Genomic DNA, 57671 nt, shown 5'->3' on the forward strand with positions numbered 1-57671 from the left:
CAGAATCCGGGCGAGCAGCTGGATGTCACTGCGCACCAGCGCCGAACAGCCGATGAAGTGCAGTTGCAGGCCTTCACTGCGCGCCACCTGGGTGTATTCGGCGGCCAGGTTGTCCAGCAGTTCACTGAGGGCGAACGGCGCAATGTCGGCTTTGATCACCCCCGCATCGAGCTTGGAAATATCCACCAGGGTACCGAGCAGGTTTTCCACGTCTTCCAGGGAATTGCTCACGTTGCGCACCAGAATTTCGCTGGACATCGGCTCGCGCCGCTCCAGCAAGGCACTGGTAAACAGCCGAGCGGCATTCAACGGTTGCAGCAGGTCATGGCTGACGGCGGCGAGGAACTTGGTCTTCGACAGGTTGGCCTGCTCGGCTTCCTGCTTGGCCTCGCGCAAGCGTGACTCGACCAGGCGACGCTCATCGATCTCGCGCAGCAGTTGGTCATTGAGGGTAGTCAATTCCGCCGTGCGCTCGCGTACCCGCAGCTCAAGGTTCTGATAAGCCTGGTGCAACGCCTCGGCGGTGCGCCGGCGTTCGGTAATGTCGCGGATCAGCACGAAAATCCCCACCACCTCGCCACTGGCCAGACGGTTGGGCACATAGGAGCGCAGCATGTAGCGCTCCTGATTGTTGACGTTGGTTTCGGCGAATTCGAACGTCACGCTCTCGCCCGCCAGCGCCCTGGCCACGTAGGACTCCAGCCGCTGGTAATGCTGTTCGCTGTGCACTTCGCGCAGGCTCTGGCCGAGCATCACGCCGCGGGGCCAGCAGTACCATTCTTCGTAGACCTTGTTGGTGAACTCGTAGACCAGATCGGCATTGAGGTAGGCAATCAATGCAGGTACGTGATCGGTGATCAGGCGAATCCAGTGTTCGCTTTCACTCAGCGCCTCGGCGTGCTGGTAGCGTTCGGTAATGTCGGTGAAGGTGTTGACGAAACCGCCGGCGGGCAATGCATGGGTGCGGATTTCCAGGACCCGGCCATCGTACAGGCGCTGTTCGCATTCGCGTACCGGTCGTCCGTTGCCATCGCGACTGGCCGGGGTCAGCAGGTTCAACTCGCTGTCGGCGATTACTTCGGCAAACGGGCGATGGGCCGCCACGGGCGCCAGGCCGCTCAACTCCAGGAAACGCCGGTTCCACAACTCCAGAATGCCCTCGGCGCTGACCATCGCCACCCCTTGGGACAGGTTGTCGACCGCCCGTTGAAGCAGATGCGACTTCTGCGCCACCGCCTGTTCCCGGCGTACGGTTTCGCTGAGTTTGACGTCGGTAATGTCGGTGAACAGAATCACCCGCCCCCCTTCCTGGGTCGGCCGCTCGCTGACTTGCAGCCAGCGCCCGTTCTGCAGGCGGTAAAGCAGGTTTTCGTCGGCATGCCCGCGTGGCTCTTCGGTGAACAGGCCGTTGTTCATCATCAGCCGCTTGACCTCGGTCAGGCGCATGCCGGCATTGATCCGCACCCGACTGTTGCTCCAGAACGCCTTGAAGCGACTGTTGAACAGCACGATGCGCTGCTCGGCGTCGAACAGGACGAAGGCGTCGGAAATGCTTTCAATGGCATCGATCAGGTGTTGATGCGCCGTTTCCGCGCGCAGGCGGGCTTCGCTGAGCAAATGATTACCGGCCTTGAGTTCGGCCATGGCCTGGTTCAGGGCATCGGTGCGTTCGCGCACCTGCTCGGCCAGCACCACCGAATGCTGGAATGCCGCGTACGGATCGTTGCCGCGGGTCACCCCGGACTCGACCCGTTCGATCAGCGCACCATTGATGCGCTGCAGTTTATGGTTTTCCAGGCGCAGCCTGGCCAGCTCGGCCTGCAGCTCAGCGATGTCCTGGGGCGCGGCCACGGGCAATGGCAACGCCGGTGAAGGTCTGGTTGATGTGCATGCCATTGAACTGTTCTCCGTAGGTGTTGAAACCCATCACCCGTTGCTCACGCAAAAACGTGCCGATCTGATCAAGACTGCCGTCGTCTTCGAGTTCCAGACGCCGCAGGAAACAGTCGCAACCGATGGTCAGCAGCAAATCACCCAGGCGCTCCTGCAAACCCTCGAACAGGCTCTGCAGGTTCGGCAGCATCGGCCCCGGAGTCATGGCGGTGAGGACGATGCCGTTTTCCACGGCGCAGTAGAAACTCAGGCTCAGGTCCGGATGCACCTGCTGGATGGCCCGCACGTAGTACTGCTGATTGATCCGCACTGCCAACGGGTGCGCGGCGAAGACCCGGTGATCGAGTTGCGTCACCGGCACGCCGATGTGCCGGGCGTACTCGGCGGCGGCCGGCTCGGCATTGAGTTCGAAGACCCGGCGCAAAGTGCTGTCGGCCCCGGTGACCACCAGCTTTTCGGCGCGGGGCAGCACGTGGTGGGTGGTGAACACTTCGAAATCCAGCCAGGTATTGACCAGCACCACCACGGCCGCGCCGCTGTGGAACTCGCCATCGAAGTACACATGGGTATGGGTCAGGTAGTTATCGTCGCCGGCCGAGCCGCCGAAATGCGGAATGTCGCCCAATGCCGCGCTCAAGGCCGCCAGGACCATTTCTTCACGGCTGGACAGGCCATCGAGCAAGGTCAGGGCAAAGCTGTTGCCCTTGATCGGGGCCAGGGTGTTGCTGCGACAGCCACTGACCAGGCGCTCGACCATTTGCTGGGCGTCGATCAGGCTGAAGTGCTCCATCTGGTCGATCAGCTCGATCGCGATGGAAAAGTGCCGATGATCGAAACCCACCGCCGTCACGCAATTGCGTCCGTAGCCCAGCGGGGTGATTTCCCCGGCGCTGGTGCAGCCCGCCAGGCGAATGCCGCCGAAGCTTTGCTGCAAGGCCTGGCCCAGCGCCTGCAAGTCGTACTCGGCGGAACAGAAGAACAGCACGAACCCCAGGTGCGGGTGCAACAACTGTCGTGCCAGTTCCTGCGCGACCTGCCGGGCATCGGTGGCCTGGGACATCGCACTGACGATTCCTTCGTTCTGGACCGACTGCATCGTCACCTCCGGCAGGTGCGTGTGTATGAGGCACGAGTGTACGAAGTCTGTGAGGTGCGACGAATGCTACTTGGGTAGCGGGTAGCCGCTTCGATGGGATGAGACGGTTAGCGACCCTCGCCGCGATGCGCACGGCCAGGGCCACCTCCCGGGGTTACCAGGTCAGCACCGCACCCACGGCAAAGGTGTCGGTGTCTTCGTTCTGCTCGTCGGTGTCGTGGCCATTGATTTCGAACTGGTTGTACTCGGCCACCAGCTTGAGGTTGTCGTTCACGTCATGGAACAACGCGATGCCGCGGGTCTCGTAGTCCGCGCCGCTGCCGACCACGCCGTTGCCATCGTCATTGGTCTTGCCATAGGACAAGGCCAGGCGGTTCTTGCCCAGTTTGTAGGAGCCCTGCATCAGGTAGCCGTCGCTGTCGACATTGCGCAGGGTCGGCTCGCCGGCATTGTTGGTGAAAAACGGGTTGATGCCCTTGGCCTGGAAACCGGAGCCGGTGAGGGACAAACCGCCCATCTTCGCCTGCACGCCATAACCGACACCCTTGGAGGTGACGGTCTCGACCGTGGAATCAGTGTTGTCCGAGGTCTGGTAGCTGCCGTTGACCCAGCTGTAGATCTTTGCCCCGGCCAGGTCGAATTGATAGGTGACTTCGCTCTCGGTACGCGGGTTTTCCTGATAGGCCTTGCCCGTCGGGCTGCTGTCGTTGGTGTCCACCGGGTCCATGATGCCGACCGCCACGCGCAGACCGTCCATCACCGGGGTGCGATAGGTTATCTGCGAGGTCGGGAACGGATACGGATAACCGGTGCCGATGTTGCCGAACGACACCCCGCCGCCATCCACCAGCCCCAACGTATCGCTGACCTGACCATAACCGGCGAGCATTTCGTCGAGCAGGATGTTGGAACGGGCGAACAGCCCGAAGTCCTTGCCGATCAGCACCTCGCCCCACTCCGGGTTGGCCACGGTGCCGAAGAACTGCCGCACATCGATGGCGGTGTCGGTGCCGTTGGTTTCGCTGTCGTTGATGGTGACCCAGAACGAGGCACGGGCGCCGAGCTTGAGGTCGTCTACCTGCTTGCCCATGTTGAACCCCAGGTAGTTGGGCAGGAACCCCATCTTGACCCGCGACTGTCGACGGTCGAACTGATCGCCGGCGCGATCAACATCGCTGTTCACGTAGAAGGCGTTAATGTAGCCGTCGGTGGAGAACGTGGTCTGGTCCTTGTCGTACAGCATGATATCCGCCTCGGCCAGCGGGCTCAGGCCAAGGGCAGACAGGCTGGCGATGAAGGCAGGCAGAAAACGATGCGTGACGTTCTTATTGTTGTGCATGGCGCGCTCCGAAACGGGGGACTGAGTGTCGGAGGCGATTATCGAAACCTGACGGGCGGCGCCATACGCTGCCTTTGGGCTGGTTTTCAGGTGCTTTGGATTGGCTGGCGGTGTGTGACCACTATGGTGTAAGACCGCGTGTCAGTGAGGCTCGCCACTAAGGGTGTAGGCCTGTGGACCCCACTGGCGTCCACAGGAACCGGTACCGGTCAGGCGTTGGCCCTGAACAGCATGTAGGCGGCGACCACGACGCAGACGCTGGCGAATCCGACCTGCAACGCCCGCGCCGGCACCCGGGTGCAGAGCTTGCGGCCGATGATCATGCCGACGATGCTGGAGACGATGAAGGCAATGCCCGAATCGTCGATGCGCACCCCGGCATGGAACGCGCCGATCACGCCGATGCCGGAAATCAGGCTGATCACCATCAGCGACGTGGCGATGATCCCGCGCATCTGCACGTCGGTCAGTTGCTTGAAGGCCGGGACAATCAGAAAGCCGCCGCCCACCCCTAGCAATCCAGAGACCACACCGGTTACTGCCCCGAGCGCGGCGAGGGTCGCGGTGCATTTGGCGGTCCAGGAAAAGCGCCCGGTCTGTTGATCGAGCATGCAGTTCTTCTGGCCCCAGTTGGCCTGACCATGATCGCTGGGACCCTCGTCCTTGCGCTCGCGGCGCAACATCCGCCCGGCCACCATGACCATCAGCAGGCTGAACAGGATCATCAGGATTTTTTCCGGCAACTGGTGGGCAAAGTAGATCCCTATCGGCGAAAACACCGCACCCAATGCCGCGATCAGCAGCGCTGCGCGATAACGCACCAGACCATGGCGCAAGCCGTCGATGGCACCGACCGCTGCCGCACTGCCTACCGCGAACAACGCCACCGGAGCGGCCTGGGTCATGCTCCACCCCAACCCCAACACCAGGGCCGGGACCGCAAGGATACCGCCACCGGCGCCCGTCAAGCCGAGCACCAACCCCATCACTACACCAAACAGACTTGCCAGCAACATACGGAGTTCTCAGTCGACCCTGGACACACGTGTCAGCCACTCGCGGCCCTTGAGCATACCGTTCCAGTAGAACCACGGTAGCAGTGTCGCCTTCAGCCACCACGCCGAGCGGCGCGGGATCGTCGGGTCAAAGGGAAAGGTCGGCAGCAACTTGCCCGCGTACCCGAACTCGGCAAGGATCACCTTGCCCTTCTCCACCGTCAGCGGACAGGAGCCATAGCCGTCGTACTTCAGCGGCAGCGGTTGCTGCTTGCGCAAAGCCAGCAGGTTTTCCGCCACCACCACGATCTGCTTGCGCACCGCCGCAGCAGTTTTTGCATTCGTGGTGCCGCAGATGTCACCCAGCGCGAACACGCCTGGATAGCGCGGATGTTGAAGGGTGTGGGGATCGACCTCGCACCAGCCGGCGGCGTCGGCCAGCGGACTTTGGGCGATGAAGTCCGGGGAGACTTGTGGTGGCACGACATGCAGCAGGTCAAAGGTTTTTGCCTGGCGGGTGACATTGCCATCGGCATCCTTGACGTCGAACCACGCGGTTTTCGCCGGGCCGTCGACCTTGACCAGATTCGAGTTGAACGCCAACCGGGCTTTGTACTTTTCGATGTACTTCATCAGTGGCGGGACAAAGGTCGGCACTCCGAACAGTGCCGCGCCCGCAAGATTGAACTCGACGTCGATGTTGTTCAGCACACCGCTCTTGGTCCAATGATCGCAGGACAGGTACAGCGCCTTTTGTGGCGCTCCGGCACATTTGATCGGCATGGCCGGCTGGGTGAACAGCACCTTGCCGCCGCGTAATTTCTGCACCTGGTCCCAGGTGTAGGTCGCGTGCCGATAGCTGTAGTTGGAGGTCACGCCGTGCTGGCCGAGGGTGTCCTCCAGGCCTTCGATTTTCTCCCAGGCCAGGCGCAGGCCGGGGCAGACCACCAGGTTTTGATAGCCGACCGTACGCCCGTCACCGAGGGTGAGTTGGCGCTTGTCGGGATCGATGCCCGTCACGGCAGCCTGCAGCCAGTGGGCCCCGCGCGGCATCACCGACGCCATGGACCGCACGGTGTTTTCCACGTTGTAGGCTCCACCGCCGACCAGCGTCCAGGCCGGTTGATAGTAGTGCCGGGAGTCGGGTTCGATCACGGTGATGTTCAGATGCGGGCTACGCTTGAGCAGGCTGGCGACAAAGCCGATGCCTGCCGTGCCGCCGCCGATGACCACGATATCTGCACTGATGGATGGGCCCCAGTGTTGATCGTTCATTGCTTGTTCCTTTTGCTGCACGCAAGGATTGTTACGAGTCAAACCAAAAACCTGTGGGAGCGGGCTTGCCCGCGATGGCGTCAGGTCAGTCGCCATTAATGTTGGATGTGCCGGCCCCATCGCGAGCAAGCTCGCTCCCACAGGTTCGGTGTGTTGAATAAGATCAAGGTTGAACCCAGCTTTTGAGCACCGCCCCGCAGTACAGCCCGGAGAGGGTTTTCATCACCTGGATCACTTCGTGACTGGCGAGACCGTAAAAAATGTACTTGCCTTCACGACGGGTGGCGACCAGTCCTTCATCGCGCAGGATCCCCAATTGCTGGGACAGGGTCGGTTGGCGCACGCCGGTCATTTTTTCCAGCTCGCCTACGTTGCGTTCGCCCTGGGTCAGCTGACACAGGATCAACAGGCGATCCTCATTGGCCAGGGCCTTGAGCAGCGCACACGCCTTGGAGGCCGAGGCGCGCAGTTGGGAGACTTCACATTCGGTCAGACCGGATTGCATTTGCAGGATGCCTTCAACGTCACTTAAGCTGTAAACATTATGTTTAAACATATAATGTTGCAACCCATGACTGAAATTTCGCCCGTCTGACTTTTCTAACCCTGCACAGGTTCGTGTCCATGCCCGCACTGATTGAAGCTTTCCTCGACCCCGCCTCCTCGACCTACAGCTACGTGGTCTACGAGGCTGATGGCGGGCAGTGTGCGATTGTCGATCCGGTGCTCGACTACGACGCAGCCTCCGGGCGTACCGCAACCACCCAGGCCGACAACATCATCGCCTTCGTCCGCGCCCGTCACTTGCAAGTGCAATGGCTGCTGGAAACCCACGCCCATGCCGATCACCTGTCCGCCGCGCCGTATCTGCGCAGGGAGCTTGGCGGCAAAGTCGCCATTGGCGAGTCGATCAGCAAGGTCCAGGACGTGTTCAAGACACTGTTCAATCTGGAGCCCTCCTTTCGCGTCGACGGTTCCCAGTTCGATCACCTGTTCGCCCCCGACGAATCGTTCATGATCGGCAACCTCAAGGCGACCGCCCTGCACGTGCCCGGCCATACCCCGGCGGACATGGCTTACCTGGTCGACAGCGATGTGATTCTGGTCGGCGACACGATGTTCATGCCCGACGTCGGCACCGCCCGCTGCGATTTCCCGGGCGGCAATGCCAACCAGATGTTTGCCTCGATCCAGAAACTGCTGGCCTTCCCCGCCAGCGTGCGGCTGTTCGTCTGCCACGACTACCCGCCCAATGGCCGCGCGCCCCAGTGCATGACCACCGTCGGTGAACAACGCAAAAACAACATTCATGTACATGACGGGATCGATGAAGCCGCGTTCGTGGAAATGCGTACACGACGTGATGCAGGGCTAGGCATGCCGACACTGTTGCTGCCGGCGATCCAGGTGAATGTGCGGGCGGGGAATTTGCCGCCGGCCGAGGACAACGGCGTGACCTACCTGAAAATCCCTCTGAACAAATTCTGACCCTGTAGGAGCGAGCTTGCTCCGGGCGGCGTTCCGACGATGGACTTGAGGGCAACGCGTTTATCCAGAAGACTCGCGTTATCGTTAACGTCCATCGCGAGCAAGCTCGCTCCTACAGAGTAATCGTGTCAGTTGCCCAAAGTCAGGCCATTGGCCGGCAACGGCAGCGCGGTCTTGTACCGCACCTGCTTGAGCGCAAAGCTCGAACGGATGTTCGCCACCCCCGGCACCTTGGTCAGAAAGTCCATCATGAAGCGCTCCAGCGACTGGATGGTCGGCACCAGCACCCGGATCAGGTAGTCCGGATCGCCGGCCATCAGGTAGCACTCCATCACCTCGGGGCGATCGGAAATCGCTTCTTCGAAATGCTGCAACGCCTCCTCCACCTGCTTCTCCAGGCTGACGTGAATGAACACATTCACATGCAGCCCCAACAAATCGGCATCGAGCAGCGTCACTTGCTCGCGAATCACCCCCAGCTCTTCCATGGCCTTGACCCGGTTGAAACACGGCGTGGGTGACAGGTTCACCGAACGCGCGAGGTCGGCGTTAGTGATGCGCGCGTTCTCCTGAAGGCTGTTGAGAATGCCGATATCGGTACGGTCCAGTTTGCGCATGAGACAAAACCACCTGTTTTTTATGTTTATGCAGGTTTTTTATCTGCAAATGATCTTTAGCGCAACGAAACAGAGAGAAATATTCTTCTTGGTCGGGCCTATGATTGTTGTAGGACAAGATTTCTTCTACCGAACGAAATCTGTCAGCTCACTACAAGAAATTCACAAGATCGAGCGTAGAAGCCATGACCCAAGCGTATGAACCGCTGCGCCTGCACGTCCCCGAACCCTCGGGCCGTCCCGGCTGTAAAACCGACTTCTCCTACCTGCATCTGACCGATGCCGGCACGGTGCGCAAACCCCCAATCGACGTTGAACCGGCTGACACGGCTGACCTGGCCCGTGGCCTGATCCGCGTGCTCGACGACCAAGGCAATGCCCTCGGCCCATGGGCCGAAAACGTACCGGTGGAGATCCTGCGCAAGGGCATGCGCGCCATGCTCAAGACCCGCATCTACGACAACCGCATGGTGGTCGCCCAGCGTCAGAAAAAGATGTCGTTCTACATGCAGAGCCTTGGCGAAGAAGCCATCGGCAGCGCCCAGGCCCTGGCCCTGAACATCGACGACATGTGCTTCCCGACCTACCGCCAGCAAAGCATCCTGATGGCCCGCGACGTACCGCTGGTCGACCTGATCTGCCAGCTACTGTCCAACGAGCGCGATCCGCTCAAGGGACGTCAGTTGCCCATCATGTACTCGGTCAAGGACTCCGGTTTCTTCACCATCTCCGGCAACCTCGCCACCCAGTTCGTGCAAGCCGTGGGCTGGGGCATGGCCTCGGCGATCAAGGGCGACACCAAAATCGCTTCGGCGTGGATCGGCGACGGCGCCACCGCCGAGTCGGACTTCCACACCGCCCTGACGTTCGCCCACGTGTACCGCGCGCCGGTGATCCTCAACGTGGTCAACAACCAGTGGGCGATCTCCACCTTCCAGGCGATTGCCGGTGGTGAAGCCACCACCTTCGCCGGTCGTGGCGTCGGTTGCGGCATTGCCTCCCTGCGGGTCGACGGCAACGATTTCTACGCGGTCTACGCCGCCTCCGCCTGGGCTGCCGAACGTGCGCGCCGTAATCTCGGTCCGACCATGATCGAGTGGGTCACCTACCGCGCCGGCCCGCACTCGACCTCCGATGATCCGTCCAAGTACCGTCCGGCCGATGACTGGAGCCACTTCCCGCTGGGCGATCCGATTGCGCGCCTCAAGCAGCACCTGATCAAGATCGGCCAGTGGTCCGAAGAGGAACACGCCGCCGTCAGCGCCGAGCTCGAAGCCCAAGTGATCGCCGCACAGAAAGAAGCCGAACAGTACGGCACCCTTGCCGGCGGCCAGATTCCGAGCGCCGCGACCATGTTCGAAGACGTCTACAAAGAGATGCCGGAGCACTTGAAGCGCCAGCGTCAAGAGTTGGGGATCTGACATGAACGATCACAACAACAATATCGAGCTGGAAACCGCCATGACCACGACCACCATGACCATGATCCAGGCCCTGCGCTCGGCCATGGATGTGATGCTTGAACGTGACGACAACGTCGTGGTCTTCGGCCAGGACGTGGGCTACTTCGGCGGCGTGTTCCGCTGCACCGAAGGCCTGCAAGCCAAGTACGGCACCTCGCGAGTGTTCGACGCGCCGATCTCTGAAAGCGGTATCGTCGGCACCGCCGTGGGCATGGGCGCCTACGGTCTGCGCCCGGTGGTGGAGATCCAGTTCGCCGACTACGTCTACCCGGCCTACGACCAGATCATTTCCGAAGCCGCGCGCCTGCGTTATCGCTCGGCCGGCGAGTTCACCGCGCCGATGACCCTGCGCATGCCCTGCGGCGGCGGCATCTACGGCGGCCAGACCCACAGCCAGAGCATCGAGGCACTCTTCACTCAGGTATGCGGTCTGCGCACCGTCATGCCGTCCAACCCTTACGACGCCAAAGGCCTGCTGATCGCCTCCATCGAAAACGATGACCCGGTGATCTTCCTGGAGCCGAAACGACTGTACAACGGTCCTTTCGACGGCCACCACGAACGCCCGGTTACCCCGTGGTCGAAACACCCCGCCGCACAGGTTCCGGACGGTTACTACACCGTACCGCTGGACGTTGCCGCTATCGCCCGTCCGGGCAAGGACGTCACGGTGCTGACCTACGGCACCACCGTCTACGTATCGCAAGTGGCCGCTGAAGAAAGCGGCGTGGATGCCGAAGTCATCGACCTGCGCAGTCTGTGGCCGCTGGACCTGGAAACCATCACCAAATCGGTGAAGAAAACCGGGCGCTGCGTGATCGTTCACGAAGCCACCCGCACTTGCGGCTTCGGCGCCGAACTGACGGCGCTGGTGCAAGAGCATTGCTTCCACTACCTGGAAGCGCCGATCGAACGCGTCACCGGTTGGGACACCCCCTACCCGCACGCGCAAGAGTGGGCGTATTTCCCAGGGCCGTCCCGAGTGGGCGCGGCGTTGAAACGGGTCATGGAGGTCTGAATGGGCACGCACGTCATTAAAATGCCGGACATTGGTGAAGGCATTGCAGAAGTTGAATTGTCGGTATGGCACGTCAAGGTCGGCGACATGGTCGTCGAAGATCAGGTGCTGGCCGATGTGATGACCGACAAGGCGATGGTCGATATCCCGTCGCCGGTGCATGGCAAGGTCATTGCCCTCGGTGGCCAGCCGGGCGAAGTCATGGCGGTTGGCAGTGTGCTGATCAGCATTGAAGTCGAAGGTGCGGGCAACGTTAAGGAATCGGCGCAACCGGCACCTGTTGTTAAAGAAGCACCGGTTGCAGCAACGAAAGTCGAAACCGTGGTTGAAAGCAAACCGGTCGCTGCCCCGGCGCCGAAAGCTGCCGTATGCCAGGGCCCGATGGTTGCTCGCGAGGCCGACGAGCGTCCGCTGGCCTCCCCGGCCGTGCGCAAGCATGCGCTGGACCTCGGCATTCAATTGCGCCTGGTGCGTGGCACCGGCCCCGCCGGCCGCGTGCTGCATGAAGACCTCGACGCCTACCTGGCCCAGGGTCAGTCGAACGCTTCGGCACCGGTGGCGGCTGCTTACGCCCAACGTACCGATGAACAGCAGATCCCGGTGATCGGCATGCGTCGCAAGATTGCCCAGCGCATGCAGGACGCCACCCAGCGCGCCGCCCACTTCAGTTATGTCGAAGAAATCGACGTCACCGCCGTGGAAGAGCTGCGCGCGCACCTCAACGAAAAACATGGCGCGACTCGCGGCAAGCTGACTTTGCTGCCGTTCCTGGTCCGCGCCCTGGTCGTCGCCCTGCGTGATTTCCCGCAGATCAACGCCCGCTACGACGACGAAGCCCAGGTCATCACCCGCCTCGGCGCGGTGCATGTCGGCATCGCCACCCAGGCGGATATCGGTTTGATGGTGCCGGTGGTGCGTCATGCCGAAGCCCGCAGCCTGTGGGACAGCGCCGCTGAAATCTCCCGTTTGGCCACTGCCGCCCGTAACGGCAAAGCCAGCCGCGACGAGTTGTCCGGCTCGACCATCACCCTCACCAGCCTCGGTGCCTTGGGCGGCATCGTCAGCACCCCGGTGCTGAACCTGCCGGAAGTGGCGATAGTCGGCGTGAACAAGATCGTCGAACGGCCAATGGTGATCAAAGGCCAGATCGTGATCCGCAAGATGATGAACCTCTCCAGCTCCTTCGATCACCGCGTGGTCGATGGCATGGACGCGGCGCTCTTCATCCAGGCCATCCGTGGCCTGCTCGAACAACCCGCGACCTTGTTTGTGGAGTAAGTCATGCAGACCCTCAATACCACGCTGCTGATCATCGGCGGCGGCCCCGGCGGTTATGTGACGGCGATCCGTGCCGGCCAACTGGGCATCCCGACCATCCTGGTGGAAGGCCAATCCCTGGGCGGCACTTGCCTGAACATTGGCTGCATTCCGTCCAAGGCACTGATTCACGTCGCTGAGCAGTTCCATCAAACGCAACACCACAGTCAGCATTCGGCCCTGGGCATCAGCGTTTCGGCGCCCACCCTGGACATCGGCAAGAGCGTGGAATGGAAAGACGGCATCGTCGATCGCCTGACCACCGGCGTCGCGGCGCTGCTGAAAAAGAACAAGGTCCAGGTCGTTCAAGGCTGGGCCAAAGTGGTTGACGGCAAAACCGTGGAAGTTGGCGACACACGTATCCAGTGTGAACACTTGGTGCTGGCCACCGGTTCCAAAAGCGTGAACCTGCCAATGCTGCCGATTGGCGGGCCGATCATCTCGTCCACCGAGGCCCTGGCGCCGACATCCGTGCCCAAGCGCTTGATTGTGGTCGGCGGTGGTTACATCGGCCTGGAGTTGGGCATTGCCTATCGCAAGCTCGGCGCCGAGGTCAGCGTGGTGGAAGCGCAGGAACGCATCCTGCCGGCCTACGACGCCGAACTGACTCAGCCGGTGCACGACGAACTGAAAAAACTCGGTGTGAAGCTTTACTTGAAACACAGCGTGCAAGGCTTTGATTCTTCTAACAATACCTTGCAAGTACTTGCCCCGAACGGTGAGACCCTGAACCTGGAAACCGACCAGGTACTGGTGGCCGTCGGTCGCAAGCCGAACACCCAGGGCTGGAACCTCGAAGCGCTGAACCTGGACATGAACGGTTCCTCGATCAAGATCGACAACCGCTGCCAGACCAGCATGCGCAACGTGTATGCCATCGGTGACCTGAGCGGCGAACCGATGCTCGCCCACCGGGCCATGGCCCAGGGCGAGATGGTCGCCGAGCTGATCAGCGGTAAAACCCGCGAGTTCAACCCGACCGCCATCGCCGCCGTGTGCTTCACCGACCCGGAACTGGTGGTGGTCGGCAAGACCCCGGACGAGGCCAAGGCCGCAGGTTGGGACTGCATCGTGTCGAGCTTCCCGTTCGCCGCCAATGGCCGGGCGATGACCCTGGAGTCGAAAAGCGGCTTCGTGCGGGTGGTCGCCCGTCGGGATAATCACGTGATTGTCGGCTGGCAGGCGGTGGGCGTTGGCGTGTCGGAGCTGTCCACGGCGTTTGCCCAGAGCCTGGAGATGGGCGCGCGGCTGGAAGACATCGGCGGCACCATCCATGCACACCCGACCTTGGGTGAGGCGGTGCAGGAAGCGGCGTTGCGGGCCCTTGGCCACGCATTGCACCTGTAGGAGCGAGCTCGCTCGCGAAAAACGTCAGGACAACGCGGTCATTCAGACGAGACGCGTTATCGTTGACGTCCATCGCGAGCGAACTCGCTCCTACAAGGAACGTATTTCAGGCTGCGAAACAGCCCAAGAATGAAGTATTGTTGTCCCCATCCAAAAAACGTCAGAAGCCTTGAACCGTTTCGACGGTTGTTCAGTGATAGAGGGTGTCATGGGTAACGAAAGCATCAATTGGGACAAGCTGGGTTTTGACTACATCAAGACCGACAAGCGCTATCTGTCGTACTTTCGCAATGGCGAGTGGGACAAAGGCACCCTGACCGAAGACAACGTGCTGCACATCAGCGAAGGCTCCACTGCCCTTCACTATGGCCAGCAATGCTTCGAAGGCATGAAGGCCTATCGTTGCAAGGACGGCTCGATCAACCTGTTCCGCCCGGACCAGAACGCCCTGCGCATGCAGCGCAGCTGCGCCCGCCTGCTGATGCCGCAGGTGGAAACCGAGCAATTCATCGAAGCCTGCAAGGAAGTGGTCCGCGCCAACGAGCGTTTCATTCCGCCGTACGGCACCGGCGGCGCGCTCTACCTGCGCCCGTTCGTGATCGGCGTGGGTGATAACATCGGCGTGCGCACTGCACCCGAGTTCATTTTCTCGATCTTCTGCATTCCGGTTGGCGCCTACTTCAAGGGCGGCCTGACCCCGCACAACTTCCTGATCTCCAGCTACGACCGCGCCGCGCCACAAGGCACCGGCGCCGCCAAGGTCGGTGGCAACTACGCCGCCAGCCTGATGCCGGGCTCCCAGGCCAAGAAGGCGCATTTCGCCGACTGCATCTACCTGGACCCACTGACCCATACCAAGATCGAGGAAGTCGGTTCGGCCAACTTCTTCGGGATCACCCACGACAACAAGTTCGTGACCCCGAACTCGCCATCGGTACTGCCGGGCATCACCCGTCTGTCGCTGATCGAACTGGCCAGGTCCCGCCTGGGTCTGGACGTGGTCGAAGGCGACGTGTTCATCGACAAGCTGGCGGACTTCAAGGAAGCCGGTGCTTGCGGTACTGCGGCGGTGATCACGCCGATCGGCGGCATCAACTACAACGACCACCTGCACGTGTTCCACAGCGAAACCGAAGTCGGCCCGATCACCCAGAAGCTCTACAAAGAGCTGACCGGCGTGCAAACCGGCGACATCGAAGCGCCAGCAGGCTGGATCGTCAAGGTTTGACCTGACGCCAGATGCACAAAAGCCCCCCATCGGGTGACCGATGGGGGGCTTTTTGTTTGCATAGTACTGACGAGTCCACCACTCCCCCTGTGGGAGCGAGCTTGCTCGCGATGACGGCAATGCATTCAACACAGAAACAACCGGAATACACGTTCGTCAGTCAGCGAATGTTCCCGAACTCCACCGAACCTGCAGCAATTTGCGAAACTTTGACATTACCCTCAACCACCAACGGCAACCCGATTCCAAACCGCCTTCCAAACTCCTTGCGCCCCAACGCCGTCAACGCCAACGCCCGACTGTCCAGATCCTGGGTCACCCACTTGCGCTTGAGCGCCGTTTGCAGCAACGCCGCGCCCAGCGCCCCACCCAGATGTGGCCGACGCATGCTCCAGTCCAGGCACGGGCAGGCGAAACGACGGCGCAAGGTGCTCAAGTCCTGCGTCTCGATCCCGAGCCCTTGAAACATTGCCGTACCGCTGTCGCTCAAGCGATAGGCCTGTTCGTCGGTTTCCTCAAGCCAGCCCGCTTCAAGCATCCGGTCATGCAGCAGCACGGCCAGGGTTCCCGCCATGTGGTCGTAGCAGGTGCGGGCAAATTGCAGGCGATCCGGGGTCCGTGCCCGAAAGCTCGGCGCGGTGTTCTGGCCGATCACCATCAGTGCCTCCAGGGCCTGGGCCACGCGCTTGTCCGCCAGGCTGTAATAGCGATGACGCCCCTGAACGTGCAGCCGCACCAGCGCCAGCTCCTTGAGCTTGGCCAGGTGGGCACTGGCGGTCGACGCGCTGACTTCGGCCACCGCCGCCAGTTCGGTGCTGGTGCGGGCTTGGCCGTCCATCAGCGAACAGAGGATTTTCGTCCGCGCCGGCTCAGCGATGGCTGCCGCCACCTGCGAGACGCCGATGTCGTGTTGTTCTGCGCTCATATTTCGCTCCCGGACGAATCAATGCCCTTTCGGACTGGAGATAGTAGCAACACTTTCCAACAACCAAAGGCTGTGCCCATGGACCCGATCATCGCTGCGACCCATGCCGATCCTTATCCCTACTACGCACAACTGCGTGCCGACGGTGGGCTGGCTTTTCATCCGGGGCTGAACATGTGGGTGGCCAGCAGCGCCCGGGCGGTGGCCGCCGTGCTGGCGCATCCCGATTGCCACGTTCGACCCGCGCAGGAGCCAGTCCCCAAGGCGATCGCCGACGGCATGGCCGGCCAGGTGTTCGGCCAATTGATGCGCATGAATGAAGGTGAACGCCAGCGTTGCCCACGGTCGGCGATTGCGCCGGGGCTGGAGTTGATCGACGCGCGGGAAGTCGAGGCTCTGGTCAGCGCCCGATTGATGACCGCCGATGCCGCCGGCCTGTACAACGCCATGTTTCGCGGACCGGTTTGCGTGGTGGCGGCGTTGTTGGGGTTCACCCCGGCTCAGGGCCGCGCCATCAGTGAGTTGACGGCGGATTTCGTCGCTTGCCTGTCGCCCTTGAGTGACGCGGCACAATTGACCGCCGCCCACGCTGCCGCCGAACAATTGAGCGGTTATTTCATCGAATTGCTCGACGATCCGTACAACCACAGCCCTTTGCTTGCAGGTATCGGCCGGCGCTTCGCCTGCGGCGCGCCGCAAACCCTGATCGCCAACCTGATCGGCCTGTTCTCCCAGACCTTCGAGGCCACTGCCGGGCTGATCGGCAACGCCGTGCTGGCATTGATTCAACATCCGTCGTTGCGCAGCGAATCTCCCCCGGTCGAAGACCTGCTGGCCGAAGTACAGCGCTTCGACCCGCCGGTACAGAACACCCGCCGCTTCGTCGCCGCCCCCTGCGAAATTGACGGGGTGAGGCTGAACGCCGCAGACGTGATCCTGGTGCTGCTGGCCTCGGCCAATCGCGACCCCCAGCTCAACGACAACCCCGACACCTTCCTGCTCGACCGCCCGAACCGGCGCAGCTTCACCTTCGGCGCGGGGCGCCATCAATGTCCGGGGCAACGCCTGGCGTTGAGCATTGCAGGCGCCACGCTCAAGCAGCTTCTGGCGATGAGGCCGGTACTTGACCCTCTGAAGCGGGAATACCGCCCCTCCACGAATGGACGGATTCCACTGTTCCGTGAATGACCGGAAGCCGTTCAAGCAACGCGGAGTTCGACGGTCAGGTGGGACAGTTCATGGACCGGCGCCAGGCGTTCGCGAATGGTGTCGGTACTGACATTGGCCGCCGCCACAACGCTGACAATCGCGGCCCGCGCCTGGGGGCCGACCTGCCAGACATGCAGATCGCTGATGCGCACATCGTCCGACGACTCCAGCAGTTCACGAATCTCGTCGGCGACGTGTGTATCCGTGACATCGAGCAACACCGCTGCGCTGTCACGCATCAATGCAACGGCCCATTTCGCGATCACGATGGCGCCCACAATGCCCATCACCGGGTCCAGCCACACCCATCCCAGATAGCGCCCCGCCAGCAATGCGGCGATCGCCAGCACTGAAGTCAAGGCATCGGCCAGCACATGGACATAGGCCGAGCGCAGGTTGTTGTCGTGATGGTGATGATGGCCGTGCTCATGGCTGTGGCCATGGTCGTGGCCATGATGGCCGTGGTCGCCCGCCAGCAAAAAGGCACTGGCGATGTTCACCGCCAGCCCCACCACCGCAATCACCGTCGCTTCGGTGAATGCCACGGTCGTTGGCTGAAACAGGCGATAAACGGATTCACCGGCAATGCCGATCGCCACCAGCCCCAGCACCATGGCCGAGGCAAAACCCGCGAGATCCCCGACCTTGCCGGTGCCGAAGCTGTAACGCGCGTTGTTGGCATTGCGCCGTGCAAACCCATAGGCCGCCGCCGCGATGCCCAAGGCCCCGGCATGGGTGGCCATGTGAAAACCATCGGCCAGCAGCGCCATGGAACCGGTGATGTAACCGGCGGCAATTTCGCCAATCATCATCACAAACGTCAGCGCCACCACCCATAAGGTGCGTCGGGCGTTTTCATCATGGGATGCGCCGAGAAAGACATGGTCGTGAGAAAAGCGCGAAGCCTGTGGTGTCAGTGTCATGGAATTCAGGCCTCTATTTGGCATAACGACGGATGGCCAGCAACAGGTCTTCCACGCCCTGGGCGCGATCTTCATCGCTCAGGTCCGGATGGGCCACGTGCTCGCGGGCATGGGCGTCGATGAACTGCTCCAGCAGACCATTGACCGCGCCCCGGATGGCGGCCACCAGATGCAGGGTCTTGGCGCAATCGGCATCGGACTCAAGCGCTCGCTCCACGGCTTCCACCTGCCCGGCAATCCGCCGCACCCGCTTGATCAAGTCATCCTTGTGTTCGTGAATGTGTGCCATACCTATACCCCCTACCCCTATATGGCACCTATGGTCGCCGATAGTGCGGAGCCTGGCAAGGCACAACCCGATGACGGTCGGTTTGGCGTGACATCGATTTTCGCCGGCCGGTTGGCCGCTGAACGCTTGGGTTCAACACCCCCGCTGCCCGGCTGGATTAGTTACACCGGGTTAAAACAGTCATGACGGGCAGTGCGTTTATCCCGCCGGCCTTTCTCCATAGAGTCAGCAGGATCATGGTGAACAACGAGGTTCGATCGATGCAAACCCAACTGGACAAGTCACTGAGTGTTTTTGCGCGGGCAGACCTGCTGCAAGGTCCCACGCCCATTCAGCGGGCTGCGCGACTCGAACAGCTGCTGGGCCTCGACAAGCAGGGTATCGGCCTGTTTCTCAAACGCGACGACCATATGTTGATCGGCGCGGGCGGCAACAAGCTGCGCAAGCTTGAATTCCACATCGGCGCAGCACTGCAAGCCGGAATCGATACGATCATTACCGTGGGCGGCATCCAGTCCAATCATGCCCGCCTGACCGCCGCGGTATGCGCCCGGCTGGGCATCGCCTGCGAGCTGCTCCTGACCCGGGCCGTGGCCAAGGCCGAGGTGGATTACGAGCTCAACGGCAATGTGCTGCTCGACCAGTTGTTCGGCGCGCAGATGCAGGTGTTTGCCGGCGGTACCGACTCACTGGCCAAAGCCGAGGCCAGGGCGGCGCTGCTTCGAGACTCCGGGCACAAGGTCATGGTGCTGCCAACCGGTGGCTCGACGCCCCTGGGCAGCCTCGGCTATGCCCGCTGCGCAGCGGAGATCGCCCAACAAGAGGCCGAACTGCAACTCACGTTCAATCAAGTGGTGGTACCCAATGGCAGCGCCGGCACGCATGCCGGGCTCGCGGCGGGTTTCCGGTTGCTGGGCCGGGGTACGTCCATGGTCAAGTCGTTCTCGGTGCTGTCCGACCAGGAATCATCAATAGCGAGAACCCTGCAACTGACCCGCGAAACATTGGCGCTACTGGACAGCAACGCCCAGGTGCGGGCTGACGAGCTGGTGGTTGACGGCAGCCAGCTGGGTACCGGCTATGGGCTGCCAACCGCCGCCATGCAGGACGCGGTACGCCTGATGGCGCGTGCCGAAGGCCTGCTGGTCGATCCGGTGTACTCCGGCAAAGCGTTTGCCGGGTTGCTGGCCGACCTGCAGCAAGGGCGCTTCGTCCCCGGGGACAATGTGCTGTTCATCATGACCGGCGGAACACCCGGCCTGTATGCGTACCGGGAAACGTTTCAGGCCTGACGGTCAATCATCCCGTGTCAGCACTTCCAGCAATTCGATTTCGAAGATCAGGTTCGAATTCGGCGTGATCTTGCCCATGGTGCGTTCGCCATAGGCCAGGTGCGCCGGCACCAGCAACTTGCGCTTGCCGCCGACCTGCATGCCCATGATGCCCTGGTCCCAGCCCTTGATGACCCGCCCGGTGCCGATCACGCACTGGAAGGGTTTGCCACGACTGTACGAAGAGTCGAATTCGGTCCCGTCCTCCAGCCAGCCACGGTACTGGGTGGTGATCAGTGCGCCTTTTACGGCGGCTTTTCCGTCACCCACCTGAAGATCGATTACCTGAAGCTCGTCATTCATTGATTTCACTCGTATGCTCACTCGCCCTCTAGGGCCTGATGCGCGCCGTTTTCCCAGATTTGTCCTCGATTGGCAACCATTGCCGCCTCCGCGCGCGACGTTTAAAGCTGTTTGCTGAACTAAAATAATCAACAATTACCCGTACGGTTCTCCGCCCTGATGGCCATCCCCGAATGATCCTGCTCTGGACCAGCGTCATCCTTGGTTCAATGACGCTCAGCCTGATCGTCGTGCTGGCTTGGCGCGAACGCTATCTGCAAAAGCAACTGGCGGAGTATCGCGCGATCATCAATAGCCTGTCCGAAGGCCAGAACATCCACAAGGATGACGACGCCGAGCGCTTCAAGCGCAGCCAGTATTTCGCACGTATCGGCACCTGGGATTGGGATGTCGACACCGACCGGTTGTACTGGTCAGATGCCATTTTCGGCATGTTCGGCTTCAAGATCGGCGAAGTGACGCCCTCTTACGCCCTGTTCTGTTCCTGCGTGCATCCGGAAGACCGGCTCAGGGTTCGGGCCGGCGAACTGCGTTGCCTGGAAACCGGTGAAAACCATGATGAGGAATACCGCGTGGTGTGGCCCGACGGAACGATCCGCTGGCTGCGGGAAACCGGCAACGTGGTCAAGAACGACCACGACGAAACGATCAAGATGATGGGCGTGGTACGCGACATCACCGAAGAAAAGGCCTCGGCCAACTACCTCAAGCACCTGGCCCATTACGACCCGTTGACCGGCCTGCCCAATCGCCTGGTGCTCGAAGAGCGCCTGTCCGAAGCGCTGGAGTTGGCGCGCACCAGTGCCACGCGGGTGGCGCTGGTGTTTGTCGACCTCAATGGCTTCAAGGCCATCAACGACCGCTATGGGCATGCGGCCGGCGACCGCGTGCTGGTCACGACCGCCACGCGGCTCAAGCGCATCCTGCACGGCACCGACACCGTCGCCCGGATCGGCGGCGACGAATTCGTGGTCATCCTCCAGGACCTGCCCCAAGGCAAAAGCCTGCAAGATGAAGCGCGCACCATCTGCCAGAAAATCTTCGTCGAACTCTCCCCGCCCGTCACCCTCGGCAACGACCAGCGCCACATCGGCACCAGCCTCGGTGTCGCCGTGTTCCCCGATCATGCGCCGAGCATCGACCGCTTGCTGCACATTGCCGACCTGGCGATGTATGAGGCCAAGCGCAGCGGGAACAATCAGTATCGGTTGGGCACCGAGAGCCTGGTGCGGGCACACAGCGAATAGCGCTTCGTCCTTGAATGCCTTGATCCACTTCGCGCATCAATGCATACCAACCATGCAATTAACCTATCGATGCCCCTGCTCCACTATCCGCCCCAACAAGAACCGTGCGCCGGGTGCTTTGTGAATCCATGTCGCCCCAGAGCAAGCAGTCCCTAGCGGTTGGTGAAACAGGGCCGCCACTCCCATAAATGGGGGACTACACCCACTCAACCGGGTGTTTACCACCTAATTTGAGGAATATCCCCACCCTACACTTCACCAAAAAGACACATTTTGAAACAACTTACTTATTACTCAGTATCTTCCTCATCCATGGCCCGACGGTTGCATAGCCCCTTGCAACGCAGGCAGATGCTGTCACCAACCGGGGATGGCGGGTTTCGCCGTTGCGCTATGTCGCGAGGGGAACCTCATGAAAATCATTGCATCGTCGTTCAATTCGTTCCGTTTCTTAAGGGTTTCGGGCGCAGGCTCTGTACTGTTGATCACCTTCAGTCTGTCCCCGGTCAACGCAGCACCGCTTGACGATGTCAGCCCGCCGCCGCCAACAGATCCTTCGGCGTATACCAACCCGCCGACCGACTTCAAGGCCGCGCTGGATGCCCTAAAGGCCATGCCACCCGCCAACCAGGGTTCCATCGCCTTGCCCAACGGTGTGTACGGCACCCGCACCACGCCAACGACCGACAACGTGCTGCCGCCAGCCCTGCAGACATCCTTCAAAATCCCCACCAACGGCAAGCCCAGCCCGTTGTTCGGGGCCCAGCCGTATACGCAGCAACTGCTGCTGTTCGAAGAATTCGGCACGGAGAAACTCGACCCGACACTGCCGCCGCCCACCCTGACTTTCCCGGTTCCGATCGTCGGTCCGGCGCCCACGCAGGACCCGAACAACATCGCCCGCAGCGGCCCTTCGGCCGCCGCGCTGGAAGCCTTCATGCGCCAGCCGGGGCTGTACCCGTTTCCGGCGCAGTATTCCAACGTGCTGGACCGCAACCCGTGGAAAGCGCAGATCGAAGCCTTCCTCAACCGCCATCCGGTCGGCTCGCCGGCCGAAGGTCGTCCGCCAGGAAAAGGCTGGTCGCACCAGCGCTGGAACGAGTTCTACCCACAGGTCGCCTTCAAGACCACTCAAGCCGGCGCCAAGCTCAACGGCGGCATGCGCGACCGTCGGCAGTTGCACAACTACGCCGTCGGTGAGTTCGGGCCGGGCGGGCTCTACAACCAGACCTCGGACACCCCGGTCATTACGGGCACCACCAAAGGCATCGACACCCGTTTTCACCCCAACATGCCGATTCAGAACCACAAGGCGCTCTGGACCTTCGACGGCACCTTTCCGCCAAAACTGCTGATGGTGCGGTACGGCCAACCGGTGCTGATGCGTCACTACAACGCCCTGCCGATCGATCCGTCGGCCAACATGGGGTTCGGCCTGCACACCCTCAGCACCCACGAACACAATGGCCACTCCCCGGCGGAAAGCGACGGATTTTCCAATGCATTTTTCTTTCCGGGGCAGTACTACGACTATCGCTGGCCGATCCAGCTGGCCGGTTACGACACCATCAACACCAGCGCTCAGGATCCGCGCGCGGCGTTCCCCTGCGCCCCGGGCGAAACCCTGTTCGTCAACGATGCCACGCCGGGCCTCAAGACCTGCAACAACGGCAGCATCAAGATCCGTGGCGACTGGCACGAAACCATGAGCACCCACTGGTTCCACGACCACATGCTCGATTTCACCGCGCAGAACGTCTACAAGGGCAACGCGGTGATGATGAACTACTACAGCGCCCTGGATCGCGGTAACGAAGCGTTTGTAGACGGCGTCAACCTGCGCCTGCCCAGCGGTTCAGCGTTGCCCTGGGGCAACCGCGACTATGACGTCAACCTACTACTGGCTGACAAGGCCTGGGACGCCAATGGCCAGCTGTGGTTCAACCCGTTCAACACCGATGGTTTTCTCGGCGACCAGCTCCTGGTCAACTGGCAGTACCAGCCGCGCCTGAAGGTGCGGGCGCGCAGCTATCGTTTCCGCATCCTCAACGGCTCGGTGTCGCGCTACTTCAAGATCGCGCTGGTGCGTGAAATCGTCGGCACCGGTGGCGAATTCCCCGGCCCGACAGGTTCCGGCCTGTCCTATACCCGCGTGCCGTTCCACTTGATCGCCAACGACGGCAACCTCATGGAACACGCCGTGCCGTTCGACGGCAGCATGGACCTGGACGCTGACGGCGACCTGCAGGACCACAACGCCATCCTGCCCACCATGGGCATCGCCGAGCGTTACGACATCATCGTCAACTTCGCGAAAAACGGGATCAGCACCGGCGACAAGCTGTATTTCGTCAACCTGATGGAGCACCACGACGGCAAGGGGCCGGAGGCTTTACCGCCGAGCCTGGCCGATGTCCTGTCCGGCAAGTACAAGGCGGTGCTCAAGCTGGGCAGCAAAGGGCTGGAATGGGACGCCGGCGACCCGGTGGTGGGCAAGTTCCTGCAACTGCTGGTACAGCCTTATGCCGGCCAGGACGTGAGCATGAACCCCGCCGACTACGAACCCGCCAAACCGGGCAAGGCGATGGGTAAAACCATGCTTCCGCTGACCCTCAACCGTGACGACCTGACGGTGCAGGCAAAACTGAAACTGGCGCGCCATCGCGAGTTCATCTTCGGCCGCTCCGATGGCACCGACGAAGCCCCCTGGACGATCAAGACCGACGGCGGTTTAGGCTTCCAGATGGACCCTCGAGTGATCAGTGCCGCTCCGCAACTGGCCAACGGTCCGACCCCTGCCGGGTTCTCCGGCGACGGCACCCTGGAAGTGTGGAGAATCAGGAACGGCGGCAACGGCTGGAACCACCCGGTGCACGTGCACTTCGAAGAAGGGATCGTCCTCAACCGCGACGGCAAGGCACCGCCGGAATGGGAAAAATGGGCACGCAAGGACATCTATCGCATCGGCGAGGGCATCGACAGCTCGCAGGACGTGGAAATGGCGATCCGCTTCCGTGAATTCGCCGGGACCTACATGGAGCACTGCCACAACACCCAGCACGAGGACACCTCCATGCTGCTGCGCTGGGATGTCGAGCACCCCGGCCAGTTCCAGTTGATGCCAACCCCCCTGCCCGGCTGGGACGGCGTCAACTACGTCAACTCCGCCGCGCTGCCGACCTTCCGCACTGGCGATACACGTGTCGAGGACGCCGCTAACCAAAAACCGGTCGCCAACCCCGACAGCGCCATCAGTAACACCGGCCAACCGGTGATCATCAACGTCCTGGCCAACGACAGCGACCCTGACGGTAACGTGCCACTTAAAGTGGTGGGGCTGGAGCAACCGGACTCCGGCAAGGGCGTGGTCAGCACCGATGGCCTGCGTGTGACCTACACACCACCGGCCACGGTCCCCGCGCCGTTCACCGCGACCTTTACCTATAGGGCCGCCGATGCCAAGGGCGCCGAGTCGGCACCGGCGACGGTATCCGTGGCGGTCTCGGCAGCGATCAACGAGAGCCTGATCGTCACCAGCGCCACCGTCACCGCCCGCAGCAACAGCCGCTGGTATTGGGTCCTGTCCGGCACCACCTCCCGTGGCACGGGCAATACCATCACGGCGACGGCCACGACCACAACCGGTACGGTGAACCTTGGTGCCGCCGTCCTGACGCCCACGGCCACAGGCGCGCGCTGGAACATAGCGGTGACGACCGCCGGCAGCGGCCCGTCGCCTAGCCCGACGGCGACCATCAAATCGGCCTTCGGCAAAACCGTGACGGTGCCGATAAAGGCGAACTGAGTACAACCTGGCTTTAGCGATGAGGGCCTCATTGAGGCCCTCATCGCTAAAAAAACTGACAACTTACCTGGATGTCAACTCTCCAGAAAGAAGGTGATTGGCGGGGATGTGTTCTTCAAGGTTGAACGAGTAAAACAGTCGCTCCTGCCGACTCGATAACTGTCCGATCATGCTACGTGCTTCCCTGCTGGCCAATGCAGATACTTTGCCGCAGGCCAGATAGCAGAGCTATTTCTTCAAAATGATCAGACGAAAACGGTCAGTCAAAGAACTCCATGCCTGCATACGGCTCGCGCCGGCATTGCTCAAGCCTTGAAGCCAGGCTGCCCACATGCACTTCCAGGCGATGTCCATCGGGATCCGAAAAATAAAACGAGTTACCTTCGCTCGAATTGGACTTCCACTCAATAACGTTACGAAGCCGCAAGTAAGCGGTGACTTCTTCAAAATCTTCCTGCCCCACCGAAAACGCATAGTGGGTGTAATCAGGCTGTTTTTCCGCCAGACGTGTCTCATCGAGAGACAGACAAAGCCAGAGATCACCGAGGGAAAGATAAGCCCCCGTCTCCCAGCGGGCAGCCAATCTAAAGCCGGGTAGAGCCACATAAAACTCAATACTGCGAGAGAGGTTCACAACCGCCAACGTCAAATGATTCAAGCCAGTCAACATGAGCATCTATCCAGAACCAGTGCACGCAGAGTGAGATGGGTATCGAAACCCGTTTGCTGACTTCGATGGGATGACCGCCTCACGCGCTGAGGAAGTCAGTCAACCAAAATCGAGGCTCTTGAGAATACCTCGCACAGGCCCCATCGTGGATTTATCCGCGATGGGGCCTGCAACCGCGTAGCAACGTTCGGCCAGTAGCAAAAGCATCATACCGCCAGGATAAAGTCCGCCTGATCGATACCTGCACTGCTGACACCGACAAGGCGAATAGAGTCCACTCCGATCCCGATCAGCGTGTCCGCCCCGTCAGCCGCAATGCTCACGTTGGCAGCGAACGTCTCGCTGCTGATCCCCAGCCCCGCGATATTGAGCAGGTCCTGCCCTGCGGCCGGATTGACGTCGAAGTCCTGGATCAAGTCGTTGCCGAAGCCTGCGGCAGCAAACGCGAAGGTATCGTTGCCGAAGCCGCCGTTGAGCGTGTCGTTGCCCAGCCCGCCGAGGAACAGATCGTCACCCGCACCGCCGACCAGAGTGTCGTTGGCCAGGCCGCCCAGCATCCTGTGGTTTGCCGCCGCTGCATCGTAGGCCAGTTCACTGCCGCTGCCCTCGGCGTTCGCCTGCAAACCCGCCGCCGCGTATTGGCCATTCAGCGTGACCTGCGCCGCATGCGCGCCGTCGTTCACGATCAGCAGGCCACCGGTGCCGGTGTCATTCGCTGCATAAGTGATCTGTGTATTGGCGCCGAACGCAACATCGCCAAAGTCCAGCGTGTCACCCGCGGTGAAACCGCTGACGCTGCCACTGAACGCCGTCGACACATCAAGCTTCAGCGTGCCTGCCGCGCCGCTGTCAAACGTCACATGCTGATCGGAGGCAGCACCGAATTCCAGCATCGCCGAACCGCTGATAGTCGCGCTTCCCGCGCCTTGGGCATCTCCGTGGATGGTGATATTGCCATCGTTCGCCCACAGGCTACCGCTGTTGACCAGCGCACTTTCAATCACCAATCCGCCGCTGCCGCTGGCTTGCAGCACCCCCGTGTTGGTGACGGCGCTGCTACCGGTATCGATCACCAGCGCATTGACGCCGCTGGCATGAATCAGGCCCGAGCTGACCAGCATCATCTGCCCCGCTCCCAACTGACCGGCACCCGAGATGGTGTTGTCGGCATTGGTGAGCACCGTGTCGGCGCTGCCGCCGAAAATCACGTTTTGCGCATTGTCGGATAGCAGCACCTGGCCGCCACCGGTCAAGGTCGCGCCACGGAACAGAATCTCAAGGCTAGTCTCGTTGCCGGTGGAGCCGAGCTCGATGGTGCCGCTGTTATGGATGCTGCCACCGAACGGCATGATCGCGCCGTCGGCAATGGTGAGGGTGTCGGCGTTGTTGGTGAGCGGATCGACATCGAACTGGAAGTTCGCTTCGCTCAAGTCCGCGGCATCGACACCTTTCAGGGTGACCGTCTGACCCGAGCTTATGCTGACCAATGCATTGCCATTGGCGTCGTTAGTGATACTCAAATCAGCAAAGCCGGTGACGCCCGTGAAGCCGATCATGTCAATCTTGTCTGCCGTGGCATCGAAACTGTAGATCTGATTGTTGCCGATCGGCTGGGCGAAGACGAAGGTGTCGGTACCGGACGAACCGGTCAGGTTGTCGTCAGCGGACAAGGCGAAGATCGGCGTGTCGGGGGCAAAGGCCTCGACGTTATTGAATACATAGGAACTGCCCACACTGCCGTCGGCGCTAGTCCAGGTCATGTTGATGTGGAGTACCGCAGCGCCCGCGAAGCCTTCTGGTGTTGTCACGGTCAATGCTCCGGGATCGCTGGTCTGCACGGTCCAGGTGCCGTCGCCGTTGTTGATTCCGGCGTTTAGAGTCCAATTTGACGGAACGTCGGCAATTGTGACAACAAAGCTATCGCTCAGGCCTGCCGATGGATCAGCAATCGCAAGGTTTATTGCTTCTCCGGACACTCCCGCAGGGTAAGTCAGGCTAATGCTTGTTGCAGCACTAACGTTGCCTGCCGCGTCCATAGCCGTGACAAATAGCGTCTTGGTACCCGTAAACTTGCCAGTCAAATCAATATTGGCGAATTGACCGCCGGTATTGGTCGTTCCGGTCCCAATTTCTGTGTCGCCGGCGCCAAACACGCCATTGCCATTGTCCAGGTAAACCTTAATGAATGAATTAGCTTCGGCGCTCCCTGAAAGCTTATGGTTTGTACCGGAGTTGTTGTAAGTCAGCCCAGTCGGTGACGCTGGCGGTGTTGTATCAATCGGAGTTTCAACGACGTTCTGCACGTTTACCGTAATCGTCTGCGTATCGATTCCGCCACTGGCGTCGGCCACCTGAACATCCACAACGTAGGCGTTGTCGCCATCGGTACCACCGACATCCTGGGGACTCTCGTAATCGGGCGCCGAATTGAACGTCAGCACCCCGCTCGAACTGATCGAGAACTTGCTGAAGTCCGTCCCGGCCGTATTCAGGATCGAGTAGCTCAGCGTCTGCGCCGGTAGATCGGCATCGGTCGCCACCACCGTCGTGACCGCCGTGGTGTTCTCCGCCACATTGAGCGAAGCCGTCGCACCGCCACCGTTGGAAGTGATCGTCGGTGAGTCGTTGCTGCCGGCGATATGCACGGTGACCGAAGTGAGGGTGCCATCGGCACTGCTCACCGCGAAGGTATCGGTGTAGGTGGTGCCGGCGGCGAACTCGTTGTGGGCGGAGTTGGCGACGTAGGTCCAGGCACCGCCGGTGCCGATGGAGAACTGGCCGTAGCTGCCGGCGGTGTTGGTTTGTGCGACGAAGGTTGCGGCGCTGTCGACGTCGCTGATGTTCAGGGTGCCGCTGGTGGAGATGTCGGTGGCGGCATTGGTCTCGGTGAGGTTGGCGATGTCGGCGGACAGCACGGCCGCATCGTTGGTGCCGAGGATATGCACCGTGACCGAAGTGAGGGTGCCATCGGCACTGCTCACCGCAAAGGTGTCGGTGTAGGTGGTGCCGGCGGCGAACTCGTTGTGGGCGGAGCTGGCGACGTAGGTCCAGGCACCGCCGGTGCCGACGGAGAACTGGCCGTAGCTGCCGGCGGTGTTGGTTTGGGCGACGAAGGTCGCGGCGCTGTCGACGTCGCTGATGGTCAGGGTGCCGGCGGTGGAAATGTCGACGGCGGCATTGGTCTCGGTGAGGTTGGCGATGTCGGCGAACAGCACGGCCGCATCATTGGTGCCGAGGATATGCACGGTGACCGAAGTGAGGGTGCCGTCGGCACTGCTCACCGCAAAGGTGTCGGTGTAGGTGGTGCCGGCGGCGAACTCGTTGTGGGCGGAGCTGGCGACGTAGGTCCAGGCACCGCCGGTGCCGATGGAGAACTGGCCGTAGCTGCCGGCGATGTCGGTCTGCGGGACGAAGGTCGCGGCGCTGTCGACGTCGCTGATGGTCAGGGTGCCGCTGGTGGAGATGTCGGCGGCGGCATTGGTCTCGGTGAGGTTGGCGATGTCGGCGGACAGCACGGCCGCATCGTTGGTGCCGAGGATATGCACGGTGACCGAAGTGAGGGTGCCATCGGCACTGCTCACCGCAAAGGTGTCGGTGTAGGTGGTACCGGCGGCGAACTCGTTGTGGGCGGAGCTGGCGACGTAGGTCCAGGCACCGCCGGTGCCGATGGAGAACTGGCCGTAGCTGCCGGCGGTGTTGGTTTGCGCAACGAAGGTTGCGGCGCTGTCGACGTCGCTGATGGTCAGGGTGCCGGCGGTGGAGATGTCGACGGCGGCATTGGTCTCGGTGAGGTTGGCGATGTCGGCGGACAGCACGGCCGCATCGTTGGTGCCGAGGATATGCACCGTGACCGAAGTGAGGGTGCCATCGGCACTGCTCACCGCGAAGGTGTCGGTGTAGGTGGTGCCAGCGGCGAACTCGTTGTGGGCGGAGCTGGCGACGTAGGTCCAGGCACCGCCGGTGCCGATGGAGAACTGGCCGTAGCTGCCGGCGGTGTTGGTTTGCGCCTGGAAGCTTTCCGGGCTGTCGATATCGCTAATGGTCAGGCTGCCGCCGGTGGTCAGCGGAGCATTGGTTTCGCTTAGCATAACGCTGGCCGAGGACAGCACGGCGGCGTCGTTGCTGCCGGTGACGGTGACGGTCACCAGCTGGGTGTCGACGCCGCCGAGGCCGTCGCTAACCTGCACGCTGAACACTTCGTTGTGACTCTCGCCCGCCTTCAGCGACTGCACCGCACTGGCGACACCATTGGTGCCGTTGGCCAGGGTGTAGGTCCACTGGCCGCTGTTGTCCACGGCGATCGAGCCATAGGTGCCGGTATTTGACCCGGCAATACTCCAGGTGGCGGTGGCATCGTGGTCGATGTCGACCGAGCTGAACTGGCCGCTGACGCTGAGCGTGCTGTCTTCCTGCACCGCGCCCGCATCATGGCCGGTCGCGAAGCTGAGCACTGGCGCGTCGTTGCTGCCGGTGACGGTGACGGTCACCAGCTGGGTGTCCACGCCGCCCAGGCCGTCGCTGACCTGCACGCTGAACACTTCGTTGTGACTCTCGCCCGCCTTCAGTGACTGCACCGCACTGGCGACACCATTGGTGCCATTGGCCAGGGTGTAGGTCCACTGGCCGCTGTTGTCCACCGCGATCGAGCCATAGGTTCCAGTTGGCGAGCCATTGATGGTCCAGCTGCTCGTGGCATTGTGATCGATGTCGGTCGAGCTGAACTGGCCGCCGACGCTAAGGGTAGTGTCTTCCTTCACGGTGCCAACTTCGTTGCCGGTCGCGAAACTGAGCACTGGCGCGTCGTTGCTGCCGGTAATGGTGACGGTCACCAACTGGGTGTCCACGCCACCCAGGCCGTCTCTGACTTGCACCGTAAACACGTCATCATGACTCTCGCCAACCTTCAGCGACTGAACCGCACTGGCGACACCATTGGTGCCATTGGCCAGCGTGTAAATCCACTTGCCGGTGTTGTCCACGGCGATCGAGCCGTAGATGCCCGTATCCGTACCCGCAATGCTCCAGGTCGCCGTGGCATCGTGATCGATGTCGGTCGAACTGAACTGGCCATTCACAGTGAGCGCGGTGTCTTCCTGCACCGCACCGGCATCATTGCCCGTCGCGAAACTGAGCACTGGCGCATCGTTGCTGCCGGTCAGGGTGATCGTCACGTTCTTGGTCACCGTCGCCCCGAAGTCGTCGGTCAGCGTCACCGTGAACACTTCGGTCTTGGTCTGGCCCTCGGCCAGGTACTGCGCCGCGTTGTTGTTCAGCGTATAGGTCCAGCCCACGCTACCCGCAGCGTCGCCTGTGCTCTCGTCGCTCACATTGGCCACCAGCGTACCCAGCGCACCGGACGGCGCGCTCACGCTGGCCACATGTGCGTCATCGGCCAGGTCTACGTCGCCAAAGGCGAAGCTGCCGCTGGCCACCGTGGTGCCGTCTTCGGTCACCGCCCCGCTTTCGATTTCTGCCGCCGTCACCGTCGGCGCGTCGTTGGTGCCGGTGATAGTGATGGTCACATTCTGTGTTACCGACGAACCCTGACCATCGCTGATGGTGACCAGGTAAGTTTCGGTTACTGTCTGTCCCTGGGCCAGGTACTGCGCCGCCGCATTGTCCAGGTTGTACGTCCATTGCACCGAACCGTTGGCCGCGTTCGCAGCTTCGCTTACCGGCGAGAGCATGAACGTACCAAGATGAGTAGCGTTGCCCCCCGCCGGCGCGAACGTCGCCATGTGCGTGTCATTGAGGTCGACGTCGTTAAAGACAATCGTGCCGCTGGCCGTCAGCGAGTCGGTCGTGCTCGCAGTGGTGTCGGCGTCTTCGGTTACCGTGCCGGCCTGCTCGCCGAGGCTGATCGTCACACCATCATTCATGCCCGAAAACTGCACGGTAGCAGTGGCCCAACTGAGCGTTCCGTTGCCGAGCCGCATTGCATAGGTAAAGCTGTCCGTCAGGAGCTCACCAGTGGCAAGCGCCTGGAGTTGTTCCTTGAACTCACACGAGAAAGTAGCGGCGTCGTAGCCGACCTTCCCGTCCGAGGTGATCCAGATCTTTGCACCATTCTTACTGGTGTCAGAACTCGTCGCCTCAGCCCTCGCCGTATCCTGGGTCAGGAGGTCGGCCGGAGCATAAGCCTTGGTGGCAGTAGAAAAACTGTCCGCGTTGTCGAGTGACCAGAGTGTCTTCGCGTTGCCGCCAAGGTCATTGGACATGACGTCCCAATACATGACCCCCAGCAGATTTTCAGTGGTGTTAAGGACATCATCCTTCGCCTGCGGCGTGTTGGAAAACGAGGTAACGGTTCCGCCGCTTGTAGTTGTAGTGCTAGCCATGTCTTTCTCCCAAGAATGTCACCCTGAGCAAAAAACCGCTGTGGGCCACCAACAGCCGCAAGCCGATTCTTCCTCAACCCACGAACACTTCACTCCACCGGTACCAGCCGGCTGGCCAGTAGCTTCACGCCCACCCCGGCCCTGCCGCCCAGCGGTTCAATGCGCACGATTTGTCCTTGCGCCTTGAACTTCATGGGGCCGCCGGGCGTGTCGAGTTCGATCTCGAAGTCAATCAAGCTACCCACCTGCTGCTCGCTATCGGTTTCGAAATACAAACCGGAGGCGCTGATGTCACGGATGACACCCTGGCCCCCGCCGATCAGTTGCAGCGACAGGGTGACTTGTTCACGGGGCTCAATTCGGTGTGCGTCTCTCATGACTGCAGTCTAAAAACGGCCGCTGTTTATTACATGAGTGCGCTATCCCTTTTTTTCTGGGAGTCAATCACCCATGAAAACAGTGTTTTATGGGACAAATGTCATGGGAGGGGGGGACTGAAGCGCTATAGAAAAAAGCTACAGGCTGCAACGATTGCTATCATGATCAGCTAACACAACCCGCCTAAAGAGGCAGCGACCCGAATGCCAATTCAAGTCCTGTTAGTCGCTCTACCGCTCGTGGCCTGGGGCCTTGAGCGTCTGGTGGAAAGCGCTCAACCAAGGTTGGCGCTGGCGGGTTCGGTGGCGTCGGTGGCGCAATACCTGCTTTCGCTGCACCAATACGCGCCGGATGTGGTGGTGCTGGACCTGGACAGCGAGGACTGTATCGAGTCACTGGCCGAATTGCACAGACAGACCAAAGCCAAGATTCTGGTCGTGACAGGGTCGAGCGACGTGACGCTGCATGACAGTGCGGTGCTGGCGGGCGCACGTGGCGTGGTGGATAAGCGGGAGTCGGCATCCGCATCGACATTGCTCAAAGCCATAGAAAAAGTGCATGACGGCGAGCTCTGGATTGACCGCAATGCGACCAGCCGTATCTTCCTTGAACTGGCGCGCAAGAAAGTCGAGCGCGATATAGACCCGGAGCAACAAAAAATCGCCAAGCTAACGCGCCGCGAGCAGCAAACCATTGCATCGCTGGCCCGCGACCCCTCTGCCCCTGGCAAGTTGGTGGCCGAGAAACTGCACATCAGCGAACACACGCTGCGCAACCATTTGACATCGATCTACAGCAAGCTGGGCCTGACGAATCGCGTAGATCTGTACGCCTACGCACACAAGCATGGGCTTTCCACAGGCGACTGAGCCGATTCCTTCCAGATTGATCGAAAACCCGATCTACCCCACCCATCTCCTGCGAGGCCCGCAAGATTCGCCATCAATCTGCGTGACAGACCACTGCCGCAGTGGATCTTCACGGAACCCAGCCTTTATCCTTGACGCCCCCCGCTGTCCCGAGTCCTGGAGTTTCGCCCATGCCCCATGAAGGCAACCTGCTACAAGCCGCTGTCGTGTTTCTGATGGCGGCCGTACTCATCGTTCCATTAGCCAAGCGCCTGCAACTGGGGGCGGTTCTGGGTTATCTGTTTGCCGGGGTGATCATCGGCCCGTCGGTGCTGGGCCTGATCGACAACCCGCAAAGCGTCGCGAACATTTCCGAACTCGGCGTGGTGTTGCTGCTGTTCATCATCGGCCTGGAACTGTCACCGCGACGCTTGTGGGTGATGCGCAAATCAGTGTTCGGCGTGGGCTTGGCCCAAGTGCTGCTGACGGGTTCGATGATCGGCGTGGTGGCGCTGTGGCTGTTTGGCCAGCCATTGAACACCGCGATCGTCCTGGGCCTGGGTCTGGCGCTGTCGTCCACGGCGTTCGGCCTGCAAAGCCTGGCTGAACGCAAGGAACTGACCAGCCCCCACGGGCGGCTGGCGTTCGCGATCCTGTTGTTTCAGGACATCGCCGCGATCCCCTTGATCGCCATGGTGCCGTTGCTGGCCGGTGGCGATCACAGCACCACCGTCAGCGAAAACCTGAACCACGGCCTGCAAGTGCTGGCCAGCATCGCCGTCGTGGTGATCGGCGGGCGCTATCTGCTGCGACCGGTGTTTCGCGTGGTGACCAAAACCGCGTTGCCAGAGGTCTCCACCGCCACGGCGTTGCTGGTGGTGATTGGCACAGCATGGCTGATGGAGCTGGTCGGGATTTCCATGGCCCTGGGGGCCTTCCTCGCCGGTCTGTTGCTGGCGGACTCCGAGTATCGCCATGAACTGGAAGCCCAGATCGAACCGTTCAAGGGCCTGTTACTCGGGCTGTTTTTCATCAGTGTCGGCATGGGTGCGAACCTGAGTTTGCTGCTGAGCATGCCGATGGCTGTGCTGGGCCTGACCCTGTTGCTGATCGCGATCAAACTGCCGCTGCTGTTTATTGTCGGTCGATTGGCCGGAGGCTTGAAGAACGTCAGCGCGATCCGCCTGGGTATCGTGCTGGCGGCCGGTGGTGAATTTGCCTTTGTGGTGTTCAAGATCGGGCGAGATCATGGGCTGTTCGCGGCAGAACTGTATGACTTGCTGGTGCTGACCATCACCCTGTCCATGGCCGTGACACCCTTGTTGCTGCTGCTCTGCGCACGGTTGGTCAGCCCGAAAGTGCAACCGGTGGAAGTGCCGGAGAAGTTCCGCGAAATCGACGCCGACGCGCCACGGGTGGTGATCGCCGGCATGGGGCGCATGGGCCAGATCGTTGCGCGGATTCTGCGCGCGCAGAACATCAAGTTCGTGGCCCTCGACACCTCGGTGGAAACCATCGAACTGTCTCGCAGTTTTGGTGGCGTGCCGGTGTTCTACGGCGACCCGATGCGCCCGGAAATCCTCAACGCGGCCAAGGTCGGGGAAGCCGAGTACTTCGTGATCGCCACCGACGACCCGGACACCAACATCAAGACCGCCGAGCTGGTGCGCAAGCTCTATCCGCATATGAAAATCATCGCCCGCGCCCGTAACCGTCAGCATGTGCACCGGCTGATGGACGTCGGCGCACACGCCGTGCGCGAAACCTTTTATTCGAGCCTGGAAATGAGCCGGCAAACCCTGATCGGGCTGGGATTGACCCAGGCTCAGGCGGATGCGCGGATCAAGCGCTTCAAGCAGCACGACGAAGTGGTGCTCGAAGCCCAGCATGCGGTGTATGACGACGCGGTGAAAGTGATGCAGACGGCGCAGGAAGCGCGGGCGGAACTGGCCAGGCTATTCGAGTCGGATCACCTGCAAGAGCAAGCGGGCAAGAATTGAGGTGGATTTGAGGGCCCCTTCGTCGGAACGCCGCCCGGAGCAAGCCCGCTCCCACATTGGATCTTGGGTGTTCACAAATATTGAGCCTGACAGAGCCCCCTTGTGGGAGCGGGCTTGCTCGCGAAGAACGATAACGCGGTGCATTGGATAAACAATCATTTCAAAGGAATCCACCATGACTGACCAACCTGCCCCCGCCCTCAAGGAAATCTTCAACACCGAGCGCCTCAGTCACATCGCCTCCGAGATGACCGCGGTCTATCCGGCATTCGAAGCCAAGCGCTTTCTGAAGCTTGCCCAAACCGGCCTCGCAGACCTCAGCGTCATGCAACGCATGGCCCGGGTCAGCGAATGCCTGCACGCGGTGTTGCCGTTGGACTATGAAGCGTCGCTGCAGGTGCTGCGCGCCCTCGCCCCGCGCCTGAACAGCGGCTTCGTCAGCATGTGCCTGCCGCACTATGTCGCCAGCTACGGCGCCCATGCGTTCGATCAGTCGATGGACGCGCTGAAGTACTTCACCGCTTTTGGCTCTTCGGAGTTCGCAATCCGTCACTTTCTGCGCAGTGACCTCGAGCGCTCGCTCAAGCTGATGCATGCCTGGTCGCTGGATGACAACGAGCATGTGCGGCGCCTGGCCAGCGAAGGATGCCGGCCACGCCTGCCCTGGTCATTCCGGCTGGAGCCCGTCCAGGCCGATCCGACACTGGCCGCGAACATCCTCGACAATCTCAAGGCCGACACGAGCCTGTACGTACGCAAGTCCGTGGCCAACCACCTCAACGACATCACCAAGGATCATCCCGACTGGGTGCTGGACCTGATCGAAGGCTGGTCGCTGGACAACCGGCACACCGCATGGATCGCCAAACACGCCCTGCGCAGCCTGATCAAACAGGGCAACCGGCGGGCACTGGCGATCATCGGCGCGGGCGGCAAGCCTGAAGTCGAGATCGTTGATGTAAAAGTCGAACCGCCGGTGATTGGCCTCGGAGAAAAAATCACCCTGTCGTTTGCCGTCAAATCCACCGTTCAAAGCAGCCAGCGCCTGGTGATCGACTACGCCATCGATTACGTCAAGGCCAACGGCAGCACCTCGGCGAAGGTGTTCAAGCTCAAGGCGCTGACGCTGCCGGGCAACGCTATTGAAACCGTCAGCCGTGGTCAGCAGATCAAGGAACTCACCACCCGCCGGCATTATGCGGGGCGCCATGCGGTGCACATCATGGTCAATGGTGAACGGCTGGCCAGCACGGCGTTCGTGATTCTTGCTTGAGCCCCAAGATGGATATTGGATGTGCTGCCGCCATCGCGAGCAAGCTCGCTCCCACATTGGTTTAGCTTCGTTCGCAAGATGTGTGACAACACAGCACCCTGTGGGAGCGAGCTTGCTCGCGATGGCGTCCGTTCAGGCACCGTAGGAGGTTGGCCCGAGCAACAACCCTTGCTCCCGCTCACACAACTCCACCACATAATCCCAAAGCACCCGCAGCCGCACCGATTTGTGCAACTCCCGGCGGGTGCTGATCCAGTAGCTGCGCTGGATGCTTTCGTCCGGCAGCAGCGGCACCAGGTCCGGGTCGGCACTGGCCATGTAGCACGGCAGCACGGCGATCCCCAGGCCTGAGCGCGCCGCCTGTTGCTGGGCAATCACGCTGGTGCTGTGAAACACCACCCGTGGGTTGCGGCAGAAGCTGTTGAGGAACATCAGTTCCTGGCTGAACAGCAAATCATCGACATAGCCAATCCACGCATGACGCCCCAGGTCCTCCCGACTGCGCAACGGCGGCGAACGATCGAGATAGTCCTGGCTGGCATACAACGCCAGGCGATAGTCGGTGAGTTTGCGGGTGACCAGCATGTCGGCGGCCGGGCGCTCAAGGTGGATGCTGATTTCCGCCTCGCGGTTGAGGATGCTGACAAAGCGCGGCACCGCCACCAGTTCCACCTCCAGCCCCGGATAGCGTTCGAACAAGCCGTTCATGCGACTGGCCAGGAACATGATGCCCAGCCCTTCCGTCACGCCGACGCGGATCTTGCCCAGCGGCGCGGTGGATTGGGTGATTTCCTCCTGTGCCAGCAGCGCCACGTTCTCCATCGCCTCGGCGTGTTTAAGCAACGCCTCGCCGGCCGGGGTCATCTCGTAACCCTGGGCGTGCTGGACGAACAGCGCCGTACCGAGGCTTTTTTCGATGGCCTCGATGTGCCGCGCCACGGTGGCATGGGTGGTGTTCAAGCGACGGGCAGCCGTGAGCAAACGCCCGCTGCGCTGCAACTCGAGAAAAAACCGCAGGTCATTCCAGTCGAACATGAATCGTCCTTGTTCGTTGCCGTTCGGAACGCTGTTTAAAAACGCACAGCAGCTGCGCAAAAACTAACATTCTTTTGACGAAAGCTAACAACTAGGATGACAGACAACAAGAACAACAACACGAGGTCAGGGATGCAGGCTTCCCTAGATGAATTCGATTACATCGTGGTCGGGGCCGGGCCGGCCGGGTGTCTGCTGGCCAATCGACTGTCGGCCGATGCGCAACATCGCGTGTTGCTGCTCGAGGCCGGCGGCCGCGACAACTATGCGTGGATTCACATCCCCGTGGGTTACCTGTTCTGCATCGGCAACCCGCGCACCGACTGGTGCTTCAAGACCGAAGCGCAACCGGGCCTGCAAGGCCGCGCCCTGAGCTATCCGCGCGGCAAGGTGCTGGGGGGCTGCTCCTCGATCAACGGCATGATCTACATGCGCGGCCAGGCCGGCGACTACGACGGCTGGGCCGCCGACGGCAATCCCGGCTGGAGCTGGCGAGACGTATTGCCACTGTTCAAGCAGAGTGAAAATCACTTTGCCGGCGCCGCCGAGTTTCACGGCGCCGCGGGCGAATGGCGGGTCGAACGCCAGCGCCTGTCATGGCCGATTCTCGATGCGTTCCGCAGTGCCGCCGAGCAAAGCGGCATCGCCAGCATCGATGACTTCAACCAGGGCGATAACGAAGGTTGCGGTTATTTCCAGGTCAATCAGAAGGCCGGCATCCGCTGGAACGCGTCCAAGGCCTTTCTCAAACCCATTGGCCAACGTCCCAATCTCACCGTGCTGACCGGTGTCGAAGTCGACCGCGTGTTGCTGGACAATGGCCGTGCCTCGGCGGTCAGCGCCCGCTGGCAAGGCCAGGCAAAAACCTTCAAGGCGCGCAAGGAGATCGTCCTGTGTGCCGGCTCGGTCGGTTCGCCCAGCATCCTGCAACGCTCCGGCATCGGCCCGCGTCCACTGCTTGAGCGGCTGGGCATTGGCGTCGCCCATGAGTTATCCGGCGCCGGTGGCAACCTGCAAGATCACCTGCAACTGCGGCTGATCTACAAGCTGGAAAATGCCCGCACCCTGAACCAGATCGCCGGCAGCCTGTGGGGCAAGATGGGCATGGGCCTGCGCTACCTGTATGACCGCAGCGGCCCGTTGTCCATGGCGCCGAGCCAGTTGGGCGCCTTTGCCCGCTCGGGGCCGGAGCAGACTTCAGCCAACCTCGAATACCACGTGCAGCCGCTGTCGCTGGAACGCTTTGGCGAACCGCTGCATGCCTTCCCGGCGTTCACCGCGTCGGTCTGCGATCTACGTCCGCAAAGCCGTGGCCGGGTGGAAATCCGCTCGGCCGATCCGCAAGAAGCTCCGCTGATCCAACCCAATTACCTAAGCCACCCGCAAGACCTGCGGGTCGCCGCCGATGCCATTCGCCTGACCCGGCGCATCGTCGCCGCCCCGGCCCTGCGTGCCTTCAATCCGGTGGAGTACCTGCCCGGCGACAGCCTGCAAAGCGAAGAACAGTTGCACGAAGCCGCCGCGCGGATCGGCACCACGATTTTCCATCCGGTGGGCACCTGCCGCATGGGCAATGACGCCGACGCCGTGGTCGATGCGCAACTCAAGGTCCATGGCATTCCCGGCCTGCGCATTGCCGATGCCTCGATCATGCCGCGCATCACCTCCGGCAACACCTGCTCGCCGACGCTGATGATTGCCGAGAAGGCTGCACAATTGATCCTCAACCCCGCCACAAGGAGCATCACACCGACAATGGAACTGATCGCACACCCCTGAATCCTGTGCGCCCCCCTGTAGGAGCGAGCTCGCTCGCGATGAACCTGAGAGCGCACGTGGGTGTCAGGTTTGCAGCGTTATCGTTGACGACCATCGCGAGCAGGCGCGCTTCTACAAGTAGCGGATACACCCGATACATCGCAGTAGCGGCACCCGCCCACAAGGCCGGTGCCGGCAGTGGAACAACAAAAACAATCACTGTGAGGGATACCGGTATGTCAGAGAACGTTCAAACCCTGGAAGCCGTGCGTAGCGCGGGCACCAGTCAGGAAACCCAGAAAGTCATCTTTGCCTCGTCCCTCGGGACAGTCTTCGAGTGGTATGACTTTTTCCTCTATGGCGCCCTCGCGGCGGTGATCAGCAAGCAGTTTTTCGCCGGGGTCAACGACACCACGGCGTTTATCTTTGCGTTGATGGCCTTCGCCGCCGGCTTCATCGTGCGGCCGTTCGGCGCGCTGGTGTTCGGTCGGTTGGGGGACATGATCGGGCGCAAGTACACCTTCCTCGCCACCATCGTCCTCATGGGCCTGGCGACGTTCTGCGTCGGGCTGCTGCCGACCTACGCCAGCATCGGCATCGCCGCGCCGATCATCCTGGTGGTGCTGCGCATGCTCCAGGGCCTGGCCCTGGGCGGTGAATACGGCGGCGCCGCGACCTACGTCGCCGAGCACGCGCCCATCGGCAAGCGCGGCTTCCACACCAGCTGGATTCAATCCACCGCGACCCTGGGCCTGCTGCTGTCGCTGCTGGTGGTGCTGGGCTGCCGTTACTTCACCGGCGATCAGTTCGAAGTCTGGGGCTGGCGCATTCCGTTCCTGTTTTCCATCGTGCTACTGGGCATCTCGACCTGGATTCGCCTGAGCCTGCATGAATCGCCGGCCTTCGTGAAAATGAAAGAAGAAGGCAAGTTGTGCAAACAGCCGATTCGCGACTCCTTCGGCAAGTGGGAAAACCTCAAGGTGGTGTTGATCGCCCTGTTCAGCATCAATGCCGGGCAAGCGGTGACCTTCTACGCCGCGCAATTCTACGTGCTGTTCTTCCTCACCCAGTTCCTGAAAATGGACCCGGCCGTGGCCAACGGTTTGCTGATCGTCAGCGTGACCATCGGCGCCCCCTTCTTCATTTTCTTTGGCTGGCTGTCGGACAAGGTCGGGCGTAAACCGGTGCTGATGATCGGCCTGCTGCTGGCCACCGCCCTGTACTTCCCGATCTTCAAGACCCTGGCCCACTACGCCAACCCGGCCATCGACCAGGCCAGCCGCCAGGCACCGATCACCGTGATGGCCGACCCGGCCACCTGCACCTTCCAGTTCGACCCGGTGGGCAAGGCGAAATTCGACAGCCCGTGCGACAAGGTCAAGACCTTCCTGGTCAAGCAGGGCCTGCCGTACCAGAGTGCTGTCGCACCGGCCGGCAGTGACGTGCAGGTGAGCGTCGGTGACGTGAAGATCGACGGGTTCGACGAAGCCGCCCTGCGCGGTGCCGTGACCCTCGCCGGTTACCCGCAACAGGCGGACATGCAGCAGATCAACAAGCCGATGATCGTGGCGCTGATCGTCGCGCTGATCATCATCTCCGCGATGTGCTACGGCCCGCTGGCGGCGTTGATGGTCGAACTGTTCCCGACCCGCATCCGCTACACCTCGATGTCCCTGCCCTACCACATCGGCAACGGCTGGTTCGGCGGCTTCCTGCCGACCGTGTCGTTCGCGTTGGTGGTGTACACCGGGGACATCTTCTACGGGCTGTGGTATCCGGTGGTGATCACCGGGGTGAGCCTGGTGGTGGGGATGATTTGCCTGCGTGAGACGCGCAACGTCGATCTCGATAAAAACTGACCTGACCTGTCATTGTAGGAGCGAGCCTGCTCGCGATGGACTCGAAAGCGCCGCGTTTAACCACTAAACACGCGTTTTCGTTAACGACCATCGCGGGCAGGCTCGCTCCTGCAGGGGTTTTGCAGCGTCAGAAACGGGCCTTGACCGATACCATGAAGTTGCGTGGATCACCGTAGTAATTGCCAAACGTCTCGGTACCAATGGTGGCGTAGTAACGCTTGTCGAACAGGTTGTTGCCGTTGAGCGCCACAGACCAGGTGTCGTCGATGCGATAGCCTATGCGACCGTTCCAGACGGCATAACCCGACTGGCTGATCTTTTTTGCACTGTTGGGTGAAACCCGAAAGTTATCGCTCTGCGCGTTGACGCCGGCACCAATGCTGAACCTTTCAAGAGACCCGCTCAGGGTGTAGTCGCCCCACATGCGCAATACATGCCGAGGCACATAGCTGTTGAACGCAGCGCCGTTCAGACTCGTGTCGATGTCATCCAGGGTCTTGGTCTGGGTGTAGGTGTAACCCGCCAGCAATTGCAATCGCTCAATGACTTCACCGCTGATTTCCGCCTCGAAGCCCTGGGCCCGGACCTTGCCGGCATTGACGTAGCAATAGCCGTCAGAGGATGGACAAGACGAGTTGTAGTCGGTTTGCGCCTGGTCTTTCTGGATCGTGCGAAACAGATTGAAAGAGCTGTTCAAGCGACCGTCGAACCACGCCCCCTTGATCCCCAGTTCATAGCTCTGGCCCACCAGAGGCTTGAGGGTCGAGCCGTCTTCGGCCCGCAAGTTACCCTGGGGCGTGAAGATTTCCGCATAGCTGGTATAGGCCGTGAGGTTTTCATTGAGGTCAAGCAACAGCCCGGCAAAAGGTGTGACCTGCCCCGTTTCCTTGGTGCTGGCGTGTTCGGACGTACCCGAACTGATGAACACCGAATCGGTATCGGAGCTGTACCAGCTGACGCGGCTGCCAACGACGAAGGTCAACGGTTCCGCCAGTTTCAGGCGCAAGGTCGAGTAAGCCCCCTTCTGTTTGGTCACGCTATCGACCGGACCGCCACGAGACGAGTTGTCGATGAAGAAACTGTCGTCCGGCTCCGGAATATGTTTGTCGGGATTGAACACATTTTGCCGTTGCGGCAGAAACGCCACCGAGTAGAAGTCGTCCTTGTTCGAACGACTGGCATTGAAACCCACCACCAGTTCGTGTTGCAGGCCGAACCCATCGAACTTGCCATCCACGTAGGCGTCGAGGCCGTAGTCGACTTGATCGTAGTCGTACATGCTGCCCAGCACACCGGTGGTATCCACGCCAGGCGTTACCGCCCCGGAGGCGAACGCGTATTTGATGTCCTGGGTGTTTTTTGTGTAAACGCTGGCGACTTTCAATGCCCAGTCTTCGTTGATCTGGTGTTTGAGATCGCTGAAGACCGTTGTGCGTTTACTGCGCCAGGTGTTCCACGACGGATCGAGGCAGGTTGAACGACTGAGCTTGAGGTCGCTGCCATCCTTGTAGCGCGGCAACCCGCCCCAGCACGGGTTGGCGTCGACATCTTCATAGGCCAGGCCCACCCCGAGCGTGGTGTCCGGGCTCAAGTCGACATCGAGCGCGCCGTAATACACCTGGTCCTTGCGACTGGCATCGTCGACAAAGTAATGCCGGCTCTGCTCAGCAATCACGGCGCGGCCGCGCAGGGTGCCCGAATCGTTCAGTGGGCCGCCGGTGTCGACCTGTGCGCGATAGTTGTCGTAACTGCCGCCCGACAAGGTGATCTCGGTGTGAGGCGTCGCTTGCCCGCGTTTGCGCACGAAGTTCACCCCGCCCGCCGTGCCGCCCGCGCCTTTCATCATGCCGGCGGCACCGCGCAGGATTTCTACCCGGTCGTAATACGCCATATCCCCGCTGAAACTGTCGGCCTGAACGTAGAGGTTGCCCATGTCCAGTGGCACGCCGTCGTACTGGTACTGGCCGGACATGCGGAAACCGCGCGAGTAAAAGTATTTGCCGCCCATGGTCGAGTCGTAGACGGTGATGCCCGGGGTCTTCTCCATCACTTGATCGATGGTGTTGAGGTTCTGGTCATCGAGCATCTTGCGGGTCATCACCGTCACCGATTGCGGTGTTTCCCGCAGGGAATGTTCGCCTTTGCCGATAGTGATCGCTCCGGTGGTGTACGACCCGCTGTTCTCGGTCGTCGCGCCCAGCTCCTGCCCATTGATGTTGGTGGCGCCCAGTTCCAGCGCCGAACCGGACACAGGCGCCGCCCGCAGGATGTAAGTACCGTTGCCCTGGGGCTCGGCTTGCAGGCCGCTGCCACCGAGTATGCGTGCAAAGCCTTCACTGACACCGAAAGAGCCTTTCAGCCCGGGGGAACTGAAACCGTCGGTCTGCCGCGCATCGAACGAAATGGCCGCGCCTGCCGCGCTGGCAAAAAGACTGAGGACTTCAGTCAGGCTGCCGCCAGCGATATCGAAGGATTGAACCGAACGCTGTTGTTGCGCCGGCACCGGCGCGGCGTACGTTGCAGCAGACCATGAACCGGTTGTCGTAGCCGCCAATAATCCGAACTTCACCGCGGTCGCCAGACGACCAGACTGGTACACCCGAAACATGCTTACCCTCCCCCAAACGATCAATAAAAACTCATTGGGGGATGAGCCGAACGATGCGCATGAATAGTGCAATGGCGCAGAAATTATTTTTATCGGCGTCGCGGATTAACCCGTAGCACCACAGGAAACATTGACCCAATAGCGGCTGTAGCGGGTGACACGCAACGACAAACCACTCTCCAGCGCTGCCAGCGCCACGTCTGTGTCGTCAATCGGAAAAGAACCGGAAACCTTCAGGTCGGCGATGCTCGAATCGCAGCGCAGAACACCCCTGCGATAGCGCGAAAGATCGGCCAGCAACTCGGCCAAGGGGCGGTTGATCGCGATAATGCTGCCCTGGCGCCACGCCCCGACCGAGGCATCGCTCGATTGCATTGCACCCAACCCGGCAGGACCGAAGGCCATGCGTTGACCAGCCTCCAGCCGTGCCTTCGATGGTGACACGCTCACCTCTACGGCCTTTTCCAGCACCGCCACTTCGCTGCCGCGTCCCTGGGAGCTGACGATAAACCGCGTGCCCAACGCCCGGACCTCGCCATCTCGAGTGACAACCTTGAACGGCCGCTGCGCAGGGTCGACGGCGGTCGAAACGAGAATTTCCCCTGCCAGCAACTCCAGCACCCGCTGCCGGCCATCGAAACGCAAGTTGACCGACGTCTGGGTGTTGAGCAGCAGCGAGCTGCCATCGGCCAGGCGAAATTCCCGACGCTCGCCCACTGCCGTGCGGTAGTCGGCGAACAGGTCCCGGGTTACCTCACTGCGCCAGCCCAACCACCCGAGGGAGCCCGCCGACGCCAGCACCAGCACGCTGCGCAGCACCTGGTGACGGGACCGATCGGCTCCGCGCAAGGCCGGCGCAGCCAGTGCGCCCGGAACCCGAGCCATCTGCTCACCGACGTCGGTCATGCGCTGCCAGGCCTGGTGATGCCCAGGATCAGCCGCCAGCCAGGCGCGCCAGGCCACCTGATCGGCATCCGTTGCAACACCGGAGTGAAGCCGCGCGTACCACTGCGCGGCGCTGCTGATCGCTTGCAGTTCGGCGGGCGACAGGCTCATGCGAGCTGCAACTGGATTTGCATCAGACAGCAATGCTCCATGGCCTTGGCCATGTGGTTGTTTACCGTACGCACGCTGACGCCCAGGCGCTCGGCGATCTGTGGGTAGGTCAGGCCATCGAACTGCGAGAGGATGAAACTCTGCTTGATCTTCGGCCCCAGTCCTTGCAGCAACCGATCAATCTCCATCAGTGCTTGCAGCAAAATCGCCTGTTCCTCCAGCGATGGCTGTTGCCGTTCGGGAGTGGCGGCCAACGCTTCAAGATAGGATTGCTCCAGCGAGCGGCGGCGAAACAGATCAATCAACAGCCCCTTGGCGATCATCGACAGATAAGGCCGCGGCTCGCGGATCTCCAGTGCGCTGCGTGCCTTGATCACCCGGACAAAGGTGTCCTGCGCCAGGTCCGCGGCATCGAACGCGTTCCCCAGACGCTTGCGCAGCCAGCCATGGAGCCAACCGTGATGGTCGCAATACAGGTCGTTGACGGCGCTGCGCAGGGATAAATCGTTGGCGGACATGAGAGTGGAATAATTCGCGAGTGATAATGACTCGCATTGTCATATTTGTAACAGCTGATTGGCAATAGCCATGGGGGGCAATCCAGAATGTCCAAGTGAGCAGAAGGACATTCCGGAATTTGCCGATCTGGGGGATAACCGTTGAATCGTGACTGTCTTATCGCTTGAAAACGACAATCAAACCTCGGCATCAAGCAGCTCGAACTTCACTTGATCCGGGTAGAACGCCAGATAACCGCGGATTTGCTCTACCGACACCTTGGGGTCTTCGTAACTCCACACCGCGTTGGCGCTTTCATGCCCCGGCACCTGCAGGCTGAAATAGCTGGCATCGCCCTTGTAGGGGCAATAACTGGTGTGGTCGGTACGGGCGAAATACTTCTCGTCGATGTCCTCTCGCGGCACGTAGTACACCGGCGGGTAGTTGGCCTCCAGCAACACCAGGGCCCGCGCCGAGGCGGCCACTTGAATGCCGTGAAATTTTACCAACAGACAGCCAGGCTGCTCGGCGATGGTGATGACAGGGCTAGGACCGGAGCTTTTCATGGAAAACGTTCCTCATGACGGTAATGGACCTGCAAATCGATGTGGCAGCGTGGCTTGCCCGCGATGGGCTGCGCAGCAGCCCCAAAACCTGAAACCACGATTTATCAGGTATAACCCAAGTTTTACCCTCGCGACTGCTTCGCAGCCGAACGGGAGCGACACACAAACCTGTACATCCATACAGATAAAGATTGCTCCATCGTTCATCAAGCGCCATTCTGTGCATCTCTGGCACATTGATCGACGATGGTGGTTATGCGGCTGTACCTCTGTGAAAAACCTTCCCAGGCCAAAGACATTGCAGCAGTCCTCGGCGCCCGGCGCCGGGGCGATGGCTGTTGGCTGGGAACGGACGTCACGGTGACCTGGTGCATCGGCCACTTGCTGGAAACCGCACCGCCGGATGCCTACGACGCGCGCTACAAGCGCTGGGTGCTGGCCGACCTGCCGATCATTCCCGAAAAATGGAAAATGACCGTCAAGCCGCGCACCGCCAGCCAGTACAAGGCGGTCAAGCGCCTGCTCGGTGAAGCGTCCGAACTGATCATTGCCACGGACGCCGACCGCGAGGGCGAGATGATCGCCCGGGAACTGGTGGAGCATTGCCGCTATCGCGGTCCGATCCGCCGGCTCTGGTTGTCGGCACTGGACGATGCGTCCATCCGCAAGGCCCTCGCGGCCCTCAAACCGGGGAACGAGACCTTCAGCCTCTATCACTCGGCCCTGGGGCGTTCCCGGGCCGACTGGCTGATCGGCATGAACATGAGTCGGCTGTTCACCCTGCTGGGGCGCCAGTCTGGCTATCAAGGCGTGTTGCCGGTCGGCCGGGTGCAAACGCCGACCTTGCGCCTGGTGGTGGATCGCGATCGCAGCATCGCCGACTTTGTGCCCGTCCCCTATTGGGCCATCGACGTGCAACTGCTGCACAACGGCACCGCGTTCACGGCGCAATGGCGCGCGGCATCCGAGCTTTGCGACGACCAGGACCGCTGTCTGAATCAGGCATTGGCGCAACAAGCTGCGGCCGCCATGAGCGGCGCGGCCAGTGCGCGGGTGATCAAACTGCGCACCGAACGGATGCGCGAAGTGGCCCCGCTGCCGTTCGACCTGGGTACCCTGCAGGAGGTCTGCTCAAAGAAACTCGGCCTCGGCGCCCAGGAAACCCTCGACATTGCCCAGGCGCTGTACGAGACCCACAAAGTCATTACCTATCCGCGCAGTGATTGCGGCTACTTGCCCCTGAGTCAGCACAGCGAGGCAACGGCCATTCTGGCGGCATTGCGTCAGGCCGATCCGGCGTTGAACGCCTTGCACGATCACCTTGATCCGCAACGGCGCTCACGGGCCTGGAACGATGCCAAGGTCAGCGCGCACCACGGCATCATCCCCACGGCTGCGGCGAAGAACCTCGAACGTCTGGCGGGTAAACAGCGTGCGGTCTACACCCTGATCCGCGCCCGATACCTGGCGCAGTTCCTGCCCAATCACGAGTACGACCGCACCCAGGCCGATTTCGACTGCGCCGGCGAGGCCTTGCGCGCTGTCGGCAAGCAGATCATCGAGCCGGGCTGGAAACGCGCCCTGCCCGAAGCACTGGCTCCGGCCAAGGGGCGCGAAGCCCCGGCACCGCAGACTCTGCCCAACCTGGCCGAAGGCATCGACTGCGCAGTGGCCGGCGTGCAATTCAAGGACCTCTGGACGCAACCGCCAAAGCCGTTTACGGAAGGCGACCTGATCAAGGCCATGAAGAATGTCGCCAAACTGGTGCAAGACCCGCTGCTCAAGCAAAAGCTCAAGGACACCACCGGCATCGGCACCGAAGCGACGCGTGCGTCGATCATTCAGGGCCTGCTCGACCGTGGTTATCTGGTCAAGAACGGCAAGGCCCTGGCCGCCACGCCGGCCGCGTTCAGCCTGATCGACGCCGTACCCCGGGCCATCGCCGATCCGGGCACCACGGCGATCTGGGAGCAGGCGCTGGACATGGTGCAAAGCGGGGAAATGAGCCTGGAGGAGTTCGTCACCAAACAGGCGGCGTGGATGAGCAAGCAGGTCAGTCGCTGTGCCGGCCTGAGCCTGACCATCAGCGGTCCACCGCCCGGCGGGCGCGCCGCAACTCCATGGAAGAAAAAGCGCAAGAGCGCCCCGCGCAAACCATCGAGCGGCACCAGGCGCGGGGCAAAGCCGGCAAGCAAAACCTGAACCCGACACCGAACCTTGTGGCCAACCATAATGAAGGGTGCACCTGCCCCGGCGTAACTGGAGCCAACCCGTATGCCTTCGATAGAACTGCACGCCGCCCAACGCGATGAACTGGAAACCATCGAGAACCTTATGCAGTTCTATACCTACGACTTCAGCGAATGGTTACCGCTGAAACTGGGCGAATACGGTTTCTTCAACATCCTGCCCATGCCCGACTACTGGCGAAACCCGGCCACCCGCCCCTTCCTGATCAAGGTCGACGGTGAACTGGCCGGCTTCGTGACCGTGGATAACCAGGTCCATCTATCCGGTGCCGACTACAACATCGGCTATCTGTTTGTCAGTCGACGCTTTCGTGGCCGGGGTGTCGCGCGATTTGTCGTTTCCACCCTCTTGAGTCAATTCCCCGGTCAATGGCAGATTTTCCATATCGAGGCGAATCAGCCGGCGCGCCTGTTCTGGGCCGCCGTGATGCCGGGGCTCAACGTTGCCGGGCTCACCTTGCATCAGCAGGTGGTAGACCGCTATCCCTGCACTTTTTACCGCTTTGAGTGTCCGCCTTTGTCGTCCTGACCGACACACCTTCGACTCCACCCGCTAATTCCCAACAGCTTTGTCCGACAATATGTAGTGACTAAAAATATTCACTACAAAACCGTTGACGCCTCCGATTTGCCCTTGCATGATGCAGACGTCTCCCCGATCGGGAGTACAGGCAACACGTTTGAGCAAGCTCGTCTGACCGCCGAGCTGTTTTTCCCGGATACACGCTGCCCACAAGGCAGATTGAAGAAGCTGACCTGGCCTGAACGTCCAGTACAAGGGCGAGAAGTCTTGGCGAGCAATCCTCATGAAGCTTGTGGCCGACCCTGAAAATGTCGGCAGTGGCCTTAAGGTTTTCGCCGCTTCTCTTCGTTGTGACGCTATTGCGTAGCAGTTATTCAACACGACTACATGCAACAGACGCAGGACCCCGCCCGATAAGGCGGTCGAACGCTGACGTCCTGGTTTCGGTGCCAGGGATCAACTAACCGATGGGCTACCTGTATTAGCGAATCAACTTTGAAAGATCACCAATTGGTCAAGGGGCTTTATGATGAATCTGAACAATCAACCAACTATCGATGAACTGGCTCGTATTTTCGCTGCAAAGAAAGACAGCCACGACAACCATATTCTCTGGATCAGCAAGTGTGGCCAGGTTCATATCGACTGCCTGTCGCCGCACGCCCATGAAGCAGAGTTCGACCAGAACAACCAGAACCTGCTCGCCCGACTGAAGATGTACCGTCGCGGCCAGGGCTATGTCGGCAAGAAGGCCGCGGCCGACAAGGACTTCATCGGTAATGTTCTGCAAACCCTGAAACAGGCCTGGGCCTCGATGCAGAACCAGAACGAAGTTCGGGTGATTGACCGGTTCTACTGATTAAGATGAGTCATTACTGACTTATTGATAAACAAGGCCTGCTCCCGATAAGGAGCAGGCTTTTTTATGCTGGAATAAACATCAACTGTGGGAGCGGGCTTGCAGCGGTCACAAGTTCCGCCATCTCAGCGTTTGACGCCCAGATCGACCTGGGTCATGCGACTACGAATGGTGAACACGCCATCACCCGAGAGAATCGCACTGCGAGCAAACAGGCGCCCGCTCTCCCAGTTCGAAAGCCCCAGTTCCGGCTTGTTCAACGCGTACTGGCCATCGACCCAACGGGTGATGCCATTGCCGACAAAAGGCGCGTTGACCGCGTTGTAGAAACGCTCCTGAGCCTCGGCACTTTCACTGATCAATGACACGGTGAATTGCGGGCTGTAGCGATTGAACAAGGTAATGCCATCGTCCAGGTTGTCGACGATCTTCAGGCTGACTTCCGGGGTTTCTTCCCACTCCCATTCACGGCCCAATTGATCTTCCGGCAACGGTTCGGCCTGCGCCTCGCTCTGATAGCCTTCGGCACGGTATACCTGGACCGTTGCAGCCAGCCAGTCTTGCGGCAGGTGCGACTCGCTGCCTTCAACGATATGCAGCTTGCAGCCCTGGCCCCGTGCGGTGCCGGCCTGCTTGAGTGCGTCGAGGAACAGCGGCACCAGTTCAGCGGCGCGGTCGCGGTGAATCAGGCAGACGTTCAGGGTGTTGCAGACCTTGCGGTCCAGGGAGTTGCGCACCACGGCGGCAAAGCGCGGGGCGTCGGCATCGGCGTTGGCGATCAGCCAGGCGCCACCGGTGCCGTGCAGGCTGACCGCCGTACCGGCCTGCTGCGCGATGCTGCCCAACTGACTGACGGCGCGACCCGAACCACGGGCCACTGCCAATGACAGGCGTCGGTCAGCGAACATCGCCCAACCGGCGGCGTGGTTGACACTTTCTACCAGCGACACGGCTCCGGCCGGCAAACCGGCGTCGCTCAGCGCAGGGTTCAGTGCATGGGTGACGATCGCCTGGGCGGTGCCCAACGCATCACTGCCAATGCGCAGCACGGCGGTGTTGCCGGTACGCAACACACCGGCCGCGTCGGCAAACACATTCGGTCGGCCTTCGAAGACGAACGCGACGATGCCCAGCGGCGAGACCACTTGCTCGACTTTCCAGCCGTCGTGCTCGACGCTACTGATCACCTTGCCACGACTGGCCGGTGCATCGCGCCAGGCGCGCAGGCCGGCGATCATGTCGCGACGCATGCGCTCATCGGCCAGCAACCGGGTGGTCGAACGACCGCGCGCCTTGGCCCGCTCGATGTCGGCCAGGTTGGCGGCTTCGATCAAGGCCCAGCATTGCGCGGTTTCCAGGCGTTGGGCAAACAGGTCGAAGAAGGCGCTGATGGCTTGATCGGACACTGCCGACAGCGCGGTGAATGCCGCCTGGGCGCGCTCGATCGCGACGTTGGCCGCTTGCTGGTCCGCCACGGGGATCAGCAGCAACTCGCCGCTGACCTGCTCCACCAGCAGGTGGTCACCGGGCTGGAAGCGTTGCGCCAGTTCGGGGCTGACGACAGTGACACGATTACCGGCGAAAGGGATTGGCGTGCCAGCGACTAGACGTTCGAGCGCAAGAGACATGAAGCGGTTTCACCATGCAGGGGGCGGCCAGAAAATGTATAGCAATTTCCCTGTGGGAGCGAGCCTGCTCGCTCCCACAGGGGGTAAGCGATGGCCGTTTACGTATCTCAGTGTATACAGCCCCACCCCAGACACACCCCGCACTCAAAACCCCGCCACAACGACACACCGCAGATACACCCCATTGATGAAATACGCCTGTCGATTGGCCAAGCCGATCAAAGCGCTCAACTCTCGGGGGTATGCCGTTGCCCCGCCGCCCTGACCTGAAAGAGAACTACGCCCATGAACACTTCCGTTTCTTCGGCCGTCAAAGGCCTGCACCTGAACCTCGACCGTGCCGGCGACTGGTTTGCCCCCCTGGCGCTGCGGGTGTTTCTCGCCTGGGAATTCTTCGAGTCCGGCCTGGAAAAATTCAACGGCCAGAACTGGTTCGCCGATATCCAGGAGCGCTTCCCGTTTCCGTTCGACCACCTTCCAGCGACGCTGAACTGGGAACTGTCGATGTGGGCCGAACTGATCTTCGCCTTGACCTTGCTGGTGGGCCTGGGCACACGTTTTTCGGCGCTGAGCCTGATGGTGGTGACCCTCGTCGCAACCGCCGCCGTCCATTGGCCCGCCGACTGGCACACTCTCAATGAACTCGCCCAAGGCTATGCCATCAGCAACAAGGGTTACGGCAACTTCAAGCTGCCTTTGATCTATCTTGTGGCCCTCACGCCGCTGTTGCTGTCGGGTGGCGGCAAGCTCGGTATCGATGCGCTGCTGGCGCGTTGCTTCTGGCGACGCTGAAACGACAGCTGCAACGCCGACAAACAAAAAGGGGACTTCCATGAAGTCCCCTATTTTTTTTCCCCGGAACTAACCCATCACCTCTTCCAGCCCGGTCTGTTCCGCCAGCTTTGGATGCGCGCTGCGCTCATGCACATGGGATTGCGGCGTGCGGTCAATCAGCAGGCTCAGCAGTTCCGGGCGGCTGTAGTGGCCACGGGAATCCATCATGCGCTTGCGCTTGTCGATCAGGCCCATGTCGAGGTCGGCGATCACCTCGCCCTCACCTTCATGCAACGAACCCAGCACCGAGCCATCCGGGCTGATGATCGCGGTGTAGCAACCGCCGGAGATCGGACCGATGGCGCAACCGGTGTCGGCCATGATCTGCGCCTGTTGCTCGGGGTACAGCCACGCCGTGGAGTTGACCACAAAGCATGCGGCCTCCAGAGCATGCTGACGAATGCTGACTTCCATTTGCGAGGCGAACAGCGGACCTGCAAACGACCCCGGGTACATGGCCGCATGGATCTGTTCGCCATCGGCCATCAAGGCATAACGGGCCAGCGGGTTGAAATGCTCCCAGCAGGCCAGTTGCCCGATGCGCCCTACCGCGCTGTCGACGGCCCGCAGGCCGGAGCCGTCGCCCATGCCCCAGATCATGCGCTCGTGGTAGGTCGGGGAAATCTTGCGGCGACGCTGGATCAGCGAGCCGTCGGCATCGAACAGCAACTGCGTGTTGTACAGCGTGCCGCCATCGCGCTCGTTGACGCCGATGGACACGACCATCCCCGCTTGCCTGGCCGCAGCGCCGATGGCATCGGTGGCGTGCGAAGGCACGGTGACCGCCTGGTCCAGCAGCTTGAGGTGTTCGGCGGCCATTTCGAATGGCGACTGCACGTAGGAAAAGTACGGGTAGTACGGCACCACGGTTTCCGGGAATACGGCGAATTGCACACCCTGCTCGCCGAGTTCGAGAATCTTCTGCACCACTTTGTCGACGGTGCCTTCTCGGCTGTAAAGAACAGGGCTGATTTGTACGGCGGCGGCTTTGACGAGGGTCATGGCGGCGATCTCATTGAGGGAAAGGTTTCAACGAGATAAATATTACGTAAATAATATTAAGACCTGAATGTCGTATACACCACCTTTCAGGACATCACGATTCAGCCCCGACTGGCACGCTGAATCACCTGCGGCGGCTGCCCGAACGCACGAATAAAAGCGCGGCGCATCCGCTCCCGGTCACCAAAGCCGGTGTCCGTCGCTACCGCATCGATAGAGTGCCGTCCGGTTTCCATCATCAACCGGGCCGACTCCACCCGCAGGTTTTCGATGGCCTTGGCCGGAGACTGGCCGGTTTCGGCATGAAACACCCGGCTGAATTGCCGAGGGCTGAGATTGGCCGCACTGGCCAGCTCCTCGACCGACAGCGCGGACTTGAGATTCTGCCTGGCGTAATTCAGCGCGGCCTGTATGCGATCGGTCTTGGGGGCCAGCTCCAGCATCACCGAAAACTGCGACTGCCCGCCGGAACGCCGGTGATACACCACCAATTGCCGCGCCACCTTGCGTGCAACGTCGATGCCCAGATCGTTCTCCACCAGGGCCAGCGCCAGATCGACGCATGCGCTCATGCCGGCAGCCGTCCAGACGTTGCCGTCGTTGATGAAGATCCGGTCTTCCTCGACCTTCACGTTCGGGTACGCCTTGCGAAAGGCCGACACATGCGCCCAGTGGGTGGTCGCCCGCCGACCATCAAGCAAACCGGCCTGGGCCAAGGCAATCGCCCCCGTGCAAATCGATCCCAGACGCCGGGTGCCGTGGCTGGCGCGGCGCAGAAACTCCAACATGCCCGGCGTGGTCGGGCGGATCAGATTGTCGCCCAGGACCAGCAGCGTATCGAACGCGCGCTGGTCGAACGCTTCGGTCTGCACTGCAAAACCGGCGGACGTTTGCACCAGGCCACCCGGCTCGGACAGCAATGCAATGCGGTACAACGGCTCGTCGCCGGCGCTATTGGCCAACTCGAAGGCGGCACACATGGCCAGGCCCAGAACCTGGAAGCCGGGGTAAACAATGAGTCCGATCTGGTGCATGGCGATATGACCCTAAACGTGGCATGCCTGATGTTCAGGCCAGAAGACTTGTACTCTAACCCGAACAGCAGGCGCCGGGCATCAGGGTGGAGCACCTCGCGCATCGGCCGATAGCGACGGATAATCAGGTGGTTTGCATCTCACCGAGGAATTGCAGGATGTCACTGACTCTTTATTTCCATCCGCTCTCGTCGTTCTGCCACAAAGCGCTGATCGCTCTCTATGAACTGGGAATCGAGTTTGAAAAAAGGGTCATAGACCTGGGTAACGAGGCTGACCGGGCCGAGCTTCAAGCGCTGTGGCCGATCGGCAAGTTTCCGGTGCTGCGCGATCACGCCCGGCAAAAGGATGTGCCGGAGTCGAGTGTGATCATTGAGTACCTGGACCGGCTTCATCCCGGCCAGGTGCATCTGGTTCCGGACGACTGGGAAACCGCGCTGGAGGTGCGTCTGTGGGATCGTTTTTTCGACCTGCACATCCAGGTGCCGATGCAGAAGATCGTCGCTGACAGAATCAATGCCGCAAACGGCGACCTGACCCGCGAACGCGCCGCGCTAATGACGGCGTACGGCATGCTTGAACGTCAGCTGGCGGCAAGAACATGGGTCACCAGCCCCGCGTTCAGCATGGCCGACTGTGCCGCCGCCCCGGCACTGTTCTACGCCAGCACCCTCGTCCCCTTTCCCGGCGATCATCGCCACTTGAGTGCTTATTTCGACAGGTTGACCCAAAGGTCCTCGGTCAAGCAGGTCATCGACGAGGCAAGGCCGTATTTTTCCTGGTACCCGTTTGCAGAGGCCATCCCGGAGCGCTTTCGGTAGTGACGCCAGCGCGACCGGGGAACGGGAGGCAAAAACCAACGAGTCGACGAGTCGACGAATAATAACCGTCGGTCGAGTGTTATCTGATTATGCAGGAATAAAAAAATGGCAGGGGCGGCTGGATTCGAACCAACGCATGGCAGGATCAAAACCTGCTGCCTTACCGCTTGGCGACGCCCCTGTATCTGTTGCGATGAGTGCCTGGCACTCGCTTTCTTGAGTGGCAACAAGACCTGTTGCCTGCTCTCGCGGCTGGTTCCCTGAGGGCCGCTGCAAGAGTGGGCGCAAATTTACCAACTTTTTCCTCGCCTGGGAAGCCCAAACAAAAAAAATTGTTCATTAAAACAGGCGCTTAGTGTTGAGCCGGATCTCGGGGATTTATCGGCGCACATTCAGCCCGAACAGCTCTGCTACGCTTTTCTTTACTCGAATTGAATCGGGAATCGTTTATGCAACACCCTTCCCTTGCCATTTGAGGGCGCCAAAAGTGAAAGGCAAATTAATGGGGGCCGCTGCAACCCTTCTGGTACTCGGGACCGCGGTTTATGGGTTGAACACCTGGGAACACATCCAGAACCAGCGACAGGAAGCGGTCTGCAAGGCCGCCCGGGAGCATCTGAATGACCTGGAAACCCAAGCGCGAGCCTTGGCCTCCGGGTTGACGGTCGAAGCCTATGCCGAAGCCGAAAAAGCCGAGGCCGGCCAGTTGGTCCTGGCACTCGATACCGCCAGGAATGAAGCCGAGGTCGATGCCGTCATCGACAAGCACGCCGCTGCCATCGAGGCGCAGATAACGGCCGAGGAGGCTGAGGTCCAGTCCCGAGGCGAACAACCCTTCCTCGGTCAGGAACTGAAAAGGCAACGCATCCCGACCGACGTCAAACAGGAATTCAAACGAGCTGAAAAGGCCGTCGCCGATACCTGTAAATAGTGTCGACCGCCAGCTCCAGGTTTATCGTCAGCGTCTGGAATTCAGCAAAAGAGGTTTCGGCTGGAACAGGTGAGCGCGCCGTTGCAGCGCACTCACCGGTCACTCAGTGCGGCGCGCGCGGGATGGTCTTGAGCAGGTCTTCGGGGCTGATGTGCCCCACCACGCTGCCCGGTTGCGGCAGGTTGAGGATGTGGCCTTTCATCTTGCCGATGATGTGCATTTCACAAGGCTTGCAGTCGAACTTCAACGTCAGCACTTCATCGCCGTGTATCAGCTGCATCGGTGCAACTTTGGTGCGCACGCCAGTCACGCCCTTGGCCTGTTTCGGGCACAGGTTGAAGGAGAAACGCAGGCAGTGCTTGGTGATCATCACCGGCACCTCGCCGGTTTCCTCGTGGGCCTCGTAGGCCGCGTCGATCAGCTTGACGCCGTGGCGGTGATAGAAGTCGCGGGCCTTCTGGTTGTAGACGTTGGCCAGGAAGGACAGGTGCGACTCCGGGTACACCGGCGGCGGCGTGGTCTCGGCCTTACGGCTGCCACGCGGGTGGGCGGCGATCCGCGCTTCGGTCAAGGCGTCGATCACTTCACGGCGCAGGGCCTTGAGCTGCGAGTTGGGGATGAAGTACGCCTGCGGCGCGTCCAGCTTGATGTCGATGGCGTGGTACTGCGTGGTACCCAGTTGGCCGAGCAGATCCTGCAATTGCTCCAGCGCCTGTTCCGGTTTGTTGGCGGCGCCGAACGGGCCGGCCAGGGTGACGCTGGCGCTGATGCCCTCTTCGCTGGTAGCGGTCAGTTCCAACTGCTCTTCACGCAGGCGAGCGACCCAGTTCAGGGCAATTCGACGCTCGGCGGAGGTCTTTTGCAGCGCCTGTTGCCAGTTGTGATCAAGGTTGCGATTCAGCGGATGATTGGGGCGCAGCTTGTACATCCCCTCCGGCATCTCGTTGGGCTCGACGCGATAGCGATAACGCTTCTCGCCGTCCTCCTCGAATTCGCCTTTGGGTTCGGCGATGTTGGCGCGGAAACCCACCACTTCACGCTTGACCAGCACATTGAGGCCGTCGCCGTTGGACAGCGGTTCGTGCGTCACGACCTGCATGTCGCGCTTGGCGACTTTTTCGACCACACCCACCGGCAGACCGGTGAAGGTCGGCGAATCAAAGGCGCCAATGTCGATCTTGCGGTCAGTGACGAAGTAATCGGTGCTGCCACGGTGGAAGGTTTTTTCCGGGTCGGGCAGGAAGAAGTGCGCGGTGCGGCCGCTGGAGGCACGGGCCAGGTCCGGGCGGTCTTCGAGCACGGCGTCGAGGCGCTGACGGTAGTAGGCAGTGATGTTTTTCACATAGCCCATGTCCTTGTAGCGGCCTTCAATCTTGAACGAGCGCACGCCGGCCTCGACCAGGGCGCGGATGTTGGCGCTCTGGTTGTTGTCCTTCATCGACAGCAGGTGCTTTTCGTAGGCGATCACCCCACCCTTTTCGTCCTTGAGGGTGTACGGCAGACGGCAGGCCTGGGAGCAGTCGCCACGGTTGGCGCTGCGCCCGGTTTGCGCGTGGGAAATGTTGCACTGGCCGGAAAACGCCACGCACAACGCACCATGGATAAAGAACTCGATGGCTGCGTCGGTTTCGTCGGCGATGGCGCGGATCTCCTGGAGATTCAGCTCACGGGCCAGCACCAGTTGCGAGAAACCGGCCTGATCGAGGAACTTCGCCCGCTCCAGGGTGCGGATGTCAGTCTGGGTACTGGCGTGCAGCTCGATCGGCGGAATGTCCAGCTCCATCACCCCCAGGTC

General features: G+C 61.1%; 44 protein-coding genes and 1 tRNA gene (2 of these 45 only partly in view). 21 read left to right on the forward strand and 24 right to left on the reverse strand.

Features of this window, described 5'->3' with window-relative positions:
* The 6 genes from nahK to J4D25_RS03265 all read right to left on the reverse strand — a co-directional run.
* On the reverse strand, positions 1-1857 hold the 5' portion of the coding sequence (nahK, locus tag J4D25_RS03240) for a hybrid sensor histidine kinase/response regulator NahK/ErcS' (protein WP_057715205.1). It extends 738 nt beyond the left edge of the window; 1857 of the gene's 2595 nt are visible here — the first part of the coding sequence; it begins with the start codon at positions 1855-1857; the stop codon falls past the left edge of the window.
* Entirely contained in the window at positions 1826-2989 is a 1164-nt protein-coding gene (gene nosP / locus J4D25_RS03245) for a nitric oxide-sensing protein NosP (protein WP_057715206.1), read from the reverse strand. The genes nahK and nosP overlap by 32 nt, the downstream gene beginning before the upstream one ends.
* Before the next feature lie 154 nt (positions 2990-3143).
* Complete coding sequence (locus J4D25_RS03250; RefSeq protein WP_057715207.1) at positions 3144-4328, reverse strand: porin; 1185 nt, start codon at positions 4326-4328, stop codon at positions 3144-3146.
* 209 nt (positions 4329-4537) lie between these two features.
* Positions 4538-5344, reverse strand: coding sequence for a sulfite exporter TauE/SafE family protein (locus J4D25_RS03255; protein ID WP_057715208.1), 807 nt, complete (start codon positions 5342-5344; stop codon positions 4538-4540).
* A 9-nt stretch (positions 5345-5353) separates the two neighbouring features.
* Positions 5354-6598: an FAD/NAD(P)-binding oxidoreductase gene (locus tag J4D25_RS03260; protein WP_057715209.1), complete on the reverse strand. Its 1245-nt coding sequence runs from the start codon at positions 6596-6598 to the stop codon at positions 5354-5356.
* A 163-nt stretch (positions 6599-6761) separates the two neighbouring features.
* Positions 6762-7103 carry a helix-turn-helix transcriptional regulator gene (locus J4D25_RS03265; protein WP_057715210.1) on the reverse strand — a complete coding sequence of 114 codons (342 nt, stop codon included), beginning with the start codon at positions 7101-7103 and terminating at the stop codon, positions 6762-6764.
* 119 nt (positions 7104-7222) lie between these two features.
* Between J4D25_RS03265 and J4D25_RS03270 the strand changes: the two genes are divergently transcribed.
* On the forward strand, positions 7223-8086 hold the full coding sequence (locus tag J4D25_RS03270; protein ID WP_057715211.1) for an MBL fold metallo-hydrolase: 864 nt from the start codon (positions 7223-7225) through the stop codon (positions 8084-8086).
* Positions 8087-8214: 128 nt separating this feature from the next.
* Here the strand turns inward: J4D25_RS03270 and bkdR are convergent, their stop codons facing one another.
* Positions 8215-8703, reverse strand: coding sequence for a Bkd operon transcriptional regulator BkdR (gene bkdR / locus J4D25_RS03275; RefSeq protein ID WP_007976593.1), 489 nt, complete (start codon positions 8701-8703; stop codon positions 8215-8217).
* A 185-nt stretch (positions 8704-8888) separates the two neighbouring features.
* On the opposite strand from bkdR, the gene J4D25_RS03280 reads away from it, so the two are divergent.
* The 5 genes from J4D25_RS03280 to J4D25_RS03300 all read left to right on the forward strand — a co-directional run bounded on the left by J4D25_RS03280 (position 8889) and on the right by J4D25_RS03300 (position 15076).
* Positions 8889-10124, forward strand: a complete 1236-nt coding sequence (locus J4D25_RS03280) for a 3-methyl-2-oxobutanoate dehydrogenase (2-methylpropanoyl-transferring) subunit alpha (RefSeq protein ID WP_057715213.1) — start codon at positions 8889-8891, stop codon at positions 10122-10124.
* Between the two features lies 1 nt (position 10125).
* Positions 10126-11184, forward strand: a complete 1059-nt coding sequence (locus J4D25_RS03285) for an alpha-ketoacid dehydrogenase subunit beta (protein WP_007988197.1) — start codon at positions 10126-10128, stop codon at positions 11182-11184.
* Positions 11185-12462: a dihydrolipoamide acetyltransferase family protein gene (locus J4D25_RS03290; RefSeq protein WP_057715214.1), complete on the forward strand. Its 1278-nt coding sequence runs from the start codon at positions 11185-11187 to the stop codon at positions 12460-12462.
* Between the two features lie 3 nt (positions 12463-12465).
* Entirely contained in the window at positions 12466-13848 is a 1383-nt protein-coding gene (lpdA, locus tag J4D25_RS03295; RefSeq protein ID WP_057715215.1) for a dihydrolipoyl dehydrogenase, read from the forward strand.
* A gap of 208 nt (positions 13849-14056) precedes the next feature.
* Positions 14057-15076, forward strand: coding sequence for a branched-chain amino acid aminotransferase (locus J4D25_RS03300; protein ID WP_057715216.1), 1020 nt, complete (start codon positions 14057-14059; stop codon positions 15074-15076).
* A 160-nt stretch (positions 15077-15236) separates the two neighbouring features.
* Here the strand turns inward: J4D25_RS03300 and J4D25_RS03305 are convergent, their stop codons facing one another.
* Complete coding sequence (locus J4D25_RS03305) at positions 15237-16001, reverse strand: helix-turn-helix transcriptional regulator (protein WP_057715217.1); 765 nt, start codon at positions 15999-16001, stop codon at positions 15237-15239.
* A 78-nt stretch (positions 16002-16079) separates the two neighbouring features.
* Here J4D25_RS03305 and J4D25_RS03310 point away from each other — a divergent pair, with 78 nt between their 5' ends.
* Entirely contained in the window at positions 16080-17189 is a 1110-nt protein-coding gene (locus J4D25_RS03310) for a cytochrome P450 (RefSeq protein ID WP_057715218.1), read from the forward strand.
* Positions 17190-17200: 11 nt separating this feature from the next.
* Here J4D25_RS03310 and dmeF read toward each other — a convergent pair whose 3' ends face one another.
* A complete protein-coding gene (gene dmeF / locus J4D25_RS03315) occupies positions 17201-18133 on the reverse strand; it encodes a CDF family Co(II)/Ni(II) efflux transporter DmeF (RefSeq protein ID WP_057715219.1) in 933 nt (310 codons plus the stop codon).
* A 13-nt stretch (positions 18134-18146) separates the two neighbouring features.
* Positions 18147-18422 carry a metal/formaldehyde-sensitive transcriptional repressor gene (locus J4D25_RS03320; RefSeq protein WP_057715220.1) on the reverse strand — a complete coding sequence of 92 codons (276 nt, stop codon included), beginning with the start codon at positions 18420-18422 and terminating at the stop codon, positions 18147-18149.
* A 260-nt stretch (positions 18423-18682) separates the two neighbouring features.
* Between J4D25_RS03320 and J4D25_RS03325 the strand changes: the two genes are divergently transcribed.
* Positions 18683-19714, forward strand: a complete 1032-nt coding sequence (locus J4D25_RS03325) for a D-cysteine desulfhydrase family protein (RefSeq protein ID WP_057716624.1) — start codon at positions 18683-18685, stop codon at positions 19712-19714.
* A 3-nt stretch (positions 19715-19717) separates the two neighbouring features.
* Here J4D25_RS03325 and J4D25_RS03330 read toward each other — a convergent pair whose 3' ends face one another.
* Positions 19718-20056: an FKBP-type peptidyl-prolyl cis-trans isomerase gene (locus tag J4D25_RS03330; RefSeq protein WP_057715221.1), complete on the reverse strand. Its 339-nt coding sequence runs from the start codon at positions 20054-20056 to the stop codon at positions 19718-19720.
* A gap of 173 nt (positions 20057-20229) precedes the next feature.
* Here J4D25_RS03330 and J4D25_RS03335 point away from each other — a divergent pair, with 173 nt between their 5' ends.
* Positions 20230-21303 carry a sensor domain-containing diguanylate cyclase gene (locus tag J4D25_RS03335; RefSeq protein ID WP_057715222.1) on the forward strand — a complete coding sequence of 358 codons (1074 nt, stop codon included), beginning with the start codon at positions 20230-20232 and terminating at the stop codon, positions 21301-21303.
* Between the two features lie 412 nt (positions 21304-21715).
* Positions 21716-25108, forward strand: coding sequence for an Ig-like domain-containing protein (locus J4D25_RS03340; protein WP_057715223.1), 3393 nt, complete (start codon positions 21716-21718; stop codon positions 25106-25108).
* A gap of 259 nt (positions 25109-25367) precedes the next feature.
* Here J4D25_RS03340 and fos read toward each other — a convergent pair whose 3' ends face one another.
* The 3 genes from fos to J4D25_RS03355 all read right to left on the reverse strand — a co-directional run bounded on the left by fos (position 25368) and on the right by J4D25_RS03355 (position 32493).
* A complete protein-coding gene (fos, locus tag J4D25_RS03345) occupies positions 25368-25778 on the reverse strand; it encodes a fosfomycin resistance glutathione transferase (protein ID WP_057715224.1) in 411 nt (136 codons plus the stop codon).
* A 206-nt stretch (positions 25779-25984) separates the two neighbouring features.
* Positions 25985-32116: a VCBS domain-containing protein gene (locus tag J4D25_RS03350; RefSeq protein WP_057715225.1), complete on the reverse strand. Its 6132-nt coding sequence runs from the start codon at positions 32114-32116 to the stop codon at positions 25985-25987.
* Positions 32117-32205: 89 nt separating this feature from the next.
* The gene (locus J4D25_RS03355; protein ID WP_057715226.1) at positions 32206-32493 is read right to left on the reverse strand and encodes a PilZ domain-containing protein; all 288 of its coding nucleotides are present in this window, start codon (positions 32491-32493) and stop codon (positions 32206-32208) included.
* Positions 32494-32805: 312 nt separating this feature from the next.
* Between J4D25_RS03355 and J4D25_RS03360 the strand changes: the two genes are divergently transcribed.
* From J4D25_RS03360 to J4D25_RS03370, 3 genes are all read left to right on the forward strand, one after another.
* Complete coding sequence (locus tag J4D25_RS03360; RefSeq protein ID WP_223502116.1) at positions 32806-33363, forward strand: response regulator transcription factor; 558 nt, start codon at positions 32806-32808, stop codon at positions 33361-33363.
* Between the two features lie 170 nt (positions 33364-33533).
* On the forward strand, positions 33534-35342 hold the full coding sequence (locus J4D25_RS03365) for a monovalent cation:proton antiporter-2 (CPA2) family protein (protein ID WP_057715228.1): 1809 nt from the start codon (positions 33534-33536) through the stop codon (positions 35340-35342).
* A 175-nt stretch (positions 35343-35517) separates the two neighbouring features.
* Entirely contained in the window at positions 35518-36615 is a 1098-nt protein-coding gene (locus J4D25_RS03370) for a DNA alkylation repair protein (RefSeq protein ID WP_057715229.1), read from the forward strand.
* Positions 36616-36747: 132 nt separating this feature from the next.
* Here J4D25_RS03370 and J4D25_RS03375 read toward each other — a convergent pair whose 3' ends face one another.
* Positions 36748-37650 (reverse strand): LysR family transcriptional regulator, encoded by a 903-nt coding sequence (locus J4D25_RS03375; protein ID WP_057715230.1) that lies wholly within the window; start codon positions 37648-37650, stop codon positions 36748-36750.
* 132 nt (positions 37651-37782) lie between these two features.
* On the opposite strand from J4D25_RS03375, the gene J4D25_RS03380 reads away from it, so the two are divergent.
* Positions 37783-39429 carry a GMC family oxidoreductase gene (locus J4D25_RS03380; protein ID WP_057715231.1) on the forward strand — a complete coding sequence of 549 codons (1647 nt, stop codon included), beginning with the start codon at positions 37783-37785 and terminating at the stop codon, positions 39427-39429.
* A gap of 215 nt (positions 39430-39644) precedes the next feature.
* Positions 39645-41267 (forward strand): MFS transporter, encoded by a 1623-nt coding sequence (locus J4D25_RS03385; RefSeq protein WP_057715232.1) that lies wholly within the window; start codon positions 39645-39647, stop codon positions 41265-41267.
* 127 nt (positions 41268-41394) lie between these two features.
* Here the strand turns inward: J4D25_RS03385 and J4D25_RS03390 are convergent, their stop codons facing one another.
* From J4D25_RS03390 to J4D25_RS03405, 4 genes are all read right to left on the reverse strand, one after another.
* Positions 41395-43875, reverse strand: a complete 2481-nt coding sequence (locus J4D25_RS03390) for a TonB-dependent receptor (RefSeq protein WP_057715233.1) — start codon at positions 43873-43875, stop codon at positions 41395-41397.
* Between the two features lie 105 nt (positions 43876-43980).
* Positions 43981-44931 carry a FecR domain-containing protein gene (locus J4D25_RS03395; RefSeq protein WP_057715234.1) on the reverse strand — a complete coding sequence of 317 codons (951 nt, stop codon included), beginning with the start codon at positions 44929-44931 and terminating at the stop codon, positions 43981-43983.
* Complete coding sequence (locus J4D25_RS03400; protein WP_057715235.1) at positions 44928-45449, reverse strand: sigma-70 family RNA polymerase sigma factor; 522 nt, start codon at positions 45447-45449, stop codon at positions 44928-44930. The genes J4D25_RS03395 and J4D25_RS03400 overlap by 4 nt, the downstream gene beginning before the upstream one ends.
* Before the next feature lie 177 nt (positions 45450-45626).
* Positions 45627-45995 carry a DUF427 domain-containing protein gene (locus J4D25_RS03405; protein WP_057715236.1) on the reverse strand — a complete coding sequence of 123 codons (369 nt, stop codon included), beginning with the start codon at positions 45993-45995 and terminating at the stop codon, positions 45627-45629.
* A 255-nt stretch (positions 45996-46250) separates the two neighbouring features.
* Between J4D25_RS03405 and J4D25_RS03410 the strand changes: the two genes are divergently transcribed.
* The 3 genes from J4D25_RS03410 to J4D25_RS03420 all read left to right on the forward strand — a co-directional run bounded on the left by J4D25_RS03410 (position 46251) and on the right by J4D25_RS03420 (position 49626).
* Positions 46251-48197: a DNA topoisomerase III gene (locus J4D25_RS03410; protein ID WP_057716625.1), complete on the forward strand. Its 1947-nt coding sequence runs from the start codon at positions 46251-46253 to the stop codon at positions 48195-48197.
* Between the two features lie 72 nt (positions 48198-48269).
* The gene (locus tag J4D25_RS03415) at positions 48270-48773 is read left to right on the forward strand and encodes a GNAT family N-acetyltransferase (protein WP_057715237.1); all 504 of its coding nucleotides are present in this window, start codon (positions 48270-48272) and stop codon (positions 48771-48773) included.
* Between the two features lie 523 nt (positions 48774-49296).
* The gene (locus tag J4D25_RS03420) at positions 49297-49626 is read left to right on the forward strand and encodes a hypothetical protein (RefSeq protein WP_032829393.1); all 330 of its coding nucleotides are present in this window, start codon (positions 49297-49299) and stop codon (positions 49624-49626) included.
* Between the two features lie 125 nt (positions 49627-49751).
* Here the strand turns inward: J4D25_RS03420 and J4D25_RS03425 are convergent, their stop codons facing one another.
* Positions 49752-51254, reverse strand: a complete 1503-nt coding sequence (locus tag J4D25_RS03425; RefSeq protein ID WP_057715238.1) for an aldehyde dehydrogenase family protein — start codon at positions 51252-51254, stop codon at positions 49752-49754.
* A gap of 285 nt (positions 51255-51539) precedes the next feature.
* Between J4D25_RS03425 and J4D25_RS03430 the strand changes: the two genes are divergently transcribed.
* Positions 51540-52046 carry a DoxX family protein gene (locus tag J4D25_RS03430; protein ID WP_057715239.1) on the forward strand — a complete coding sequence of 169 codons (507 nt, stop codon included), beginning with the start codon at positions 51540-51542 and terminating at the stop codon, positions 52044-52046.
* 69 nt (positions 52047-52115) lie between these two features.
* Here J4D25_RS03430 and J4D25_RS03435 read toward each other — a convergent pair whose 3' ends face one another.
* Together J4D25_RS03435 and J4D25_RS03440 are read right to left on the reverse strand one after the other, a co-directional pair.
* Positions 52116-53090 carry a nitrilase-related carbon-nitrogen hydrolase gene (locus tag J4D25_RS03435; RefSeq protein ID WP_057715240.1) on the reverse strand — a complete coding sequence of 325 codons (975 nt, stop codon included), beginning with the start codon at positions 53088-53090 and terminating at the stop codon, positions 52116-52118.
* Positions 53091-53191: 101 nt separating this feature from the next.
* Entirely contained in the window at positions 53192-54124 is a 933-nt protein-coding gene (locus J4D25_RS03440) for a GlxA family transcriptional regulator (RefSeq protein WP_057715241.1), read from the reverse strand.
* A gap of 158 nt (positions 54125-54282) precedes the next feature.
* Here J4D25_RS03440 and J4D25_RS03445 point away from each other — a divergent pair, with 158 nt between their 5' ends.
* On the forward strand, positions 54283-54945 hold the full coding sequence (locus J4D25_RS03445; protein WP_057715242.1) for a glutathione S-transferase family protein: 663 nt from the start codon (positions 54283-54285) through the stop codon (positions 54943-54945).
* Between the two features lie 106 nt (positions 54946-55051).
* Here J4D25_RS03445 and J4D25_RS03450 read toward each other — a convergent pair.
* A tRNA-Gln gene (locus J4D25_RS03450) sits at positions 55052-55126 on the reverse strand.
* Between the two features lie 321 nt (positions 55127-55447).
* Here J4D25_RS03450 and J4D25_RS03455 point away from each other — a divergent pair.
* Positions 55448-55876, forward strand: a complete 429-nt coding sequence (locus tag J4D25_RS03455; protein ID WP_057715243.1) for a hypothetical protein — start codon at positions 55448-55450, stop codon at positions 55874-55876.
* A gap of 103 nt (positions 55877-55979) precedes the next feature.
* Here J4D25_RS03455 and J4D25_RS03460 read toward each other — a convergent pair whose 3' ends face one another.
* Positions 55980-57671, reverse strand: partial view of a U32 family peptidase gene (locus J4D25_RS03460; RefSeq protein ID WP_057715244.1) — the 3' portion only. Its footprint extends 297 nt past the window's final position; 1692 of the gene's 1989 nt are visible here — the last part of the coding sequence; its start codon lies off the right edge, out of view — the gene reads right to left on this strand; the stop codon is at positions 55980-55982.

It is taken from the genome of Pseudomonas sp. GW456-L13 (genome assembly GCF_017350115.1).
In the GTDB taxonomy this organism is placed as follows: domain Bacteria; phylum Pseudomonadota; class Gammaproteobacteria; order Pseudomonadales; family Pseudomonadaceae; genus Aquipseudomonas; species Aquipseudomonas jessenii.

What these genes read in the sequence shown, in the direction of transcription:
- J4D25_RS03280 (WP_057715213.1), top strand. Translation starts at nt 8,889, where the DNA reads ATGACCCAAGCGTATGAACCGCTGCGCCTGCACGTCCCCGAACCCTCG.
- J4D25_RS03265 (WP_057715210.1), bottom strand. Translation starts at nt 7,103, where the DNA reads ATGCAATCCGGTCTGACCGAATGTGAAGTCTCCCAACTGCGCGCCTCG.
- fos (WP_057715224.1), bottom strand. Translation starts at nt 25,778, where the DNA reads ATGTTGACTGGCTTGAATCATTTGACGTTGGCGGTTGTGAACCTCTCT.
- J4D25_RS03445 (WP_057715242.1), top strand. Translation starts at nt 54,283, where the DNA reads ATGTCACTGACTCTTTATTTCCATCCGCTCTCGTCGTTCTGCCACAAA.
- J4D25_RS03375 (WP_057715230.1), bottom strand. Translation starts at nt 37,650, where the DNA reads ATGTTCGACTGGAATGACCTGCGGTTTTTTCTCGAGTTGCAGCGCAGC.
- J4D25_RS03270 (WP_057715211.1), top strand. Translation starts at nt 7,223, where the DNA reads ATGCCCGCACTGATTGAAGCTTTCCTCGACCCCGCCTCCTCGACCTAC.
- J4D25_RS03250 (WP_057715207.1), bottom strand. Translation starts at nt 4,328, where the DNA reads ATGCACAACAATAAGAACGTCACGCATCGTTTTCTGCCTGCCTTCATC.
- J4D25_RS03330 (WP_057715221.1), bottom strand. Translation starts at nt 20,056, where the DNA reads ATGAATGACGAGCTTCAGGTAATCGATCTTCAGGTGGGTGACGGAAAA.
- J4D25_RS03350 (WP_057715225.1), bottom strand. Translation starts at nt 32,116, where the DNA reads ATGGCTAGCACTACAACTACAAGCGGCGGAACCGTTACCTCGTTTTCC.
- J4D25_RS03340 (WP_057715223.1), top strand. Translation starts at nt 21,716, where the DNA reads ATGAAAATCATTGCATCGTCGTTCAATTCGTTCCGTTTCTTAAGGGTT.
- J4D25_RS03285 (WP_007988197.1), top strand. Translation starts at nt 10,126, where the DNA reads ATGAACGATCACAACAACAATATCGAGCTGGAAACCGCCATGACCACG.
- J4D25_RS03300 (WP_057715216.1), top strand. Translation starts at nt 14,057, where the DNA reads ATGGGTAACGAAAGCATCAATTGGGACAAGCTGGGTTTTGACTACATC.
- J4D25_RS03395 (WP_057715234.1), bottom strand. Translation starts at nt 44,931, where the DNA reads ATGAGCCTGTCGCCCGCCGAACTGCAAGCGATCAGCAGCGCCGCGCAG.
- J4D25_RS03430 (WP_057715239.1), top strand. Translation starts at nt 51,540, where the DNA reads ATGAACACTTCCGTTTCTTCGGCCGTCAAAGGCCTGCACCTGAACCTC.
- J4D25_RS03305 (WP_057715217.1), bottom strand. Translation starts at nt 16,001, where the DNA reads ATGAGCGCAGAACAACACGACATCGGCGTCTCGCAGGTGGCGGCAGCC.
- J4D25_RS03440 (WP_057715241.1), bottom strand. Translation starts at nt 54,124, where the DNA reads ATGCACCAGATCGGACTCATTGTTTACCCCGGCTTCCAGGTTCTGGGC.
- J4D25_RS03415 (WP_057715237.1), top strand. Translation starts at nt 48,270, where the DNA reads ATGCCTTCGATAGAACTGCACGCCGCCCAACGCGATGAACTGGAAACC.
- J4D25_RS03380 (WP_057715231.1), top strand. Translation starts at nt 37,783, where the DNA reads ATGCAGGCTTCCCTAGATGAATTCGATTACATCGTGGTCGGGGCCGGG.
- J4D25_RS03355 (WP_057715226.1), bottom strand. Translation starts at nt 32,493, where the DNA reads ATGAGAGACGCACACCGAATTGAGCCCCGTGAACAAGTCACCCTGTCG.
- J4D25_RS03390 (WP_057715233.1), bottom strand. Translation starts at nt 43,875, where the DNA reads ATGTTTCGGGTGTACCAGTCTGGTCGTCTGGCGACCGCGGTGAAGTTC.
- J4D25_RS03325 (WP_057716624.1), top strand. Translation starts at nt 18,683, where the DNA reads ATGCAAACCCAACTGGACAAGTCACTGAGTGTTTTTGCGCGGGCAGAC.
- J4D25_RS03370 (WP_057715229.1), top strand. Translation starts at nt 35,518, where the DNA reads ATGACTGACCAACCTGCCCCCGCCCTCAAGGAAATCTTCAACACCGAG.
- J4D25_RS03400 (WP_057715235.1), bottom strand. Translation starts at nt 45,449, where the DNA reads ATGTCCGCCAACGATTTATCCCTGCGCAGCGCCGTCAACGACCTGTAT.
- lpdA (WP_057715215.1), top strand. Translation starts at nt 12,466, where the DNA reads ATGCAGACCCTCAATACCACGCTGCTGATCATCGGCGGCGGCCCCGGC.
- J4D25_RS03365 (WP_057715228.1), top strand. Translation starts at nt 33,534, where the DNA reads ATGCCCCATGAAGGCAACCTGCTACAAGCCGCTGTCGTGTTTCTGATG.
- dmeF (WP_057715219.1), bottom strand. Translation starts at nt 18,133, where the DNA reads ATGACACTGACACCACAGGCTTCGCGCTTTTCTCACGACCATGTCTTT.
- J4D25_RS03435 (WP_057715240.1), bottom strand. Translation starts at nt 53,090, where the DNA reads ATGACCCTCGTCAAAGCCGCCGCCGTACAAATCAGCCCTGTTCTTTAC.
- J4D25_RS03255 (WP_057715208.1), bottom strand. Translation starts at nt 5,344, where the DNA reads ATGTTGCTGGCAAGTCTGTTTGGTGTAGTGATGGGGTTGGTGCTCGGC.
- J4D25_RS03405 (WP_057715236.1), bottom strand. Translation starts at nt 45,995, where the DNA reads ATGAAAAGCTCCGGTCCTAGCCCTGTCATCACCATCGCCGAGCAGCCT.
- J4D25_RS03385 (WP_057715232.1), top strand. Translation starts at nt 39,645, where the DNA reads ATGTCAGAGAACGTTCAAACCCTGGAAGCCGTGCGTAGCGCGGGCACC.
- J4D25_RS03290 (WP_057715214.1), top strand. Translation starts at nt 11,185, where the DNA reads ATGGGCACGCACGTCATTAAAATGCCGGACATTGGTGAAGGCATTGCA.
- bkdR (WP_007976593.1), bottom strand. Translation starts at nt 8,703, where the DNA reads ATGCGCAAACTGGACCGTACCGATATCGGCATTCTCAACAGCCTTCAG.
- J4D25_RS03310 (WP_057715218.1), top strand. Translation starts at nt 16,080, where the DNA reads ATGGACCCGATCATCGCTGCGACCCATGCCGATCCTTATCCCTACTAC.
- J4D25_RS03410 (WP_057716625.1), top strand. Translation starts at nt 46,251, where the DNA reads ATGCGGCTGTACCTCTGTGAAAAACCTTCCCAGGCCAAAGACATTGCA.
- J4D25_RS03420 (WP_032829393.1), top strand. Translation starts at nt 49,297, where the DNA reads ATGAATCTGAACAATCAACCAACTATCGATGAACTGGCTCGTATTTTC.
- J4D25_RS03455 (WP_057715243.1), top strand. Translation starts at nt 55,448, where the DNA reads ATGGGGGCCGCTGCAACCCTTCTGGTACTCGGGACCGCGGTTTATGGG.
- J4D25_RS03425 (WP_057715238.1), bottom strand. Translation starts at nt 51,254, where the DNA reads ATGTCTCTTGCGCTCGAACGTCTAGTCGCTGGCACGCCAATCCCTTTC.
- J4D25_RS03335 (WP_057715222.1), top strand. Translation starts at nt 20,230, where the DNA reads ATGATCCTGCTCTGGACCAGCGTCATCCTTGGTTCAATGACGCTCAGC.
- J4D25_RS03320 (WP_057715220.1), bottom strand. Translation starts at nt 18,422, where the DNA reads ATGGCACACATTCACGAACACAAGGATGACTTGATCAAGCGGGTGCGG.
- J4D25_RS03260 (WP_057715209.1), bottom strand. Translation starts at nt 6,598, where the DNA reads ATGAACGATCAACACTGGGGCCCATCCATCAGTGCAGATATCGTGGTC.
- nosP (WP_057715206.1), bottom strand. Translation starts at nt 2,989, where the DNA reads ATGCAGTCGGTCCAGAACGAAGGAATCGTCAGTGCGATGTCCCAGGCC.